General features: G+C 64.0%; 55 protein-coding genes and 2 pseudogenes (2 of these 57 cut by a window edge). 22 read left to right on the top strand and 35 right to left on the bottom strand.

Translation table 11 applies throughout. The features are described from left to right. The 3 genes from ACVIGA_RS07915 to ACVIGA_RS07925 all read left to right on the top strand — a co-directional run. Positions 1–404, top strand: the end of a protein-coding gene (locus tag ACVIGA_RS07915) for an ABC transporter permease (RefSeq protein WP_050405241.1). The gene continues 445 nt to the left of window position 1, outside the view; only the last 404 of its 849 coding nucleotides appear in the window; the start codon falls outside the window, past its left edge; the stop codon is at positions 402–404. After that, positions 401–1018, top strand: coding sequence for a hypothetical protein (locus ACVIGA_RS07920; protein WP_456665941.1), 618 nt, complete (start codon positions 401–403; stop codon positions 1016–1018). Before ACVIGA_RS07915 ends, ACVIGA_RS07920 begins: the two co-directional genes overlap by 4 nt. Before the next feature lie 100 nt (positions 1019–1118). Next, entirely contained in the window at positions 1119–1415 is a 297-nt protein-coding gene (locus ACVIGA_RS07925) for a copper-binding protein (RefSeq protein ID WP_456665942.1), read from the top strand. Between the two features lie 37 nt (positions 1416–1452). On the opposite strand, the gene ACVIGA_RS07930 is transcribed toward ACVIGA_RS07925, so the two are convergent. Both ACVIGA_RS07930 and ACVIGA_RS07935 read right to left on the bottom strand, forming a co-directional pair. Further along, positions 1453–2007 (bottom strand): PQQ-dependent catabolism-associated CXXCW motif protein, encoded by a 555-nt coding sequence (locus tag ACVIGA_RS07930; RefSeq protein WP_456665943.1) that lies wholly within the window; start codon positions 2005–2007, stop codon positions 1453–1455. Further along, complete coding sequence (locus tag ACVIGA_RS07935; protein WP_223968933.1) at positions 2004–2885, bottom strand: substrate-binding domain-containing protein; 882 nt, start codon at positions 2883–2885, stop codon at positions 2004–2006. Before ACVIGA_RS07935 ends, ACVIGA_RS07930 begins: the two co-directional genes overlap by 4 nt. Before the next feature lie 203 nt (positions 2886–3088). On the opposite strand from ACVIGA_RS07935, the gene ACVIGA_RS07940 reads away from it, so the two are divergent. Continuing rightward, positions 3089–3979 (top strand): quinoprotein relay system zinc metallohydrolase 2, encoded by an 891-nt coding sequence (locus ACVIGA_RS07940; RefSeq protein ID WP_456670759.1) that lies wholly within the window; start codon positions 3089–3091, stop codon positions 3977–3979. 43 nt (positions 3980–4022) lie between these two features. Further along, entirely contained in the window at positions 4023–4847 is an 825-nt protein-coding gene (locus ACVIGA_RS07945; RefSeq protein ID WP_456665944.1) for a quinoprotein dehydrogenase-associated SoxYZ-like carrier, read from the top strand. Between the two features lie 25 nt (positions 4848–4872). Here ACVIGA_RS07945 and ACVIGA_RS07950 read toward each other — a convergent pair whose 3' ends face one another. Next, positions 4873–5214, bottom strand: coding sequence for a hypothetical protein (locus tag ACVIGA_RS07950; RefSeq protein WP_456665945.1), 342 nt, complete (start codon positions 5212–5214; stop codon positions 4873–4875). Positions 5215–5363: 149 nt separating this feature from the next. Here ACVIGA_RS07950 and ACVIGA_RS07955 point away from each other — a divergent pair, with 149 nt between their 5' ends. Genes ACVIGA_RS07955 through ACVIGA_RS07970 form a run of 4 tightly spaced genes read left to right on the top strand, consistent with a single transcriptional unit; the run spans position 5364 to position 8130 of the window. Beyond that, positions 5364–6296: an ABC transporter substrate-binding protein gene (locus ACVIGA_RS07955; RefSeq protein ID WP_456670760.1), complete on the top strand. Its 933-nt coding sequence runs from the start codon at positions 5364–5366 to the stop codon at positions 6294–6296. 2 nt (positions 6297–6298) lie between these two features. Beyond that, positions 6299–7036, top strand: a complete 738-nt coding sequence (locus tag ACVIGA_RS07960; protein ID WP_420965252.1) for an ABC transporter permease — start codon at positions 6299–6301, stop codon at positions 7034–7036. Further along, complete coding sequence (locus tag ACVIGA_RS07965) at positions 7026–7736, top strand: ABC transporter ATP-binding protein (protein WP_223968927.1); 711 nt, start codon at positions 7026–7028, stop codon at positions 7734–7736. Before ACVIGA_RS07960 ends, ACVIGA_RS07965 begins: the two co-directional genes overlap by 11 nt. A 40-nt stretch (positions 7737–7776) precedes the next feature. Next, a complete protein-coding gene (locus tag ACVIGA_RS07970; RefSeq protein ID WP_456665946.1) occupies positions 7777–8130 on the top strand; it encodes a hypothetical protein in 354 nt (117 codons plus the stop codon). A gap of 3 nt (positions 8131–8133) precedes the next feature. On the opposite strand, the gene ACVIGA_RS07975 is transcribed toward ACVIGA_RS07970, so the two are convergent. From ACVIGA_RS07975 to ACVIGA_RS07990, 4 genes are all read right to left on the bottom strand, one after another. After that, on the bottom strand, positions 8134–8370 hold the full coding sequence (locus tag ACVIGA_RS07975) for a hypothetical protein (RefSeq protein ID WP_342727806.1): 237 nt from the start codon (positions 8368–8370) through the stop codon (positions 8134–8136). 102 nt (positions 8371–8472) lie between these two features. Then, positions 8473–9321 carry a hypothetical protein gene (locus tag ACVIGA_RS07980; protein WP_456670761.1) on the bottom strand — a complete coding sequence of 283 codons (849 nt, stop codon included), beginning with the start codon at positions 9319–9321 and terminating at the stop codon, positions 8473–8475. 242 nt (positions 9322–9563) lie between these two features. After that, entirely contained in the window at positions 9564–9644 is an 81-nt protein-coding gene (gene pqqA, locus ACVIGA_RS07985) for a pyrroloquinoline quinone precursor peptide PqqA (protein ID WP_009031067.1), read from the bottom strand. A 341-nt stretch (positions 9645–9985) separates the two neighbouring features. Next, on the bottom strand, positions 9986–10384 hold the full coding sequence (locus tag ACVIGA_RS07990) for an EF-hand domain-containing protein (protein ID WP_375775857.1): 399 nt from the start codon (positions 10382–10384) through the stop codon (positions 9986–9988). Positions 10385–10564: 180 nt separating this feature from the next. On the opposite strand from ACVIGA_RS07990, the gene ACVIGA_RS07995 reads away from it, so the two are divergent. The 4 genes from ACVIGA_RS07995 to ACVIGA_RS08010 all read left to right on the top strand — a co-directional run bounded on the left by ACVIGA_RS07995 (position 10565) and on the right by ACVIGA_RS08010 (position 14001). After that, complete coding sequence (locus ACVIGA_RS07995; RefSeq protein ID WP_456665947.1) at positions 10565–10810, top strand: hypothetical protein; 246 nt, start codon at positions 10565–10567, stop codon at positions 10808–10810. Positions 10811–11037: 227 nt separating this feature from the next. Then, positions 11038–12702, top strand: coding sequence for a methanol/ethanol family PQQ-dependent dehydrogenase (locus tag ACVIGA_RS08000; protein ID WP_456665948.1), 1665 nt, complete (start codon positions 11038–11040; stop codon positions 12700–12702). A gap of 70 nt (positions 12703–12772) precedes the next feature. Beyond that, a complete protein-coding gene (locus tag ACVIGA_RS08005; protein WP_456670762.1) occupies positions 12773–13066 on the top strand; it encodes a c-type cytochrome in 294 nt (97 codons plus the stop codon). Beyond that, positions 13063–14001 carry a substrate-binding periplasmic protein gene (locus ACVIGA_RS08010; RefSeq protein WP_456665949.1) on the top strand — a complete coding sequence of 313 codons (939 nt, stop codon included), beginning with the start codon at positions 13063–13065 and terminating at the stop codon, positions 13999–14001. Before ACVIGA_RS08005 ends, ACVIGA_RS08010 begins: the two co-directional genes overlap by 4 nt. Positions 14002–14020: 19 nt before the next feature. Here the strand turns inward: ACVIGA_RS08010 and ACVIGA_RS08015 are convergent, their stop codons facing one another. The 11 genes from ACVIGA_RS08015 to ACVIGA_RS08065 all read right to left on the bottom strand — a co-directional run bounded on the left by ACVIGA_RS08015 (position 14021) and on the right by ACVIGA_RS08065 (position 24155). Further along, positions 14021–14929, bottom strand: coding sequence for a flagellin (locus tag ACVIGA_RS08015; RefSeq protein WP_456665950.1), 909 nt, complete (start codon positions 14927–14929; stop codon positions 14021–14023). 16 nt (positions 14930–14945) lie between these two features. Beyond that, positions 14946–16718, bottom strand: a complete 1773-nt coding sequence (gene flgK / locus ACVIGA_RS08020) for a flagellar hook-associated protein FlgK (RefSeq protein WP_456665951.1) — start codon at positions 16716–16718, stop codon at positions 14946–14948. A 27-nt stretch (positions 16719–16745) separates the two neighbouring features. Beyond that, on the bottom strand, positions 16746–17201 hold the full coding sequence (locus ACVIGA_RS08025; protein ID WP_456665952.1) for a flagellar protein FlgN: 456 nt from the start codon (positions 17199–17201) through the stop codon (positions 16746–16748). A gap of 19 nt (positions 17202–17220) precedes the next feature. Further along, positions 17221–17475 carry a hypothetical protein gene (locus ACVIGA_RS08030; RefSeq protein ID WP_212310319.1) on the bottom strand — a complete coding sequence of 85 codons (255 nt, stop codon included), beginning with the start codon at positions 17473–17475 and terminating at the stop codon, positions 17221–17223. Next, positions 17472–18743, bottom strand: coding sequence for a flagellar hook protein FlgE (gene flgE / locus ACVIGA_RS08035; RefSeq protein ID WP_223968914.1), 1272 nt, complete (start codon positions 18741–18743; stop codon positions 17472–17474). Before flgE ends, ACVIGA_RS08030 begins: the two co-directional genes overlap by 4 nt. A 19-nt stretch (positions 18744–18762) precedes the next feature. Further along, entirely contained in the window at positions 18763–19434 is a 672-nt protein-coding gene (locus ACVIGA_RS08040; protein WP_097675462.1) for a flagellar hook assembly protein FlgD, read from the bottom strand. Positions 19435–19660: 226 nt separating this feature from the next. After that, entirely contained in the window at positions 19661–20191 is a 531-nt protein-coding gene (locus ACVIGA_RS08045) for a hypothetical protein (RefSeq protein ID WP_456665953.1), read from the bottom strand. A gap of 84 nt (positions 20192–20275) precedes the next feature. Then, positions 20276–20719: a flagellar export chaperone FliS gene (locus ACVIGA_RS08050; protein ID WP_223968912.1), complete on the bottom strand. Its 444-nt coding sequence runs from the start codon at positions 20717–20719 to the stop codon at positions 20276–20278. Beyond that, positions 20719–22425, bottom strand: coding sequence for a flagellar filament capping protein FliD (gene fliD, locus ACVIGA_RS08055; RefSeq protein WP_456665954.1), 1707 nt, complete (start codon positions 22423–22425; stop codon positions 20719–20721). The genes ACVIGA_RS08050 and fliD overlap by 1 nt, the downstream gene beginning before the upstream one ends. Positions 22426–22488: 63 nt before the next feature. After that, positions 22489–23313, bottom strand: a complete 825-nt coding sequence (locus ACVIGA_RS08060) for a flagellin (protein WP_050405219.1) — start codon at positions 23311–23313, stop codon at positions 22489–22491. 140 nt (positions 23314–23453) lie between these two features. Next, positions 23454–24155: an RNA polymerase sigma factor gene (locus tag ACVIGA_RS08065; RefSeq protein ID WP_456665955.1), complete on the bottom strand. Its 702-nt coding sequence runs from the start codon at positions 24153–24155 to the stop codon at positions 23454–23456. Between the two features lie 211 nt (positions 24156–24366). Between ACVIGA_RS08065 and ACVIGA_RS08070 the strand changes: the two genes are divergently transcribed. The 4 genes from ACVIGA_RS08070 to ACVIGA_RS08085 all read left to right on the top strand — a co-directional run bounded on the left by ACVIGA_RS08070 (position 24367) and on the right by ACVIGA_RS08085 (position 29349). Next, positions 24367–24642: a hypothetical protein gene (locus ACVIGA_RS08070; protein ID WP_223968908.1), complete on the top strand. Its 276-nt coding sequence runs from the start codon at positions 24367–24369 to the stop codon at positions 24640–24642. Between the two features lie 180 nt (positions 24643–24822). Further along, positions 24823–27168 carry a hypothetical protein gene (locus tag ACVIGA_RS08075; RefSeq protein ID WP_456665956.1) on the top strand — a complete coding sequence of 782 codons (2346 nt, stop codon included), beginning with the start codon at positions 24823–24825 and terminating at the stop codon, positions 27166–27168. A gap of 58 nt (positions 27169–27226) precedes the next feature. Then, positions 27227–28585, top strand: coding sequence for a hypothetical protein (locus tag ACVIGA_RS08080; protein ID WP_456665957.1), 1359 nt, complete (start codon positions 27227–27229; stop codon positions 28583–28585). 38 nt (positions 28586–28623) lie between these two features. Beyond that, entirely contained in the window at positions 28624–29349 is a 726-nt protein-coding gene (locus ACVIGA_RS08085) for a formyltransferase family protein (RefSeq protein ID WP_456670763.1), read from the top strand. Positions 29350–29441: 92 nt separating this feature from the next. On the opposite strand, the gene ACVIGA_RS08090 is transcribed toward ACVIGA_RS08085, so the two are convergent. Next, on the bottom strand, positions 29442–32495 hold the full coding sequence (locus ACVIGA_RS08090; protein WP_456665958.1) for an ATP-binding protein: 3054 nt from the start codon (positions 32493–32495) through the stop codon (positions 29442–29444). 364 nt (positions 32496–32859) lie between these two features. On the opposite strand from ACVIGA_RS08090, the gene ACVIGA_RS08095 reads away from it, so the two are divergent. Next, on the top strand, positions 32860–33276 hold the full coding sequence (locus ACVIGA_RS08095; protein WP_342712268.1) for a hypothetical protein: 417 nt from the start codon (positions 32860–32862) through the stop codon (positions 33274–33276). Positions 33277–33382: 106 nt separating this feature from the next. Here ACVIGA_RS08095 and ACVIGA_RS08100 read toward each other — a convergent pair whose 3' ends face one another. The 3 genes from ACVIGA_RS08100 to ACVIGA_RS08110 all read right to left on the bottom strand — a co-directional run bounded on the left by ACVIGA_RS08100 (position 33383) and on the right by ACVIGA_RS08110 (position 38864). Then, on the bottom strand, positions 33383–33586 hold the full coding sequence (locus tag ACVIGA_RS08100) for a hypothetical protein (RefSeq protein WP_456665959.1): 204 nt from the start codon (positions 33584–33586) through the stop codon (positions 33383–33385). A 372-nt stretch (positions 33587–33958) separates the two neighbouring features. Beyond that, positions 33959–35413 (bottom strand): short-chain fatty acid transporter, encoded by a 1455-nt coding sequence (locus ACVIGA_RS08105; protein ID WP_456665960.1) that lies wholly within the window; start codon positions 35411–35413, stop codon positions 33959–33961. Between the two features lie 49 nt (positions 35414–35462). After that, positions 35463–38864, bottom strand: coding sequence for a molybdopterin-dependent oxidoreductase (locus ACVIGA_RS08110; RefSeq protein WP_456665961.1), 3402 nt, complete (start codon positions 38862–38864; stop codon positions 35463–35465). Positions 38865–39006: 142 nt separating this feature from the next. Between ACVIGA_RS08110 and ACVIGA_RS08115 the strand changes: the two genes are divergently transcribed. Continuing rightward, the gene (locus ACVIGA_RS08115; protein WP_456665962.1) at positions 39007–39684 is read left to right on the top strand and encodes a GntR family transcriptional regulator; all 678 of its coding nucleotides are present in this window, start codon (positions 39007–39009) and stop codon (positions 39682–39684) included. Positions 39685–39722: 38 nt separating this feature from the next. Here ACVIGA_RS08115 and ACVIGA_RS08120 read toward each other — a convergent pair whose 3' ends face one another. From ACVIGA_RS08120 to ACVIGA_RS08140, 5 genes and pseudogenes are all read right to left on the bottom strand, one after another. Beyond that, a complete protein-coding gene (locus ACVIGA_RS08120; RefSeq protein WP_456665963.1) occupies positions 39723–40883 on the bottom strand; it encodes an acyl-CoA dehydrogenase family protein in 1161 nt (386 codons plus the stop codon). A gap of 123 nt (positions 40884–41006) precedes the next feature. Beyond that, positions 41007–41774: a crotonase/enoyl-CoA hydratase family protein gene (locus tag ACVIGA_RS08125; RefSeq protein WP_212310333.1), complete on the bottom strand. Its 768-nt coding sequence runs from the start codon at positions 41772–41774 to the stop codon at positions 41007–41009. A gap of 25 nt (positions 41775–41799) precedes the next feature. After that, complete coding sequence (locus ACVIGA_RS08130) at positions 41800–42582, bottom strand: SDR family NAD(P)-dependent oxidoreductase (RefSeq protein ID WP_223968897.1); 783 nt, start codon at positions 42580–42582, stop codon at positions 41800–41802. Positions 42583–42600: 18 nt separating this feature from the next. Further along, positions 42601–43851, bottom strand: a complete 1251-nt coding sequence (locus ACVIGA_RS08135; protein ID WP_456665964.1) for an acetyl-CoA C-acetyltransferase — start codon at positions 43849–43851, stop codon at positions 42601–42603. 260 nt (positions 43852–44111) lie between these two features. Continuing rightward, positions 44112–44375: pseudogene (locus ACVIGA_RS08140) on the bottom strand (helix-turn-helix domain-containing protein); the annotation flags it as partial. Positions 44376–44504: 129 nt separating this feature from the next. Here ACVIGA_RS08140 and ACVIGA_RS08145 point away from each other — a divergent pair. Next, positions 44505–44771 (top strand): hypothetical protein, encoded by a 267-nt coding sequence (locus ACVIGA_RS08145; protein ID WP_456665965.1) that lies wholly within the window; start codon positions 44505–44507, stop codon positions 44769–44771. Positions 44772–45617: 846 nt separating this feature from the next. Here the strand turns inward: ACVIGA_RS08145 and ACVIGA_RS08150 are convergent. Beyond that, positions 45618–46415: a MetQ/NlpA family ABC transporter substrate-binding protein gene (locus ACVIGA_RS08150; protein ID WP_456665966.1), complete on the bottom strand. Its 798-nt coding sequence runs from the start codon at positions 46413–46415 to the stop codon at positions 45618–45620. Positions 46416–46449: 34 nt separating this feature from the next. Next, entirely contained in the window at positions 46450–47775 is a 1326-nt protein-coding gene (locus tag ACVIGA_RS08155) for an O-acetylhomoserine aminocarboxypropyltransferase/cysteine synthase family protein (protein ID WP_456665967.1), read from the bottom strand. Positions 47776–48176: 401 nt separating this feature from the next. Here ACVIGA_RS08155 and ACVIGA_RS08160 point away from each other — a divergent pair, with 401 nt between their 5' ends. Next, on the top strand, positions 48177–49580 hold the full coding sequence (locus tag ACVIGA_RS08160; protein WP_456665968.1) for an LLM class flavin-dependent oxidoreductase: 1404 nt from the start codon (positions 48177–48179) through the stop codon (positions 49578–49580). A gap of 43 nt (positions 49581–49623) precedes the next feature. On the opposite strand, the gene ACVIGA_RS08165 is transcribed toward ACVIGA_RS08160, so the two are convergent. From ACVIGA_RS08165 to ACVIGA_RS08185, 5 genes and pseudogenes are all read right to left on the bottom strand, one after another. After that, positions 49624–50418: a MetQ/NlpA family ABC transporter substrate-binding protein gene (locus ACVIGA_RS08165; RefSeq protein ID WP_456665969.1), complete on the bottom strand. Its 795-nt coding sequence runs from the start codon at positions 50416–50418 to the stop codon at positions 49624–49626. A 49-nt stretch (positions 50419–50467) separates the two neighbouring features. Beyond that, positions 50468–51133: a methionine ABC transporter permease gene (locus ACVIGA_RS08170; protein WP_456665970.1), complete on the bottom strand. Its 666-nt coding sequence runs from the start codon at positions 51131–51133 to the stop codon at positions 50468–50470. Continuing rightward, complete coding sequence (locus ACVIGA_RS08175) at positions 51123–52247, bottom strand: methionine ABC transporter ATP-binding protein (RefSeq protein ID WP_456665971.1); 1125 nt, start codon at positions 52245–52247, stop codon at positions 51123–51125. The genes ACVIGA_RS08170 and ACVIGA_RS08175 overlap by 11 nt, the downstream gene beginning before the upstream one ends. A gap of 48 nt (positions 52248–52295) precedes the next feature. Next, complete coding sequence (locus ACVIGA_RS08180) at positions 52296–52616, bottom strand: 4Fe-4S binding protein (RefSeq protein ID WP_456665972.1); 321 nt, start codon at positions 52614–52616, stop codon at positions 52296–52298. Then, a pseudogene (locus ACVIGA_RS08185) lies at positions 52613–54241 on the bottom strand (FAD-dependent oxidoreductase). The gene ACVIGA_RS08180 and the pseudogene ACVIGA_RS08185 overlap by 4 nt, the downstream one beginning before the upstream one ends. A 314-nt stretch (positions 54242–54555) precedes the next feature. Between ACVIGA_RS08185 and ACVIGA_RS08190 the strand changes: the two are divergent. Further along, a complete protein-coding gene (locus tag ACVIGA_RS08190) occupies positions 54556–55896 on the top strand; it encodes an LLM class flavin-dependent oxidoreductase (protein WP_456665973.1) in 1341 nt (446 codons plus the stop codon). 4 nt (positions 55897–55900) lie between these two features. On the opposite strand, the gene ACVIGA_RS08195 is transcribed toward ACVIGA_RS08190, so the two are convergent. Next, on the bottom strand, positions 55901–56164 hold the final stretch of the coding sequence (locus tag ACVIGA_RS08195; protein ID WP_456665974.1) for an LLM class flavin-dependent oxidoreductase. The gene runs 825 nt beyond the window's last position; only the last 264 of its 1089 coding nucleotides appear in the window; its start codon lies off the right edge, out of view — the gene reads right to left on this strand; the stop codon is at positions 55901–55903.

The following is a 56164-nucleotide window of genomic DNA, read 5'->3' on the forward strand; positions in this document are numbered from 1 at the left end:
ACATCACGCCACCGACCATCGGCTACCTTACGGTGCTTCCGGCGCTGGTGCTGTCGGGCCTGATGCTCGGCGCACTGGGCATGCTGATCTCGGCCAGCATCAAGCAGCTGGAGAATTTTGCCGGCGTGATGAACTTTGTGATCTTCCCGATGTTCTTTGCGTCGTCGGCCCTCTACCCGCTCTGGCGCGTGCAGGAAGGTAGCCCGATGCTGTACTATGTCTGCCAGTGCAATCCGTTCACGCATGCGGTGGAGCTGATCCGGTTTGCGCTGTACGGCAAGATGAACTGGGTTTCGCTCGCGGTGGTCGGCGGCTGCACGGTGGTGTTCATGATCGGCGCGATCCTGGCCTACGATCCATCGCGCGGCCTGGTGCGCCGCGGACCCGGCGGAGGCGAGGCATGACGGGCTGGCGGCCAGCACTCGGCGCGCTGCTCGCGATGGTTCTGTCGAACCAGGTCGCGTTCGCTGCCGACCCGCGTTATCCGGACTGGCCCTGCCAACAGGCCAAGGTGCCCGAGATCTCGCTCGCTGCGGTCTGGGCCGGACCGCCGCTCGGCGACGCCGAGACCAAGTGGCGGGACAATCCGAAGATCAGCCAACTTGCGACCAAGCTCGCGGCGCGCCGCGTTCCGCTCGAGGATGCCCAGAAGGAGATCACCGAGTTCCTGTCGGCCGCCGCGGCCGACAAGGCCAATGCGGGAAAACTGCTGTTCGCGGGCCTGTTCGATACGCTCAACGGCCAGCGGGCCTCGGTCTTGAACGGGCTGGAGCGCGTGATGCGCAAACAGCGTGAGGCCGCAGAAAAGATCCGCGCCGATACGATCGCGCTGCAGGCGCTGCAGGATGCCACGCCGCCGGATCAGGCCAAGGTCGACGAACTCGGCAACCAGCTGGTCTGGGAAACCCGGATCTTCGAGGACCGCGGCCGCGTGGTGAAATTCGTCTGCGAGGTGCCGACCATCATCGACCAGCGGCTGTTCGCGCTCGGCCGCACCATCCAGCAGGAACTGGATTGAGGCCTGCGGCCGATCGCCCCGGGGATCATTGACTCGCCGCCGGAACAAACTGCGCTGCCCGCTCGTTGTCTCCAACTATATCTGAAGTTGGGAGACCTCGATGAGAGCAGCCAAGATCGTCATGACCAGCCTCGCCGCCGCGAGCCTGATCACCACAGCGGCTTTGGCCCAGCAATCCATGTCGGGAATGGTCACCAAGATTGACCGACTGAGTGGAACCATCTCGATCCAGCAGGCGCAAACCGGCACGGTGGGCGCGGCCGGCGGCGCGATCCAGGAATACAAGGTGGCCAAGGGACAGTCGCTGGAGGAGCTTCACGCCGGTGACAGGGTGACGTTCACCGCGTCGGACGGCGACGGCGGCAAGACCATCAACAAGCTCGACAAGCAGAAGTAGCTCGCTGGAGCACTTTCCTGGCCTCGTGAGGGTGGGCTTATTGCTCGCCCTCGCGCGGCTCGGGCTCGACATCCGTCAGCGGCAGATTGGCGCGCCCCCACCCGTCGGTTCCGTCCGGATACCACGCCACATTGCGGTAGCCGTAGGACAGCACGCGCTTGGCGGCGTTCCACGACATCCAGCAATTTTCCTGGCAGTACATCACCAGCAATCTGGCCTTGTTGTCGCCGGAGGCGCGGGCGAGGCCCCGTCGCATATAGTCATCGGTCGATGCGGCGAGCTTGCCGTAGCCGGTGTCGGGCAGCCAGATGCTGCCGGGAATATCGCGATGCTGCCGTTCGCGCCACACCGTGCCGGCCGGCAGATTGGGCTTCGGCGCGCGCGGCAGCACGTCGACGAAGGCGCCAGATTTGTCGCGCCAGATCGCTTCGGCTTCCGCGGTCGTGAGCACGCGTGCGCCGGCAAGCGTGATCGGCACCGGCGCCCGATAATCCTCGGTTCGGTAGCCCTCGGGCTCCGCTGGCGGGTCCTGCGCGCGGACATGCGAAACGGCGAGCAATATCACCGCAAGCATGGCCGCGAGCCTGATCATGGCGATTTGGTCGCGGTCTCCGGCCCGATCGGACGGTCGTTCTCATCGAGCAGCGGAACGCCGAAGTCGAGCAGGATCTTGTTGATCGCCGGCTGGTTCTCCTGAATCAGGCGATTGAGCTGCCGCTTCCAGTTCTGGTCGGACGCCCGCACGCCCATGCCGATGCGATAGACCAGCTTGGGTCCTGAGGTCTCCTTGAGCAGCGGCGTGACATGCAGCGGCGGGTTCGCCTTCTTGGCATAAAAGCCGGCCATCGGCCCCCACAAGATGCCGGCGTCGATCTCGCCCTTTTCGAGGTCGTTCATCATCGCCTCGGCCGAAGAGTCGTAGCGCGTATCGATCATTAGCGGATAGGGCTTCGCATTGCTCATCAGGCCGTTGATGGCCATGTTGGTCGCGGGCGGCGTTCCGGCGACGATGCCGATATGCTTGCCCTTCAGCCGCTCATCCTCGAGCGTCGTGACCTCATCCAGTCCACTGCCCGGCTTGGCGACGATCGCATAGGCCGTGCGGTAATACGGATTGGTCCCTTGCGCGAGGTCGTCGCCTTGCGGAAAGCCCATGATCACGTCGCAGCGATGCGAGCCGAGCGTGACCCGCACGAAGCCGGTCGCCTGCGGGAAATACATGTAATCGAGCTTCTTTTGCAGCTTCTCGGCGAACAGCTCGCCGATCTTGTTCTCAAAACCCTCGCCCTTGTCATTCGAGAACGGCAGGTTGCGCGGATCGGCGCAGATGCGCAGCACCTTGGGATCGACCAGCTCGATGGAGAGTTCGCCCTGCTCATTGACCTGCGCACGCGCGATATCGCGGCCGGCGAGACAGGCGATGAAGCCGGCAAGCGCGAACAGGACAGGACGGCATCCGATAACTCTCATTGCGCGGTCTCCTCTCGATCGGACAGATTGCCGCCATCCGCCAATTGCCCGGCGCAACATGACGTGCAACAGGGATAATGATCGCGACGGTGCCGCGTTGCTTGTTGCAGCGCAAACTGGAGCGCGGCGACATCGATCGCGCGTCCCGGAAAAACTGAGGCGGAAACATGGCTCATGGCGGTTCGGTGCTTGCGCTGCTCCTGATGCTTTGGGCGCCGACCATAGCGCGGGCTCAAGAGGCGGAATTGCCTGTGAGCGAAGTCGCCCCCGGAATATTCGTTCACACCGGGGTCACTGCATTGATGACCCGCGACAACGAAGGCGCCATCGCCAATGTCGGCTTCGTGGTCGGCGACAGCGCCATTGCCGTCATCGACACCGGCGGCAGCGTCCGCGAAGGGCGGCAATTGCTCGCTGCCGTGCGCAGCCATAGCGACAAGCCGATCCGCTACGTGATCAACACCCACGCGCATCCGGATCATAGCTTCGGCAACGCGGCTTTCGTGGCTGACGGGACCAGTTTCGTCGGCCACAAGGCCCTGCCCCGCGCGCTGGCCGCGCGCTGGCAATTCTATCTCGACGGCTTTCGCCGAACCATGGGCGATGCTTTGATCGACGAGGTCCGGATCGTTCCGCCCACCGTGCTGGTCACGGACACGCTGAAGCTCGACCTCGGCGGACGGAGCCTCACCCTGAAGGCATGGCCACCCGCCCACAGCGACAACGACCTCACCGTGTTCGATGAACGCACCGACACCCTGTTCGCCGGCGATCTGGTGTTCCTCGAGCATATTCCGGTGGTCGACGGCAGCCTCAAGGGTTGGCTGCGTGCGCTCGACGACCTCCAGGCTATTCCTGCCGAGCGCGTGGTTCCCGGTCACGGACCCGTGAGTGCGTGGCCTGCAGCACTTGCCGACGAGCGGCGTTATCTTGAGACGCTGGCCGCGGACGTCCGCGCGCTGGTCGCAGGCGGCAAGCCGATCACAGCTGCGGCGGAGCATGCCGCGGCTGCCGAGCGGCCGCGCTGGCAGCTGTTCGACGATTACAACGCCCGCAACGCAACTGCAGCATTCTCGGAAATTGAATGGGAGTAGCTGTTGGTCCTATAATGACGCGGCTGCATAGGATCTCGCGAACATGACTGGACATCGCACCCGCCTGCTTTACATCGCCAGCCTTCTTGCGATCGCGCTGGGGACACCCGCTGCGCTCGCAGCCGAGACCTATGATCCCTGGCCGGGCCTCGTCCAGGACATCTTCAGCAATCGTCCGATGAATGACGGCAACGATGTCATCGGCATCGAGATGCCGGCGCGCGCGGAAGATGCCGCGATCGTTCCGGTGACGCTGCGCACCAAGCTGCAGCCTGGCGACAGCCGCCGCGTCGTCGCGATCACGCTTGTCATCGACGAGAACCCGGCGCCGATGGCCGCGAAGTTCACGCTCGGCCCGGACGCCAACGTCACCGAGATCTCGACCCGCGTCCGCGTCAACAACTACACCAATGTGCACGCCGTCGCCGAGCTCAGCGATGGCAAGCTCTACGTGAGCAAGGTCTATGTCAAAGCGTCCGGCGGCTGCTCGGCGCCGGCCGGCAAGAACGTCGAGGAAGCGAACAACCGGCTCGGCCAGATGCGCTACCGGCAGTTCACAAAGTCCGAACAGGGGCCGGCGACGAGCACACGCGAGGCCCAGATCATGATCGGGCATCCGAATAATTCAGGCCTGCAGATGGACCAGGTCACGCAGCTCTATATCCCGGCCTTCTTCGTCAATGAGCTGCACATCTGGCAGGACGACAGTCCGGTGCTGGCGATGGAGGGCGGTATCTCGATTTCAGAGGACCCCAACATCCGCTTCACTTACGTCTCCAATGGCGCCAAGCACTTCCGCGCCGAGGCCAAGGACACCGACGGGCACGTCTTCGACCACGAATGGAAGGTCGAGAACCCCGGGACCTAACGCGTTCGCGATCTCACGATCAACGCTAGAAGCACCTGACTTCGGCCTCCGCCTGCGCCCGCCTGAGGTCGCTGAGCGCGTTGGCGGCCTGCTCGGACGAGCGGAACTGGCCGCCCAGATTGCCTCGCACCTGCGCCATGCTCAGCACGGTCTCGGCGGTGACGTAGCGGTCATAGGGGATGATCGAGGCGACCACGTCGATCGAGCAGGAACATTGTTCGATCGACTGCCGCGATTCGCCATTGGACTTCATGCAGCCGAACACATATTCGGCCCGCGCCGAGGTTGGATAGTCGTTGATCTCCTGGGCCCGCACGCTGATGGTCGTCCCGGCGAGCACCAGGACGGCGACAATCGGTCGTAGCATGCCAGCTCCTGCCATGGTCCTGCTTCCTCTTCTCTTCCGGCAAGCTATGCTATGGATGTTGATCAGAAAAGAAAACATTCGGGGAAGTGGCTCAACAAACGATGATCATCTCTGTACGCACGGTGTTGGCTGCGGCAGTTCTAGCGGTCATGCAGTTCGGCACCTCGTGCAGCGCGGAGACCATCCGCGTTGCAGCGCAGAAGACCGGAACGCTGGCCTGGGAACTGGCCGTCATTCGCTCCCATGGTCTCGACAAGAAGGCCAATCTGTCGATCGATGTCGTCGAGCTCGCCAGCCCCGAGGCCGGCAAGATCGCACTGCGCTCCGGCTCGGCCGACGTGATGGTGTCGGACTGGCCCTGGGTGTCGCGCGAACGTTCGCTCGGCGCCAAGCTGCAATTCTATCCCTATTCGAGCGCGCTGGGCGCCGTGGTGGTCCCGGCCGCCTCGCCGCTCAAGACGCTCGCCGACCTCAAGGGGCGCAAGCTTGCCGTTGCCGGCGGCGCGATCGACAAGAACTGGCTGCTGCTGCAGGCCGCATCGAAGCAGGACGGCGTCGACCTGAAGTCGCAGGCGACGATCGTCTACGGCGCGCCGCCGCTGCTCACCGCCAAGACGCTCGACGGCGAGATGGACGCGACGCTGAACTACTGGAATTTCTGCGCCGCGCTTGAAGCCAAAGGCTTTCGCCGGCTCGCCGGCATGGAAGAGATCCTGCAAAAGCTCGGCAGCAAGGGCCGCATCGCGATGATCGGGTACGTGTTCGACGAGGCCTGGGCCAACGCCAACAAGGATCTGGTGGCCCGCTTCATCGCCGTGACGCGCGCCGCGAAAGAGATTCTGGCAACCTCGGATGCCGAATGGGACACGATTGCGCCGCTGACCGGTGCGCAGGATGCGGCGACGCTACACGCCTATCGCGACCGCTACCGTGAGGGCATCCCGCGACGTCCGATCGCTGACGAAGAGGCGGATGCACGCGTGCTGTACCGGGTGCTGGCGCAGCTCGGCGGCCGCGATCTTGTCGGCACCGCGACCGAGCTCGATCCCGGCACGTTCTACCAAGCGATCCCGGGAGACTAGCGGTGCTGCGCCTCCTGTCATTCGCGCTGTTCATCGCGACCTGGTGGATCGCCTCGCTGTTGATCGGCGATGCGAAGCTGCCGGCGCCGCCGGCGGTGCTGTCGGTCCTCATAGCCGAAGCGCGATCGGGCGCGCTGTTCGTCAATCTCGGCGCAACGTTGGCGCGCGTCGCGCTGGCCTTCACCCTCGCCATGGCGCTCGGCTCGGCGATCGGCTATCTGATGGGCCGCGTGTCGCTTGCCAATCGGCTTGGCGACCCCTGGCTGATCCTGCTGCTCAACTTGCCGGCACTCGTCGTCATCGTGCTGGCCTATATCTGGGCCGGGCTGACCGAGGTCGCCGCGATCACGGCCATCGCCATCAACAAGCTGCCGACTGCCGTCGTCACCCTGCGCGAAGGCGCCCGCGCGCTCGACCCTGCGCTCGACGAGATGGCAACGGCGTTTGCCTTGCCGCGCGGCCGCGCCTTCCGGCATGTGGTCCTGCCGCAGCTTGCGCCCTACATCGCGGCCGCTGCACGCTCCGGGCTGTCGCTGGTGTGGAAGATCGTGCTGGTCGCCGAATATCTGGGCCGCCCCAACGGCGTCGGCTTCGAGATCGGCGTCGCCTTCCAGCTGTTCGACATCCCGTTGCTGCTGGCCTATTCGCTGAGCTTTGCCGGTGTCGTGCTCGTCATCGAGACCCTGCTGGTGCAGCCGTTTGAAACCAGGCTAACGCGGTGGCGGCTCCGTGCAGCTTGAGGTCAATATCACAGGCAAGAGCTTTGCGAGCGCGGCCGGAAAACGGCACGACGTGCTCGACAACGTCACCTTCACGTTGAACGCCGGCGAGGTTGGCGTGCTGTTCGGCCCATCGGGCTGCGGCAAGAGCACCCTGCTCCGGATTCTCGCCGGGCTCGACGCCAACTACCAGGGCCACGTCGCGCGCTCCCCCGGCATGCGCCTCGGCATGGTGTTCCAGGAGCCGCGGCTGTTGCCCTGGCGCACCGTTGAGGAGAATGTGAGGATCGCCGCACCGCATGTCGACGACGGCACGCTGTCGGCGCTGTTCGAGGTGCTCGAATTGAGCGTGCATCGCAACCACTTTCCCGGTGAGCTGTCGCTCGGCCTTGCCCGCCGCGTCGCGCTCGCCCGCGCCTTCGCCATCGAACCGGATTTCCTGATCCTCGACGAGCCACTGGCCTCGCTCGACAATGCACTTGCGGGGCGGTTGCGCGACCAGGTCGCCACGCTGGTCGCCAGCCGGAAGATGATGACGCTCCTCGTCACCCACGATCTCGACGACGCAGTCCGCCTCGGAGACCGCCTGTTCTTCCTGTCGCCGCGACCCGCCCGAATCCTTCACGTCGAAACCATTGCCGCGCCGCGCGCAACGCGCAGCGAACCGGAGATCGACGAAATCAAGCGGCGGCTCTCACAGTTGGACCTTGCAAATATGTGAGACGCCGTCATCCTTGGACGAAAGCGTAAGGAGAGGTTGGATGCCGCGTGCGTTGATTGCTGTTGGTGTTGCGTTGCTTGTGCTGCCAGCCACAGTGCTCGCCCAAAGCAAGGGCAAAGGCATCCGGCTGTGGAATCTGACCAGCGCCACGATTTCGAGCTTCGAGCTGTCGCCGGCAGGCAAGAACGAGTGGGGTCCGAACCAGACGCTCAACGACAAGGACAAGGAAGTCGACCACGACGAGCGCTTGCGGATCACCGGCGTCGAGCCCGGCCGCTACGATGCCAAGGTCGGCTACAGCGGCGCAAAGCAGTGCTTCGTTCGCGACATCGAGATCAAGGCCGATGCCGTGTTTTCGGTGTCCGACAAGGACCTGAAGGACTGCAATAGGTAACAGCTAGCCCGCCGGCGGTTTGCCGTCCGCGCCGGCGCGATCGTTGGTGTGCGGATATTCGCAACGCCATCGCACCGCGGTCCATTTCGGATGCTCGCCGACCCATTGCGCGATGTAAGGCGGCGCGGCCATGGCGCATTGCTGCAGCGAACCGCTCCAGTTGAACACCAGATGCTGCTCCTCGCAGGTGGCGGGCGACAGCACGGCACATACGGTGACGATCAGATCAATCGGGTTCATGCGCGATCCCTAAGCGTGCTCACGAAATAGATAACACGACGGAATACGTAATCAGCCAGGTCAGGGTTTCACAGGCCCGTGACAGGGCGCGGGAACCCGGCTCTAGAAGTTCAGACCGTACACCAGCCGCGCCTGGTGGCGCTCGAAATTGACCAGGTCGAGGGCGGCATTGCTGCCGGCCCGCTGCCCCCAGGCCTGGACGCTCCAGGTCGCAGTCAGGCGCGAGCGCTCCGAGAGCTGAAAATAGGCGGTCGGACCGATGAACAGCGCCTGCCCGGACAGTTCATCAAGGCCGATCCCGTCATACTTCCTGAAATAACGCGCTTCGCCGCCGATCAGGATATCCGGCCTCACCTTGGCCATCAGGCCAAACGCGACGCCGATCGTGGCATCCTGCTCTGCGGTGCCGGTGCGCGGCATCCGCGTCCATTCGGGCTCGTAGCTAACGTTCAGCGCCGCCACCACCAGATTCGGGAGCACCTCACGGTCGAACGCCACCGTGAGCTCGGTGCCGTAGCTGCGGACTGCCGCGGCCGTCGTTTCATCAACGCGGCCGGCGCGTGTCTCCAGCGCGACCGTCATGCCGAAGGGCGCCGCCTCACGATCGAGAAAGCGATAACGAAAATCGACCGACACGCTTTGCCACGACAACTGGCGGCGATCGTCAAAGCCCGGAACGCGATTGATATCGTAAGCGCTGAACGACGTGCCGAGTTCGACACGAAAGTTCGGCGCCGGAACGAGCTCGAGCTCCATCTCCTGATTGAGCGCGCGATAGCGGCCGCCATCCTTGGCGAAGCGCCCGGTGGTCTGGCTCTGGAATTCCCGCTCGCCGACGTCGCCCACATCGGAGCCGATCATGAAGCCGAAGATGTGCTCGGTATCAAAGCCCTCGGCGTAGGCGCCGAGCGGCAGCACGGCCGCGACGCCGGCAATCGCCGCGCCCAGCATGCCCACCCAACGCCCTCGCCTGATTTCGAAACTCATCGTCCCCGGACCACCGCCTCAAGCCGCACTGTAGGACAAAGCAGCATGGCCCGCCAATCGCGCAGGTGGTCTCGATTTCAACGTGTTGTGGGAAGGATCTGCAGGAAATTCGAGCGGCAGCATCGCGGCCGCGAAAGACGCCTGCCACGGCTCGATGCAGCAAGCTGCTCGGGCCGGGCAGGCTGCCTCGCGTTACTTGTCTCGGATTACTTGCGCGCTGCGCAGGCGTACATGTTGATTTCCATGCCAACCGGCACTTCGACGATCTTCGGTGTTTTCCAGGCCATTTCCTTCTCCCAAGTATATGTTGGCGCAAGCGTCGCGCCGCGCGGCAAGCTAGGGCTGGCTGTTCCAGGGCGCAAGCCGGCCGGGTAAGGACCCGACTTCGCTGCTGGGCATGCCGAAACGGACGACGGCTCGCTGACGTCCGCCCGGCTTTGAAACAATTGGGAAACCCTGACGCTGATCTGTCAGGCATTTTCCGGCTGCCGGGCGGCGACGTACCGATAAGCAAACCCGATCACGTCGGCGGCGTCTTGCCCAAGAGCGAAATCGCAACTTTTTTTGTTATGCGCGGAATCCAGCGTCGATAACCGGAATCAGCCCGGCGAGATGCGCAGGCACGGACCTATTTGAGCAGGCGCAGCAGCGCCCGGCCGGCCCGCGACTTCAACTCCTTCGCATCCAGCGTTCCGTCATTGTCGGGATCGGCGGCCTTGAACCGCTGCTCGACGACCGCGAGATACTCGTCGAGCGTCAGGGTGCCGTCGTGATCCGGATCCGCCATCTTGAGTTCTTTCGCAGTCAGCCGTCCGCGCAATTCACGCACGTCGAGCGTGCCGTCATGATCGGGATCGAGCTTCGCGAACAGATCGGCGGCAGCTTTCTTGGCCTCGGCAAGGTCGACCGTGCCGTCATTGTCGGGATCGAGCATCTTGAGCGCGCTGCGACCGCCCGATGCGGCCAGAGCGGGACCTGACAGCACGGCCATGGCCAAAGTCAAAGCAAGCGATCGGCGCGAAATCATCGTTCGTCTCCCTTGAGAGTGTCGCTCCGGCAAAGATACCGGCCCACCATAGCAGCTTCGACGAAGCTCCTACAGCTAGAGCAACCCGCGAGACCTGTCGGGTTTCGGGTGGAAAGAAGCTTCCTCACGGATCATCTGTGGCGTTCGGATGGCATTGCACCGGAACAAGCGAGGTGACCCATGGGCGACATTTGCAGGACCACGTTGGGCTGCCTGGTTGCGCTCGGTCTGACCGCGCCCGCGTCCGCGCAGAACAAGACCCCTGCCCCATCGGCAGAGGTTGTCCAGCAGCGCGCGCTCACCGGCAAGGAGCGGCTTGGACGCAAATGGACCGACGAGCAGCGCATCGACAATTGCAATGTGCCGCCGGACAAGCGGGGCACCAAGCCGCGTCCGAGTGCCTGTCCGCATGCGCCGTCTAGCTGATCGAACCGTTCGCGCTGCGGCATAGCGGCGGGTCACACATGGCGTTGTGTATTCCACGTGGCGGTAAGCTACGGGCGCATCAGCGAAAACCTGAGGCTTTCGACCGGTCTCTTCAAGCTGCTGGGGTTCGTTCACGTTTTCGTATTGACCCGTTTTGGTTTCAGGGGGATGGTTCCGTCGCAACGTCAGGAATAGGCGTGCGGGAAAAGGTTCATTGGGAGGATATGATGAGACGCATTGCGCTGGCCGCAAGCCTCGTAATTCTTGCATCTTATGGTGCAAGCGCTCAGACCAACGAGCAGTTGGTGAAGGGCGCGACTGATACATCGAACGTTCTCAATTATGGTATGGGCTACAACCTTCAGCGCTTCTCGACGCTGAACCAGATCAACAAGGACACCGTCAAGAATCTGGTCCCGGTCTGGAATTACAGCTTGAACGACGACCGCAGCGAGGAATCGCAGCCGCTCGTCTACCAGGGCGTCCTCTACGTCACCACGCACAGCGCCACGATCGCGATCGACGCCAAGACCGGCAAGCAGATCTGGAAGACCAAGGTCGAGTATCCCGCCGAGACGCCGCGTATCGTCTGCTGCGGCATCATCAATCGCGGCGCGGCCCTGTATGACGGCAAATTGTTCCGCACCACCCTCGACGCCAATGTGATCGCGCTCGATGCCAAGACCGGCAAAGAGCTGTGGCGCGAAAAGGCCGCGGACATCAAGGAAGGCTACTCGATGACGGTGGCGCCGCTGGTCGCCGACGGCGTCGTGATCACCGGCATCTCCGGCGCCGAATTCGGCACCCGCGGCTTCATCGACGGCTGGGATCCGGCGACCGGCAAGAAGCTCTGGCGTACCTACACGATCCCGACTCCGGACGAGCCCGGCGGCGATACCTGGAAGGGCGACACCTGGAAGCTGGGCGGCGGATCGACCTGGATCACCGGCTCCTATGACGCCGAACTGAACACCGTGTATTGGGGCATCGGCAATCCCGGACCGTTCAACTCAGCGGTGCGTCCGGGCGACAATCTCTACACCTGCTCGGTGCTGGCGCTCGATCCGAAGACCGGCAAGATCAAGTGGCACTACCAGTTCTCGCCGAACAATCCGTTCGACTACGACTCGGTGGCCGAGATGGTGCTCGCCGACATGAATGTCGAGGGCAAGCCGACCAAGGTGCTGATGGATGCCAACCGCAACGGCTTCTTCTACGTGCTCGACCGCACCAACGGGAAGCTGCTCGCGGCCAATCCTTATGTGAACGTCAACTGGGCCACCGGAGTGGACCTGAAGACCGGACGGCCGATCGAGACCGACGTCGTCAAGGATGCACGTGACGGCAAGAAGGTCACGGTCTATCCGTCGATCCTCGGCGGCAAGAACTGGGAGCCGATGTCGTTCAATCCGCAGACCGGCCTCGCCTATGCCAACACGCTCGCCTTCGGCGGCAAGTACAAGTCCGAACCGGTGACGTTCAAGCAGGGCGAATGGTATGTCGGCATGGACCTCACCGATCCCTGGGAATGGGGCACCGGACCGCGCGGCCATCTCAAGGCGATCGATCCGATGACCGGCAAGGCGAAGTGGGAGGTGCCGAGCGACATTCCGCGCTTCTCCGGCGTGCTCTCCACCGCGGGCGGCGTGGTGTTCTCCGGTCAGCTGACCGGCGAATTCGAGGCATTCGACGCCGACACCGGCAAGAAGCTCTGGCAGTTCCAGACCGGCTCGGGCATCGAAGGACAACCCGTGACCTGGCAGCAGGACGGCGTGCAGTATGTCGCCGTCACCTCGGGCTATGGCGGCGTCTATTCGCTGTTCTCGGGCGACGAGCGGCTTGCCAAGGTCCCACCCGGCGGCTCGCTGTGGGTTTTCGCGGTCAAGAACTGAGCGCGGAGCACACGTGACTGAAAGAGTAACCCTGTTGACGGCGGCGATCTTCGCCGCCGTCGCGGCAGCTTTGATCACGTTGATCCCGGCAGCCGCACAGCAAGCCAATGCAATCGACCTTCAGGGTCAGGCCGACCAGGGCAAGGTCACCTACGCCAAGAACTGCTCGCATTGCCATGGGCCCAACATGGTCAACTCCGGCACCATCACGCCGGACCTGCGCGCGTTTCCCGACGACAAGACGCGCTTTGTGACCACCGTGAAGCAAGGCAAGAACGGCAAGATGCCGCCCTGGGCCGACATCCTGAGCGAGCAGGAGATCGCCGACGTTTGGGCCTTCCTGTCGAGCCGGAGGCCCCAATGAGAGCGCTCATGACGGGCGTCGCGACAGCCCTGCTTCTCGCCGCCACGGCGGCAGCGCATGCCGCCGACGCGCCGCTCAAGGTATGCCTCGATGAGGATCTGCCGCCGTTGTCGGCGCATCATCGCGGCAAACCGGATGCCGGCTTCGACGTCGCGCTCGCGCAAGTGATCGCCGAGCGGCTCGGGCGGCCGCTCAAGATCCAGTGGTTCGAGAGCAAGCTCGACGAGGATTCGAGCCCCGCGCTTGAAGCCAATGCGCTGCTGTCGGACGGACGATGCTCGCTGGTCGGCGGGTACGCCTTCACGACGGACTCGCTGAAGGCGCCGGGCGTCGCGACGGCCAAGCTGCCGGACTTCGATGGCGCCACCCGCGACGATCGCCGCCGGCGGATCCCGATCGGGGTGCTGGCGCCAAGTCAGCCCTACATCTATTCGCCGATGACCGTCGTGCTTGGTCCGAAAGCCAAGGACCGGCTCAAGGACCGCAAGATCACCGATATCGGCGATCTCGCCGGCCTTCGCCTGACGATCGAAAGCGGCACGCTGGGCGATGCGATCCTGATGACCTTCGACAAGGGCAAGCTGATCGAGGACATCACCCACCTCGTTCCCGGACGCAGCGACCTGTTGGGAGAGCTGGAGCGCGGTGAATTCGACGCCACCCTGCTCGACCTGCGCCGGTTCGACGCCTACCGCGCCGATCATCCCGACACCAGGATCACCGCCTCTGGCTATTATTATCCAATCGGCGCCAATCGCGGTTACGTCGCCCTCGAGACCGACAAGGCGCTGCTGGAGGCCATCAACAAGGTGCTGTCCGACCTGCAAGCCAAAGGCGCCATCGCCGAGCTTGGCAAGGCCGCAGGCCTCACCTGGCTCGCTCCGCGCGAGCCGATCATCCTCGGCGATGTCTGGCTGAAGATCCTGAACCGATGAGCCGCTCGCCGCGGGCCTGCTATTTCAGATAGTTGGCCAGGTTCATGCTCTGGATCTTGGCGATCGCCGAATAGGATGCCGTCAGCTGCGCCTGATAGGTCGAAAGCTGCGCCGTCACCGCGGCGACGTCGACGCTGGTGAGGTTGGTCGACAGCGTCTTGGCAAAATTCTGGTAGTCGCTCTGGTCTGTACTGGCGGTCTCGATCTGCGACGCCGAGGTCGAGAGCTTTGCCTGCACCGTCGACGTTGCATCCAGCGCAGTGCTGGCGAGGTTGAGCGCCTGCGAGATATCGCTCGACGACAACGTCGTGCTGTTGCCGACGTATTTCAACAGCCGCAGGACCTGCTCGAAGGCAGGATTGTCGGCGGTGACGCCGTAGGAAACCGACTGGCTGTCCGAAACGCGCACCGACGCGATCTCGCTGTCGCCCTTGTAGTAGCTGGTGTCCGATGTCGTCAGCGAGCCCGTGCCGGCGTCATAGCTCGACAGATCCACAGGCGCAGTGTCGGTGCGGGCGCCGCTGAAGACGTACTCACCGTCATACTGGGTATTGAGCAGCCCCTGCATCTGCGAGATCGCCTGCTGGGCATAGTTGATCACCGATGCCGTCGCCGTGCTGCTCCCGGTCGTGGCGGCGCTGAGCTGGGTCCGAAGCTGCGTGATGATATCGGTCACCGAGCCGACCGCCGAATACATCGCCTGCACCTTGTTGTCGGCGAGATTGCTGGCATCGATGTAGGACTGGGCCCGCGTCACCGAGACCTGCAAATTGATCACGCGTCCGGCGCCGGAACCGTAGCCACCGAAATCCTCGGATTGCAGCCCGGAGGACTCCTGCACCTGCTCGTTGGCCATCACCGACTGCACGCGCAGCGCGCTTGATATCATCTGCTCCGATTGCGCGAAGGTGGCAACACGCATCATCATGACAACGCCCTCACACTCAGGCTGTGCCCATCGCGGTCATCAGCGCCGAGAACATGGAATTGATGGTCGTAATGATCTGGGATGCGGCAGCGTATTTGTTCTGCAACGCACTCAGATTCGCGCTTTCCTGGTCAATGTTGACGCCGGACTGCGACGACAGCGAACTCGCATAGGTCGACTGTGCGGTCTGCTTGGATGTGTAGGTCGCCGATGCCTGGCTCGCCTTGGCCGCAACGCTGGCAACGATCGCTGCCGCATAGTCGGTGAAAGAGCCAGTGGTGGCGCCAAGCCCACCCGCCATCGCGAAGTTGGTCGACCCCGTCAGCGCGCTCGAGAGCGCGTTCACCACCGTCGCCGAGCCCGACGACAGCACCGAGTTTCCGACCGTCAGCGTGGACAATGCATCGAGCGTAGCCGTCGGCAGCGCGGCGGTGCCGCTGAGGATGTCGCTGCGCACCCCGATGTTAGAGGCGCTGGTCCCCGTGATCAGGTCGTTGAGCCCGAAAAACTGGGAAAATCCCTCACCGCCGACCGAACTCGTCATCTGATTGATGGCGATGCCATTGCCCGACCCGGTCGCCGAGATCGATAAATGTCCGTTGGCATCGACCGATGCCGATACGCCGGAGATGGTGTTGATCTTGGCGGCCAGTGCCCCCACCGTGGAATACGCCGATAGATCGATATCCTGATACGATACGAGATTGCCGCTCTTGTCGGCGACTGCGATACGCACCGTGCCGGTGCCCGCGAACGATGTCGAGTTGCTGACAGTCGCCGCACCGGTCAGGCTCGTCGGCGGCGGCACCGATGTGCCCTGGTTCGATACCGTATTCACGCTCGAAGCCAGCTGCTGGGCAAGCTCATCGAGCTGCGACTGCGCGGCCGGCAAGGTCTGGTCGCGCAGGGCAATCAAGGCGCTGACCTTGCCGGAGGAGATCTGCGAAGTGATGTCGATCCCGTTGACGGTGATGCCGCTGAAGCCGCTCGTCGCCGATCCCGCGGTATACGTTGTCGACGCCGTGACGTTGGGCGCCGCCGTATAGCTCAGCGGGTGCGCCGTGCTGTCGACGAGCGCCTGCCCGGAACCGGTATAGATCTGCAGGTCACCGCTCGACGTGGTGAAGTAGCTCACGTTCATCTGCGACGCGACGTCCTGCAGCGCGCTGTTGCGCTGATCCTCGAGATCGGCGGTTGGCTGGCCTGCGGCCGCTTCCTGCTTGATCTGCTTGTTGAGGTCGGAGATCTGCTGCAGATCGGAATTGATGTCAGTGACTGACGACGCGATGTCCTGGTCGGCGTTGGAGCGCAGCTTCTGGATGCCGCTCGAGGTCTGCTGCAGCTGATCGGTGACCGCCGCGAGCGCGCTGACCGCGTTCGATTGCAGCGACGCGCTGCTCGGCGTGCTGGCGAGCGAGGACAGCGCCGACTCGAATGCCGCGATCGTGTTGGCCAGCGAGGTGCCCGTCGTGGAACTGCCGCTGCTCGACGTGCTGCCATAAAGCTGCTGGAGCTCGGTCAGATAGCTGTTGTTGGTGTCGGCGGCGCCGAGATCGGAATTGGCCCCGACCAGCGACTTCAGGAGCAGCTTGTCGACCGCGCTGGTGATCCCCGAGATCGTGACACCGGTGCCGACGCCGCTGGTGACGCTGCTGCTTTGGTTGGCGGTCTTCTCGGTGTAGCCCTTGGTGTCGGCATTGGAGATATTGGCCGAGGCCACGCTGATCTGCACCTGTGTGGCTGACAGGCCGCTGAATGCGATGCTTCGTGCGATATCGAGCGACGACACGGCCAACTCCCTCCGGCGACGGCCCGGTCAGGCCCGCACGTTGGTGCCATAGGACATCGCGGATGTGACGCGACGGCCGCCGGCCCCGTATGGCGATACGTTGGCGATCTGCTCGCGGATCGCCTGCATGATCGCCTCGATCCGGCGGTTGCTGGCATCGATCGCCGCACGCAGCCGCATCACGTTCTCGTCCATCGCTACCCGAAGCTTCAGGATCCGGTCCATCAACTGCTCGCGCAGTGCGCGATCCTGGACGTTGAGATTGGCGGCCTTGCCGACGGCCTCCGCCACACACTGCTCGAACAGCGTCGCGAGGCGGTTCTTCTCGTCGACTTGCTTCAGCCGAGAGGCCGGCAGGCCCTTGGCGAGCTCGACGTTCTCCTCGTTCACGATCTCGATCAGATTGTCGATCAATGCGATTAACGACCTGGCGCGCTCGTCATTGCCCGCGGGATTGATCTTGATGTCGCGTTCCGGTGTCATGTCATCGCTCCCGTTCAAGCTAGTGTCCGCGACGCAGGGCGCGAACCGACTGTGCGCTGCGCCCATACGCGGTGATTGCCGTTACCCGGACCGAGGCCCGGTTGAGTTCCTGGTCGAGCCGTGCGCATTCGCGCATCAGCAGGTCCCGCAGCGTTTCGACGTCGTCGAGCAGCGCAGTGAGCTGCGCCCGATCGTCCGGCCGAACCGAGGCAGCCCTCGCCTTCAGCCGCTGAAGCCTGACCAGCAGGCGGTCATTCTTCTTTTCCGTCATCATCGCGACACCGCCGAAATCAGCGTATCGAACATCTTGTTGACGGTAGTGATCACCTGTGACGCCGCCGAATAGGCCTGCTGCGCCGAGATCATGTTGGAGAACTGCCCGCTGGTGTCAGTGGTGCTCGATTCCAGCTCGCTGCCGTAGATCGTGCCGGCGCCGTTGGCCCCCGAGGTCTGCAGCGTGGCGTTGCCGGAGGCTGCCGTCGCGGAGTACAGGCCGTCGCTGGCCGCGCTCAATCCGTTGGGGTCGCTGAAGGTTGCGACCGCAATCTTGTAGATCGCGATGGTCTGCCCGTTGGAGTAGGTCGCATCGACCACACCACCCTTGCCGATCGCGATGCTACTCAGCTTGCCGTAGGGAAGACCGTCGGGCGTAATGCCGGTCAGGTCGACTGACGGGGTCGTCTCACCCGAGGCGTACTGGGTCAGGCCATCAGTCTTGCCGACGGTACCGAGATTGAGCGCGATGCTGCTGTTGGCAGCCCCATCGGTCCAGCCCGTCACCGAGATCGTCGGCGGGCTTGGATTCGTCGAGGCGAGAGAACCATCGCTATTGAAAGTGATGGCCACTGTGCCGCTGCTCGTTGTTCCCGTCGTCGTACTCGAATTCGAGGCAAGCGTTGGATTTCCAAAGCTTGCGGTCCAGGCATTGGCGCCGGTCTTGGTCCAGGTGATCTGGATCGAATTCGCTGTTCCGAGCGAGTCGTACGCCGTCATGGAGCTGCTGAAGGTGGCACCAGTCGCCGCATCCGACGGCAAGTTCGCTGCGATCGTCGCCTTGGTCGTAGCGCTGCCGCTGGTTGCAGCGACCTGTGTGTTGATCGGCCCAAGGCTCGCGGCCGACGCATTGCCGAGGATGTTGCCTTGCGCGTCGGTGCGCCAGCCCTCGAGGTAGTTGCCGTTATTGACGAGGTAGCCCGAGTTGTCGGTGGTGAACGCACCGTTGCGCGTATAGGAGGTGGTGCCGCCGGTCGTCGCATTGGTGGTGACGAAAAAGCCGCTGCCCTGGATCGCAACGTCGGTGGCGTTGGTGGTCGCGGCCAGCAATCCCTGCTGGCTGATGTTGGCGCGGCCGGACACGTTGACGCCGCCGGACGTGTACGAGGTGGCGCTGTTCGACGCCGTCACCAGATCTTCGAACATCGCCGACGTGGTCTTGTAGCCGGTGGTATCGGCGTTCGAGATGTTGTCGGAAATCATTGCCAGCGACTGGCTCTGCGAATTGAGCGCCGAGATCGCCGAGGAAAGTGCACCAGTAAGACTCATGATAATACTCCGGAAGCAATCAGGACGTGACGCCGATGATGTTGGCGGCGCTGACGGGGACCCCGTTCACGAGCAGCGAAGGTGTCGAGCCGGACGCATCGATCCCGGTCACCGTTCCAGTCATCGTGGTGTAGCTGAGCAGCGAGTTTCCGGCGGAGTCGGTCGCGGTCACCTGGATCGTGTACTGGCCGCCGTTGCTGAGCTGAGTGCCGTTCGTGGTCTGGCCATTCCAGGTGAAGGTGTTCGAGCCGGCGGTTCCGGTCCCCTTGCCGCTCCACACCGTGTTGCCCGAGGAGTCCTGGATCGCGATCGCGACGTTGGAAGCAGCCGAGGTGAGCGAGTAGCCGAAGGTCGCCGAGCCGTTGGTCAGCTCTGCCGTGTTCGTCTTCGCCTCGACGGTGTGGCCGATATAGTTGACCGAGTTGAGCGTCACGAGGCTCGAGAACGAGCTCGCGAGCGACGTCATGCTGGCGTTGGTCGACTGCTGCTCGGTGAAGTTGGCGTAAGAGGTGAGCTGATTGATGAAGTCGGTCGTGCTGGTGGCATTCAGCGGATCCTGGTTCTGCAGTTCGCTGACGAGCAGGTTGAGGAAATCGGTCGAGCTCATCCCCATCGACGCGCTGGTTGACGAACTCGACGACGAGCTCGAGGCGGCGGAGGCTGCAGCAGAGGTTGCCGAGGAAACGGTCATGACAAGGCTCTCTTCGTCGCGGGCTAGGCGACGGAACGCGGTGAAACATTGGGATCGTGAAGTCGTTCGCAGATAAAACGGATGACGCGGCGATTTCAGGCGCGGATTCATCCGCGCGGAATCATTTGATTAATCGGCAGAATTTGCCGATCGGCCGCGGCCCCGCAGCGCGCAAACGCGCCCGCCGCGGGAGGGCACGGTGCGCTGCAAAAGCAATGCGGAGAGCTTAGAGCGAGAGGCTGATTGGCAGATCCGGCTCGTCGAGCATCAATGCCGGCGGCGCCAGCGCGGGCAGCAGGCAGAGGGCCAGCAACAGCGCAGGCAGCACCTTGCCTTGTTGTGCGGAATCACCTTGAGCCTGCGCATCGTTCGGCTGCTCCTCGGGTGCGACCGGCTCCGAGGCCGGCTCTTGGGGCAGTTCCTGTTGGGGCAGTTTCGCCGCCGCGGTCACGATGCGGTCGAGAAGGCCCTTGGGTGCACGGACCGGCGGCGCCGTGAGCGCCCGGCGGACCGCGCTCGCCTCTTCATAGAGCGTCCGCGCCTCGGCCGAGGATGCGAGCAGCTGGACGGCTGCAAGACGTTGATCATCGGGCCAGCGGGACAGGTCCTCCCCCAGCCGGTCGATCAGGTCTTCGAATGTCGCAACGTCCATCCCGCGCGCAGATCCCGCCTCGTCGCCAAGGCTGTCATAAAGCATTCGCGGGACGGCGGAAATCAATTTCCGCCGCCGTAGCGTCAGGTCCAGCATGGTGCTCACAGAGCGGCCTTTTCCCGAACAGGACGCCCGCCCGAGCGCCCTGCCCCTCCCGGCGAAACGGGGTTCGCCGGCCGATTCGCCCGCTCAGCGGCCGGTGGCTGATTCGAGCGCCTTGTCGAGCGTCTTGGCCTTGGCCGCCTTGCCGGCGGTCGCCTCGACGAACTTCCAGGCGTCGCGAAGCTCGGTCAGGCTGGCAATGATACGCCGGAAATTCTCCCTGGCGTGCGGCCGGCCGTAGGAGCGCAGGCACGCCATGATCAGCGCGTTGTAGGTGCGGAACAGGCGATCGGCCATCGCGCCCCCACGGGTGACGTCGAGATGGTGGCTCAGTCCGCGCAGGATCGCGGTCGCCCGCGTCAGATAGGTGTGCCCTTCCTCGAAGCGCTTCGCCTCGTGCGCGTCCAGCGCCTTCTGCAGCAACGTGATGGCGCCGTCGCACAGCATCACCACCGCCTTCAACGGCGGAACCGCCACCGCTGCGGATCGATAGGCATTGTTGGCGAGGTAGGCCGTAGCATTCTGGGTCATTATTTACTCGATGATGCGTTCAGGAGGGCACTCAGGTAGCCCAGCGTGTTGTTCGCGCTTTCGATGGCGGCCTGATAATTGGCGTATTGAAGCTGCAGCTGCGCCTTGAAGGTCGCCGCATTGCTCTGGATGTCGCTGACCTGGGACTGCAGATCGGTATCGCGCGACTGCAGGTTGGTGATCATGGTCTGTAGCTGACCGCTGGTCCCGGAGTTGGTTTGTGCGAGCTGATAAAGTTGTGCCGCAAGCCCGGACGATGAGGTCACGGTGATCGATTGCGAGGTCGAGCCGGTGTAGGTGAATGCCATGCCGGCGTAGATCGTGCCCGAATTGCCGATGATGGAGTCGCCGACCACCGAAAAGCCGGAACTGTCGCCGCCGACCGAGGCGCCGCTCAGCGTGCCGGTCGAATCCACCGTCACATCGAGCGTGAACGATTGCGGCGACGTGCCGGTGTTGACGACGTTGAGCTGGCTGGACGAGGCCGTCGTCTGCGCGGACAGCAGCTTGGTCACGCCGGTCAGGTTTTGCGTCAGCACGGTCGACAGCGTACCCGTATCGAGCTGCAGCTCGTTGTTCTCGTTGAACGACAGGCCGAGGTCGGCCATCGTCATGCCCCCGACGGAGCCGCTGAGCACCTGCTGAAGCTGGGTCATGATATCGCGCATCGTGCTGTCGCCGAACAGCACCGCGCTCGATGACGCCGTGCCGTCGGAATTCTGCGCCGACTGCGCAATCACCTGGTCGCGAAACGCATTGTAGTTGGTGACGAAGGTCTGCAGTGCTGACGTGATCTGGCTGGTGTCGGTCGAGATGCTGATGTTCAGGCTGGTGCCGCTCGGCGTCGGCTGCAGAAGGTCGAACGTGACGCCCGAGAGCACGTCGGAAATATCGTTGGTGTTGCGGGTGAGCGCGATGCCGTCGAGGGTGAATTCGGCGGATTGCGCCTTCTGCAGCACGTCGGTGAACGCCCCCGTTGTGTCGGTGACGCCGAGTTTGTTCAGGATGTCGTCGCCGGATGTCGACGAATAGGTGATGTTTGCGGCGTCCTGGGTCCCCGTCAGCACCATCTCGTAAGACCCGCTCGACACCTGGACGATGGAGGCCTGAACGTTGGTGCTCGAGGTCTGGGCGTTGATGGTGTCGACGATATCCTGCATCGACATGCCGCTGGTGATCGAGATCGCCGTGCTGCTGCCGCCGGCGAGGCCCAGCGAAAACGTTCCGGAGTAACCGAGCGCGGTCGAGCTGCTCGACTGCGAAGCGCCGATCACCTTCTGCGCGGTTGCGAGCTGGGTGATCTGGAGCGTGTGATTGCCGGTCGCCGAGCCGCTGTTGACGCTCATCGACAGCGCCGAGGAGGCACTGACGTCGCCGGTGGACGAAATCGTCGCCGAACGTGTGGCGAACGCATTGGTGGCGATCGTGTTGATGATCGACGTGCTGAGCGACGACAATCCTGTCGCCAGTGTCGACAGCTCGGTCTGCAAGGATTGGTAGGCCGTGACCTTGGCCTGGTTCGCGGTAATCTTGGTGGTGATCGTGGTCGCCGCCGTGAGCTTGGCGTTGACTTCGGCATCGATCAGAGCAGTCCAGTCGATACTGGCCGAGTTGGTCGTGCCGGTCGTGGTCACCGTGCTGGCCGAGCTGGCGGAACTCGACGATGTCGTACCTGATGTGCTCGAGGTGGCGCTGCTAACCGTCATGTCGACACCTCCGCCGTCGTGAGAATCGGGCCGGCAAGATGCCGGCCCGATCTATCGTTCGAATTAGCCGAGCAGCTTGAGGAGGTACTGCGGCATCTGGTTGGCGGCGGTTTCCGCCGACACCGCGGCCTGGGTCTTCACTTCGGCCGACGACAGCGTCGCCTGCTCGGAAGCGATATCGACGTCCTTGATCGCCGAATTGGCGGACTGCAGGTTCTGGGTCTGGGTCGAGATCGAGTCGGCGCTGAAGTTGAAGCGCGATTCCTGGGCACCGATCTCGGCGCGGGCGGACGACACGGTGTCGATCGCGCTGTCGAGAGCCGACATCGCGCTGGTGGCGCTGGACAGGCTGGAGACGTCGAGCGAGGTCACGCCGAGCGAGGATGCCGTGAGGCTGGTCAGCGTGATCGTGATGGTGTCGGCCGAGGTCGAGCCGACCAGCACCGAGACGCCCGAGGAGAACACGCTCGAACCGTCGAGCAGGCTCTGGCTGCTGTAGCGGGTGCCGGAGGCGATCGAGTCGATTTCGCCCTTGAGCTGCGTGAATTCCGAGTTGATGTAGGCGCGGCTGGAGTCAGCCACGGTGCCGGAGGCGGACTCGGAAGCCAGCGACTTCATGCGGGCCAGGATGTCCGAGATGTTGGACGCGCCGCCGTCGGCGGTCTGCAGGATCGAGGTCGCCTGCGCCGCGTTGGTGGCAGCCTGCTGCAGCGTCGTAATATCGGAGGAGATGCGGGTCGAGATCGCGAGGCCGGCCGCGTCGTCGGAAGCGGAAGTGATGCGCGAGCCGCTCGACAGCTTCGAGAGCGCGCTGGTTTCCTGCATCGAGTTGATGTTGAGGTAACGGACCGCGGAGTTGGCGGCTGTGTTGGTGGAAATTGCGGGCATGATTAGCTCCTGTGCTGATGGGGCATGGCATGCCGCATCGTGAGAAAGTGAGGTGACGCGGATCCAGCCCCCGTCCGACCGATCAAACGGAGCGGCCGCCGGTGGTCAGGCGCGAAATCTTCAGAAGCCGAAATTTATGGTTAACAGTCGGTGAACGCACCGCGCAGGTCGCGCTCGTGCCGCTTGAGCAACTCGCGCAACTGTTGCCGCCCGCGCTTCAACAGCGACTCGACCGCGGCCACGGTCGTATCCATCACCTCGGCGATCTCGCCGTTGCTCATGTTCTCGTGGTAGGAGAGGATCACCGCGACGCGCTGCTGCTCGGGCAGCCGCTGCATCGCGAGCTCCAGGAGATTGCCGATCTCGTTGCGCTCGATGACGGTCGACGCGTCGAGCTGGGTGTCGGCGACCTCCGGCACGACATCGACATTCTCGGTGCGCGGCTTGCGGCGCAGATCGATGCATCGGTTGCTGACGACACGATAGAGCCAGGTCGAGAACTTGGCGCGGCCATGCTGCCAGCGGCCGCGATGCGTCCAGACCTTCAGCATGGTGTCCTGCACCACGTCCTCGGCATCTGCGGCGTTGCCGACGATGCGCAGCGCGATCGCGTAGGCGCGATCGACATGGCGCTCGACGAGAGCACGAAACGCCACCTCGTCGCCGGCGGCGAGGCGGTCGAGCAGATCCTTGTCCTCGTCCTGGACCTCGACGGTGTCGAGCGGGCCCGCATCGGCAATCGTAGGAACGTTGCTCCAGGCAGCAGTCGCTTCGACTGGCGCAGCCGTGGCCGCCGTAGCTTCCACCTCGACCGCTGCCATCACATCAAGCGCGTAACTCATCCGCCGCTCTCCAACCAACGCCGCAAGCACACATCGCATGCGGCTTCTGAGCGTTGAACGGAGGGGCCAGACAAACCAGGCGAACTTTTTTCGTTATTTTTCAAATACTTATCTGGATTTTTTTGCCGACCGCCCGGCAAAAGCTGCCGCTGCGCGAAGGCGCAGGCAGCAATTCTACGGAGTCTAGAGCAGTCGTTCAGCATCGCCTTGCATGCCCGCGGAAGATTTCGTCGCGCCGGAAAACGCTGTTGTCACATCAACTAACGCCACGCGAACACATGCATGCGCGGAGCATGCGAGTGATCCATCGCCGTTGGTCGCCATCTTGCATTCGACGATTGCGACTAGGCAAATTTTTCCGAATCACCATTTCGACGTTATCGGATTTTTTGAATCTGTCAGTCGCGAAGCGCGCGTTTTCGAATCCCGCATCAACTTTTTTGAATCATCGCGCCTGATTTGTCTCACGCAGGCGTTCAACGCATGAGGACTGGCGGGAATTTTGCGCATGACGATCATGACGGTCGACGCAACGCGTCGAGCGCAGAATGTTTCTGCATGTTCATTCGATGTTTTCGATACATTTCTGTTGCGCACCTGCACGACGCCGGATGGCGTATTTGAAAGGGTTTTTCAGCTTTCTCGCATTGCTGAAAAATTTCCGAATATGTCCGTCGGTTTCGTTCAGCATCGAATCCAGGCGGAAGCGCGCGCGCGCAAGCTGGCGCTGGAGCGCAGCGGCTCCACCGAAATACACATCGCTGACATCTACAAGTACTTTCCGTTCAGGCTGTTCGGCCTGAGCCGCGATGCATTGGGCGATCTCGCGCAGATCGAATTCGAAGCCGAGCTCGAGCTGTGCCGCGCCAACCCGGAAATGCTCGAGCAATATCTGGACATGAAGCGCGGCGGCTTTCGCGTCGGCTTCATTTCAGACACCTACTGGAGCACCGAGCAACTCGCGCAACTGCTGCGTTCCTGCAGCCCGGGACTGACTTGGGATTTCCTTTACGCATCCTGCGATCACGGCTCTGGCAAGAGCGAAGCGCTGTTCGAGGCCTATCTCCTCGAGCAAGGCATCGATGCGGCAAGCTCATTCCATGTCGGCGACAATCACAACGCCGATATCAAGGGCGCCCGCCGTCACGGCATCCGCCCGCGCTATTATCCGCAGGCCAGCGCGCCGCTGGCGTCGAAGTTTCAGCGCGAAACATCGATCTTCGAATTGCTATGTCCCGATCAGCCGTCGCGACTCGATTGCGGCGCGCGCACGCTGCGGCGCGCGGTGTCGGCGCGCAGTGCAGAGCATTCTCCCGCTTTCAACCTCGGCGTGACCGTGCTCGGCCCGGTGATGGCGGCGTTCGACGCCTTCATCGAAGCGCGGCGCGCTGCGCTGGCGCGCGAGGGCGCGCGCGTTGCGATCGGGTTCCTCGGCCGCGACGGTCTGCTGCCGTATCGCATCTGGCAGGCAAGCCATGGCAAGACCGGCGCCTATGTCGAGATCAATCGCCGTGTGAGCCTGGTCGGGTCCGCCGATACGCTCGAACCTCTCAGCGAGCTGCTGAGCCGCGTCGTCAAGATCGACGCGGCGACCTTTGTCGACATCGTCAAGGTGCAACCACCGGCGGTGATGAAGTTCTTCGCGCGGTATCCTGACGGCATTGCGAGTGGCCGCGAACTCGCCGACGCCCTGCCCGATCTGATGAATCCGCGCGAAATCACCGAGATCGCCGCCGGCGTCCGCGCGCGCCTGCTGGCTTATCTTCGGGCGAACATCGCGGATTTCGACGGCTGCACCGATCTCATCCTCGTCGACCTCGGCTACTCCGCCAGCGTGCAGAAGTCGCTGCGCCGCATCTTCGATCGCGAAGGCATTCGCATCCGCCTGCATGGCGCCTATCTGCTGACGCTCGATGATGCCTTCGACGAAATCGCCGATGACGACACCGCAGAAGGTCTGATTTCGGATCGCATCGTCACGCCGCACGTCAAGCGCATGCTGATCCGCAACGTCGCGTTGCTGGAGCAGCTTTGCTGTTCCGATGAAGGATCGGCACGCGACTATCGCGGCGGAGAAGTGTTGCGCGAGGGCGATCAGCGCCCGGCCGCTCAGCTGGCGCTGGCGAACGAGGCGCAATCCGGAACGCTGGCCTATGCGTCGCGCGCCCGCGAGCTGGCGCCGCAATATGCACTGCAGCCCGACGCGGATCCCGTTGTGGCAGCACGCTGGGCCACCGCCGTGCTCGGACGTCTCCTGCTGCTGCCCGACGATGATGAACTCGTGCTGCTCGGCGGCATCAAGCATGACGTCAACCTCGGCACCCAGGCGCTGGCGCCGCTGCTCGACGCCGGCTTCATCAATGACTGCATCGTCGCGCGCGGCCTCTCGGCCGCCTGCACGGCGCCGGCGCCGCCGATGTGGCTGGCCGGCAGCTTTGCCGCGTTGTCACCGTCGCACGCCTACCTCTACACATTGTTCGGCGCCAATCGCCTGCCCGCGAACCTGTTCGGCGAGGCGCAATGCGGAACGCTGCAGGTCGGCCTGTTCGGGCCGGACGGCCAGGCGTCGCTGGAAGCCGCCAGCGTCTATCATACCGGGCTCGGCGACCTCCGCCTGCGGATTCCGTTGTCGCGCCGCATGGCGGTTGCGACCATCGCGCTGCCGCTGGCAAAGCTTACGCGCAACGGACTACTCCACGGCATCACGGTCCAGTACGGCGAGAACGCCGCAAAGGCGGCGGAGAGTTCGAATGTGAAGGCGATCGCCGAGGGACGGCTGATCGATGCCGGGCTGGAGCGGAGCGGCCGTCAGTTCCGTGCCACCACCGAGGACGGCATGCTGTTGATCCCGGTCGACGGTTTCGAGGACGATGTTGCAATCTACACCGTCGCGCTGACCGCCCTCGACCATGATCGCATCCTGGCGGCCGAGGACCGCGACGGCAACGGCGCCCCCTCGGCCACGCTGACCTGGCGCAGCGCCAACAGTGCGCAAGCATCCAAGGGCAACTGATTTGTCCGCCTGATCTGGCCGCCCCGCTCGTAGAAGGTTAACGAGGGGTAGCGCGGGCATGATTTCGGCTGACACGGTGCAAGCGGACGGCTTGCAGACGAATTTCGACCAATTACTGGCGACCAACAACATCCGGATGAGCGCGGCACAGCGCCGGCGGCTCGCATGGCTGTGCGAACGGCTCGGACGCGCAACCGTCCACAAGGCCGGTACGGTGCCGGCGCGGGAGCATGGCATCGTCATCCTCGTCGAGCCGCCGAGCGGCCCCGCCGCCGAAATACTCTACCAGTCGCTTCGCGCCGATTGTGCGGTCGTCATCCCGTTCGGCGAGAATCCGGCCTTCGATTTCCTGAAGTCCAAGCTGACCGACTTCGGGACGATCGGGCCGAGCTTCGACGGCCCGCACGAGATGTGGTGGGGCGGCCTCAACTGGCGGCCGATCGCGCCCGCGGAAGGCTCTCGACCCGAGGCAGCGCTGCGCGTGGTCTCCTGCTATCCCCGCGCCTGCGGCGACGATCATGCCCGCGCGCTGCGAGAGAAGCTGGCCGAATTCGAGATCGCCTCCGACATCGTACCGATCGACACGGCGGATGGCGAGCGCATGTGCGCCTCCGAGAAATCCGCCTTCTTGCTGCGGATGTGGCAGGAGCACCGCGAACCGCTGCTCTTCATCGAGGCCGATGCGACGCTCAGCGAGCCGCCATTGCTGCCGTCGTCCCTCGACTGCGACGTCGCGCTCCACAAGTGGAACCGGTGGGAGATGTCGGCGCGCACGCTCTATCTCGGCCGCACCCCGGCCGCCGAAGCCCTGCTGCGCAACTGGGATCACATCGCGACCGCCCATCCCGCGGTCTGGGAGGGCTACCTGCTCGACCAGGCCTGGAGCCTGACGTCGTCGCAGATGGCGCTCGACACCGCCTGGCTGCCGCGCTCGTACCATGCCCCCGCCGAAGACGCCGGCACACCCCGCCACACCACGGTCGTGCACAATCTGCCGACCGACAACAGCGACCTTGGCCCCGATGTCGAATTCGGCGTCACGATGCGGGCCGCGCGGCGCGCCAGCCGCAGTGGCGGCCGCGACGCCATGATCGTGATCAAGTCGCCGGCCTCCTCGAGCGACGCGATCACCGTGATCATGCGCGATATCGCGACCAGCGACGCACGCGAAATGGCGGCCAGCATCGAAGCCGTCACCGGCGCGTTCGCCGCCGATTGCGGCGGGTTCGGCCGGCTCGAGCTCGCGCTTTGCCCCTGGCAGGACGATATCCGCGCGGCGAAATCGGCAGCCGCCGGCGCGAACAACCTGATCATCGAGATTGCGCCCTGGCAGGCGTTGCCGGCCGATCTGTTCCGCACCGTGGGTCAATCCCGCGATGCCGGCAGCGTCCTCGTCATGGCCGGGCAGCGCGGCTGATCAACGGCACAACCACCAAGCAAGAGAAGGACATCGACATCATGAAAACCATCATCCTTCTCACCGGCGTCGCCGACCAGCAATTCGCGCTCACCGAGCTGTTGAAGGCGCACAATCCGGCGCTGTCGTTCCGCTGCGCGGTGACGGCCGAGGACCTCGCGGCGATCGAGCCCGAGGTGTTGCGCGAGGCCCGGCTGCTGGCGTTCACCACCAGCGTCATCGTGCCTGAAAGCATCCTGGCGGCGCTCGGCCACGGCGCCTATAATTTCCACCCCGGCCCGCCGCAATATCCCGGCTGGGCGCCGGCGCATTTCGCGCTCTATGACGGCGCCCGCACGTTCGGCGCGACCGCACATGTGATGGCCGCGCGCGTCGATTCCGGCCCGATCGTCGGAGTGGAGTCCTTCATCATTCCCGACAAGATCAGCGTGCGCGGGCTCGAGCAGATCGCCTATGTGCGGCTTGCCCATCTGTTCTGGCGGATGTCGCGCGATCTCGCCCGCGATCCCTCACCGCTACCGGAGCTGGAAATCGCCTGGTGTGGCTTCAAGAGCACCCGGCAGATGTACCGCGACATGTGCGAGCTTCCCGCCGGCATCAGCCCAAACGAGCTGGCCCGCCGGATCCGCGCCTTCCATGACGACTTCCGCGCCATCCCGCTGACCGTCTCCGTGCACGGCATCCGCTTCGAGCTGGCGACAGCCGCCATGCAGGCTCCCGAGGCACCGCAGGTGGTGTCGCCGCCGCTCGCTGCTGCGTCCTGAAGCGCGACGAGATCAGGTTGAAGCGTCACCGCGCTTGCGCTGTCCAAGCATGATCTTTCGGAGAGTCGTTTCGCACTTCTCCGGATCAGGCTCTAATGCCGCCAAGGTTCACCCTGGGGATCGGCGAGCATTCCATTCAGGAGCGCTTCGGCCCGATGCAGCAGCGGCTTCGTTCCACTGCTCGATGCAATCGCAATCGCTGCGCGCAACTTATGCAGAATGGAAGTCCTGTCGTTCTCGTTTGACGCCGGCGATACCGTCGCCTCTCCGAACAGCGCCTCGGCTTCGAGGCCGGAGAATCCTTGCTGCCGCGCGGTATTCCGAGCCTCTCGCAGCATGTTCAGCGCAGCCTGCACATCGCCGAGCCGGCTGAGAGCGAGTGCCAAATAGATCGAGGTACGTAGCACGATCGAGGTATAGCTCACCGACCTGGCGACCTCTCGGGCTTCGACGAGCGTAATCCGCGCGTCAGCGAGACGTCCCTGTTCCAGATAGGCAATACCGAGATGGCAGGTGATGACCGGCACAAAGAGGCGAATTCCATACTTTTGCGTAATGGCAAAAGCGTCTTCCAGGATCGCCGCTGCTTCGCCAGGATTGCCTCGCCCGAGCGCTAGACAACCAGCGCTATACCCCGCGCCAACGCGATCAAATGGCCTGTTGCTCTCATTGGCGATTGCTGACGCGCGTTGATGAAACTCGGCCCCCGTATCAATCTCTCCCAAGGTCGTGTGGGTCACGCTCTTCATCATGCAGGACAGCAGTTCCAGGGTTTTCGGCGTCGTCCCGGGCGGCGCGCTGGCATCCGGCCCGGACAGGCGGAGGCAAGCCTGTCCCAGCATCTGCTCTGCGTCGCGATAACGCCCGGCAATGAAATAGGCTTGGCCAAGGCTGTATTGAGCAAGGTTGAGCCAACCGGGATTGCCCCACTCTCCCGCCAAGCGAGCAACCTCCTCACCGGTTTCGATGGCCTCGATCGGCGTTCCGTAGAAGTTCTGCGCCCCCGACCTGACCGCCATCGCCGCGACCTTCCGCCCGATATCATCAATCGCGTTGGCGCGCCCCTCCGCATCCCTTCCAAGGTCGAACCATTCGGCGACCTTGCCTGCGCTCATGAAGGCTGTGCGCGCCTCGATGCGAAGGTCGACCGCATCCGCTTCGCGCGAGCGAGCGAACGGCGTCTTGTCGAGTGCGGTCATCGCGATCTCGAAGTAATTGGCTGCGTCGGCAAATGCCGATCTTGCCAGGCTCTTCCGCGCGGCAGTTCTGCCGTAAGCGAAGGCTTTTTGCCAATCCTTGGCCCGGGTTGCATGGTAACAGAGCCTGTTGGGCTCATCATGCGAACTCCCATTGGCCTCCAGCGCCGCAAGAATGCGCGCATGGACGCTTTCCCGTAGCTTCTCGACCATCGAGTCATAGGTCACTTGGCGAACCATCTCGTGCGGGAACTCGAGCAAGCCATCCTGCTCGACATCGATCCTCACCAGAAACTCCGCGCGATCGAGCGCTATCAGGCAGCGCTGAAGCGCCTCCGGCGACAGACCGGCCACCGCGCGCAGCATGGATTCCATCGACTGGGGTCCCAACGCCGCCGCGATCTGCAACAGCGAACGCTCCTCCTTCGAGATGCGGTCCAGACGCGTGGCGATCACGCCCTGGATGCTGCTCGGAATTCCGAGATCGCCGACCGGACGCGCCAGCGCCAGATCGCCCCAATGCCCGCGGAGAACCCCGCTGTCCTTGAGGCTGCGGCAGACCTCTTCGATGAAGAGCGGCACGCTGGCGGTATGAAGAACGACGCGGCTCTTCAGGTCGGCCATGTTCGCGGACGAGCCCAGGATGTCGTCCAGCATCTCCCGTCCGGCGTCCTCGCCGAGCGAGCGCAACGCCGCGACTTCAGCGTTGCAGCGCGCGACCCAATCCGGAACTCCATTCGGCCTACTGGTCAGCAGCACCAGAAGCCCGGGCACCGGCAGCGAAGCAAGTGACGCCATGACGGTCTCGCTGGCGCGATCGATCCAGTGCAGATCCTCGATCAGGATCACCGCACGCCGGCGAACAACCACGCCTTCGAGAATCGCGCAGCACGCCTCGCTGATCGCGCGGCCGCGCGCATGCGGCTCCAGCTCGCTCCATTCCGGATCCGAGATCGGACGGTCCAGCACCGCGTCGATGGCCGAACGCTGAAGTCCTATCAGGCGCGTTGGGCCATCGGTGTCGGCCGCGGCTCCCTCCAGGATCGAGAGCATCAGGGACTTTAACGTACTGAACGGCGCGCCTTGAAGATTCGGGCTGCACTCGGCGTGAAACGGGAGCCAGCCCTCGCGGGTGAGTTCGTCGACGAACTCGTGCACCAGCCGCGATTTCCCGATACCAGGGTCACCAATCAAGAGCGCCGTTTGCCGGTTCGGGCCGGCGTCCTGCGCCAACCGCCTGAGCAGCGCGGTCTCATTCAGCCGGTTGACGAACCGCGCAACGCTTCGTGCCCTGCGTACCCGCCAACTGGAGACGTCGGTTGCGCCGGTCACGCGGTAGATCGGCAAAGCCTCACTAAACCCCTTGAGCTGCCTGCGTCCGAGAAACTCGAACTGAACGTTACCTTCAGCGAGCTTCTGGCAGGCTTCGGACGCGTAGATCTGATTCGGTTCAGCAGCCGCTTCGAGCCGCGCCGCCAGATGTTGTGCGGCGCCCCCAATCTCATAAACCTTGGAATATTCGCTGGCGACCATGTAGGCCACGACACGACCCGAATGGAGCCCGACCCGAACCTGGAGCCCCGAATCGCCCAAAGCGGCGACGCGTCGAACGAGCTCGATCGCAGCATGGCAGGCAAGCGGCGCATGGTTGTCATCAGCAATCGGGGCGCCAAATACCGCGGCGAGCCCATCACCCAATTCCTTGCTGACGATTCCGCCAAACTGGCGCACAGCGCCGCGCATGGCGGCCAAGGCCGGCTCCAGGCGGGAGACCGCCTCTTCCGGATCCAAGTCAGCTACGAGCCCCGTGGAGTCGACCACGTCGGCGCGAAGGATCGTCACAAATCGCTGTTCGCTGTCGGGGTCGACGCGCTTGGCTACGGCGGCACCGCATTGGGCGCACCAATTGTCGTTCGCTCCGATCGTCGATTGGCATGCAAAGCAAAGCATTCCTGCTCTCAAAGGCTGCTGCGGTCTCGCCAGCTCAGCATCCCGGTGAGCAGCTTAGAGTAGAGATTACCCATCGGGACATGCTTATCAATCCGGACGTGCGGTCCGTCTGCACCCGCGCCAACCCGAGAGGTTGCTAATCTGGACGAAATACAGTCTTGAGTGGTAGGTCGAGGCGCGAGAAATCAAACGGCGCAACTCGAGCCGTGCGACCGACTTCGTTCGACGTCCCCGCGTTGCATAACTTATGTATAGCTAGAGCAAGCCAAAGTTGTAATGAAAGGGAAATCCTATGGGCGGAAGAGTATTCAATAACCAGCAGTTCAAAGATCATATCAACGCGCACTACTATCCTTTGGACAACATGATTAAGAGCGTCGCTATACTTAAGGCGTCGGATCTTATCGACATCGAGACGCTGGAATATGGTCAATACCAGCCGATCCTGTCGCCCAGGCACCAGTGGCCGGGCGGAAGCGGCAAGTTGTGGCAGAAGGAGATGGGCAAGGCGCGCCTTGACCTTGCCACTCAAGCAAGCACCGCAGCCCTCTCCAAGGACGAGGCCGGCGTCGTACCGCTGACGAAATGCGCGCTGATGGATGCCGCCGTCCGCAAGTGCTTCAACTCCCAACCTCCGATCCCGATGAAGATCGATGTGAAGGAGAAGGACAAGAATGCGCCGAACGCCGATCGACACGACATTCTGCTGACCTGGGAGCACGCCAATGGCGACAATCAGCCGCCAACGCTGCTGCTGCTGACGATGGTCTGCCCGGCCTGATCCGCGATCGCAGGCGGCACTTTCCGTGCGGCGGTATTGCACCTCACGCGGCTGCCTGCTGGCAGCCGCATCAACCTTGGCCCACCGCCGATGCCGTGGGGATGATCTATGACGCCGGGCGCCGCTGCTGCAACAGCGCCCTCACCGCACGCTCCGCGGCGCGAGCGGAGCCGAAATAGCCGCCATCGAGGCCGTCAAAGGCGCGATCCGAGGAGAAGAAGCAGAAGCCTCTGGCGTCGCTGACAACGATACCCGCGGTTCGATCCGATACTTCGATGACGTAAGCTTGGGATATTTGGGCTTGGGACATGCGTGCTCGATCGCCGGATGACGGCGCTCCTGTCTGATTGTCGGGTGCTTGGATTTTTCTTAAGCGATCAACAACAGACGCCGGTCGCCGCCGAGACGCAGCGATGCTGCATGCGGCTTCGCATGTCGCACATCAAGCTGCGGTGGTGATGTCTCATGGCAGTGACCTTGAACAACGCGGGTTAGCGCGGATCAATATCCGGCCGAATCGCTCCGCGGTCAATGAAATGACCGGCCAAAGATCACGGCCCGGCGCGATGCCTCATTCGCGACGACCGGGAAAACAGCACGGTTTTGGTGATGACGGTTGCGGTCCGCCGAATTGGCCGACCTTGGCCGGGCACCGTGCGTCCTGGTGCCCGGCCGCACTCGCTTAGGGCAGGATCGGCGGGTGATAGGTGAAGGTCGCCATCAGGATAGCCGCCAGCAGCATCACGATCGGGAAGTGGATGAAGAACTGCACCGACGTATAGCCGATCAGGTCCTTCGACTTCAGGCCGAGGATGCCGAGCAGCGGCAGCATCCAGAACGGGTTGATGAAGTTCGGCAGCGTCTCGGCGATGTTGTAGACCATCACAGTCCAGCCCAGATGCGCGCCGATGTCGTTGGCCGCCTTCATGATGTAGGGCGCCTCGATGATCCACTTTCCGCCGGCCGACGGCACGAAGAAGCCGAGCAGCGCCGAATAGATTCCGACCAGGAACGAGAACACGGTGGAATTGCTGGAAGCACCGACGAACCAATGCGCGATCGTGTCCGACAGCGTGGTGCCGCTGCTGTTCGGCACCTTGGTCAGGATCTGCGCGATACCGGCGTAGAACGGAAACTGCAGCAGCACGCCGGAGACGCTCGGCATCGCCTTGGAAAAGGATTCGATCAGGCTGCGCGGCCGCCAATGCAGCACAATACCGAGAATGAGGAAGACGAAATTGTAGGTGTTGAGCCCCGACAGCGTGATCAGCGGATTGCCCGACTGGAAGGTCTGCCACAGCCAGCCCGCGGCAAGCAGGGCGATCAGGATCGTCAGCAGCGGACTGAACTCCAGCCAGTCGCCCGGACGGGCCGGCTTCCTGGCCTCGATGCGATCATCGCCGAGCGCAACGCCGAGGTCTTCCGCCGTCTTCGCTCGCTCGGGCGCGGGCGTGGTGAAATAGCAGATCGCCGCCGACACCACGCTCACCATCGCGACGGTGACCATGTTCTGCCAGGTCAGGATGGTTTCCGAGAAGCCGATCACGCCGGTGATCGGCAGAAGCGATGCCGGAATACTGCCGGCATTGGCCTGGAGCTGTGCGGCCGAAGACGTGATGCCGAGGGTGAAGCCACAGCCGAGCCCGAGATAACCGGCCGCACCGGCCGCGCGATAATCGAGCCGGATATCCGTACGCCGCGCGATCTCCCGCACCAGGAGGCCGGAGAAGATCAGGCTCAAGCCCCAGTTCAGCAGCGAGAGAAAGATGCTCAGCATCCCGACGAACACCACCGCGCCACGCCCGGTCTTCGGTACGCTCGCGAGCCGCGCCAGCACGGCCGCCACCGGCGGCGACATCGCCACGACGTAGCCGCCGATCGCAACCAGCGCCATCTGCATCGTGAACGGAATCAGATTCCAGAACCCGTCGCCGAACGCGCGACTGACGGCGAGCGGCGAGCCGCCATGCAGGATCGCGCCTGCGGCAACCGCGATCACGGCGATCAGGACGAAGACATACGCATCCGGAAACCAGCGCTCGGCGAACGCCACCAGGGCCTGCGAAAAGCGCGCCATGATGTTGTCCGCGACAGGTTTTCGCAGGCTCATGGTTTGGTCGTGCGTTGCATTCGTCATCAATGATCCCCTTCCGGTGATGCGGTTGGCCTTCAATCGTGTTTGGTCATCAAAGTGCGAGCGTGAGGTCGGTGAGCGGCACAGCCTGGCAAGTGAGGCACCACCCCTCGCTGCCGTCGACAGGGCCGAGATGGGTGAACTCCCCATCAATCACCTCGACCGCGCAGCTTTCGCATTGCCCGACACGGCAGCCGCTCGGCAGCGCAACGCCCGCCGCACTTGCAGCGTCGAGCAGCGTCCCCTGCTCCGGTCCCCACGTGAAGCTCTGCTTGCTGCCCGCAAGACAGATGGTTCGCGGCGCAAGGTCGCTCGGCACCGACGGCGGCGACACGAAGCTTTCGGCAAAGATGTCGAACCGCGGGATACCGAGTGCCACTGCGGCCTCGATCTGCGCTGTGACGAAATCCGGTGAGCCGCAGATGTAGACCAGCGGCCGACGTGCCAGCAGCGGCTTGACCTGTTCGAGCTCGACCCTTCCCCTGCGGAACGACCGCGAAGCCACGGGGTCCGGCGCGAGCGGGGCCGAATAGAACGTCACCCGCGTCAGCTCCGGCGTGTTGGCTTCCAGCTCGGCGAGCCGCTGCGCGAAGGGATGCTCGCGGCTGCTGCGGCAGCCGTGCAGCAGCAGGATTTCGGCTACACGATCCTGTTGCGCCGTGCGTTGCAGCGTCTCGAGATGGCTGATGAATGGCGTGATGCCGATGCCGGCCGCGAGGAAGACCAGCGGCCGCGGCCCCTTCAATGGCGGCGTGAAGATGCCGCCCGGCGGCTCCAGCAGAACCTCGTCTCCAACCGCGAGACCATGCAGCCGATCCGGCATGAAGAACGGCGCACTGCCGCTCCGAACCTCATTGAGGAAACGTCCCTTCACCGCAATCGACAGCGCTTGCGGCAGGTTGCCCGATCCGGTCAGCGAATAGGCGCGCGCCTCGGTTGCGTCAGGCAACGCAATCATCACGTGTTGCCCCGGCAGGAAGTCGGGCAGCGGACCGCCGTCAAGCGGCCGCAGGCTGAAGGCGATGACGTTATCGGCCTCGGCCGTGCGCTCGCCGACCACGAACCGCCGCCGGCCGCTCCAGACGCCGCGGCTGGCCACGTCGTCCCGCCTGATATCGCAGACGATCGCGCGCAGCGGAACGGAACCGCTGACTGGATCGCGCGCATCGTCATGCAGCACCGCGTTGATGTTGCGCGTGAGGTTGCCTGATGTCGCGGAACGATCGCGACCGAGCGGCGGACAATCCTCCCACCAGCCGAATTCGGCGACGACGACCCGCGCGTCGAGCGCCGCATTGAGGCGCACTTTCAGGCGCACGGCACCGCCTTGTGTTTCCACCACGGCCCAGTCGCCTTCCACAAGTCCGCGCCGCTCGGCGAGTTGCGGGCTGATCTCGACGGCCGGATCGGGCGACTTTCGTCGCAGCGAGGCGACATGCCGCCAGGAGGAGTGAACGAACCAGCCGCTCTTGGCGGTGGAGAGCACGAGCGGAAAGCGTTCGTCCGCCGCTGTCGTGAGCGGGCTGCCGACTGGTTCGACGTGATCGGGCAACGGGTCATGCCCGTGTCCCAGCATCAGCTCCGAATAGATCTCGACACGGCGTGTCGGCGTGGCAAAGCCCGCCGCCGTTCCGTCTTCGCGCGTGACGGCGTATTTTTCATCGCGGAAGACCTGCGGGAAGCGACGTCCTTCGGGATACTCGCGTAGATCCTCGACACCGATGCCGAGTGGCGCCAGCTGATAATTCCAGCCGGCCTTGATGTCGCCGCCGAAGAACAGATTCCCCATGCCGAGCTTGAGCGCGAGCGCGGCGGCGATCTCGTAATCGGCCTTCACTTCACCGATCGGCTCGACCATGCGCGGGCGAAACTGCACGGTCTCGGCCGCTTCCTGCGTGATCTCGAACCCGATCTTCAGCGCATCGCGCTCCCACGGCGTGCTGGCCGGCAGAACGAAATCGGCGCTCTCCGCGGTTGGGTTCATGAACATGTCGACATGAACCTGGAATTCCAGCGCATTCAGCGCCGCGCGGTTGCGCTCCGAATGGCCCTGCGAAACGACGAAGTTGGTGCCGAAGGCGACCAGCGCGCGCACCCGGTAAGGCTCGCCCTCCAGCACCGCCTTGCTGAAATCGCGCGCCGTGATCCAGCCCTTCGCCGGTGGGCCGAGCGGCAATTCGGCAATGCCGAGCGCCTTGGCCTGCTGCTCCTGTGGCAGGATGTTGTAGTCGTTGAGCGGACGCGTCGGCGGCGGGACCGGCCAGCGATTGCCGCCGGGCCGATCGCAAGCGCCAGTCAGTGCATAGAGCGATGCGATCGTGCGCTCGATCGCGGTGGCGTTGGTGTGCTGGCCGACACCGGTCCAGGAATGATAGGCGAGCCGCGGCCGAGCCGCGAGCAGCGCGTTGAATGCATCGATGTCCTCGACACGCAGCCAGGTCAGTTCCGCCACGCGCGCCGGCGTGTAAGACGCGGCGCGCTCGGCCAGCAATTCGAACGCGGTTGCCGCCGAGATCATCCGGCCGTCGCGCGCACGGATCGACAGCGCGCCGCGCAGCCGACCGCCGCGCTCCGGCGCATAGCGGGTGTCGCAGGCCACCGGCGCGCCCGGCGCATCGAGACGAACGAAAGCCTCAGGCGAGCCATCCGGCCACAACGCGTCGGCGCGCAGAAAGCGCCCGGTCGCGCGATCGACCAGCAGCGATCCATTGGTCCATTGGTCGACGAAGTCCGCATCGAAGCTGCCAGTCGCGATGAGATGACGGATCGCGCCCATCGCAAGGGCGCCATCAGCGCCCGGGCGAATGCGCAGCCAGAGATCGGCCTGCTGACCCGAGCCGTTCGGCTTCGGATCGACGACCACGACCTTGGCGCCGCGCCGCCGGGCATCGGCGATCCGCGTTGCTTGAGCGAGCCAGGTGCGCGCGGGATTGTGGCCCCATAGGATGATCGCATCGGCATTGTCGTAATCGGGAAAGCCGATCCCGCGGCCGAAGGTCAGCGCGTGCGCGTAGTCCTTATGCCAGCCGCAGATCTCGACCGCGTAGATCAGGTTGGGACTGCCGAAGCCGCGGATGAAGCGCTCGACCCACTCAAAACTGTCGACCATCGGCGTGCCGCTCGGCGTGGTGACACCGAACGCAACCGCCTCGGCGCCGCTTTCGGCGCGGATATTACGAAGCCGGTCGGCGATCTCGGTCAAAGCCTCGTCCCAGGACACCTCGATCCAGCCCGGATCGGCGGCATCGCGTGGCCGGGTCCGTTTCAAGGGCACGGTCAGACGGCGCGGGCTGGCGACGATTTCAGGGGCGGCCCGGCCCTTGGCGCAAAGCGCGCCACCCGTCGGATGGTTATTTAATACCTCTACACTGACAACAAGCCCGTCCTCAACCACGGTGACAGAACCGCAGCGCGAGCGACAAAGCGTGCAATAGCCGGGTAGCCGCTGTTTCACCGCCGTCTCATCGTCAAGTCAGTCCTTGTGACGCATTTTTGTAATGCGTTACACATTTACGTCATACGCTACCGTCCCCGTCAAGGCTAAGTAATAATCAGAGACGAATCGGCATTCGGAGCGAGAGGCGGCGCGACCACCCATGGACCAGAATTTGCGCGAACAGGTGCTGCAGCGGGTGCGCGCCGAGATCATTTCCGGGCAAAGCCTTCCCGGCACGATGTATTCGGTGCCTACTCTCGCGGCGAGCCTCGGCGTCTCCTCGACGCCGGTGCGCGAAGCGCTGCTCGAGCTCAGCCGCGGCGGCCTGGTCGAGCCGATGCGCAACCGCGGCTTCAAGGTGGTGGAGCCGTCGCTGACCGAGCTGCGCAATTTGTTCGACATGCGCGAGGTGCTGGAGTTGCACGCCGCCGTGCTGGTCGCCGCCAATCCTCCAAAGGATCTACCGGCCGTGCACGGCTGGGCCGATGAGATCGCGAAGGCCGTCGAGACCGACGACGTCCAGCTCTATCTGGAAGCCGACCGCAACTATCATCGCGCGTTCATCGCCGCCGCCGGCAACGAGCTCTTGACCGACATGGTGATGGGCCTGCGCGACAAGATGCGGCTCTACGGCATTAGCTCACGTGCCGGCCTCGAGCGGCAGCAGGCCTCGGTGCCCGAGCACTACCGGCTAATCGAGCTCGCGCTCGCAGGCGACACCGAGGCGCTGCCGACCCTGCTTCGCAGCCACATCCGCTCCTGGGAGCCGATCTTCGTCGACGCATTGATGCGCTCGAAGGAATACGCGCGCGAGCCGCTGCGGCAGGCGCGCGGGTAACGCGCGGAGCGAAGTAGACAGCCGGTCGCGGTGGTCTGCTAATCCAAAATGCTCTTGTAGTGCTCAGAGAAGACATCGCGGCCGATGATCAACCGCATCACCTCGGAGCTTCCCGCCAGGATCCGATTGACGCGCGCGTCGGTGAACATCCGGCTGATCGGATATTCATCCATGTAGCCAGCGCCGCCGTGCAGCTGCACGCCGAGGTCGAGCATCTTCCACTCGACTTCCGACGACATCATCTTGGCCTTGGCGCCCATATTGCTGGTCAGGCGTCCCGCGTTGTGCTCGGCCACGCAGTGATCGACATAGACCTGCACGAGGTCGATTTCGGCATCCATCTCCGCCATGCGGAACTGGGTATTCTGCTGTTCGGCGAGCGGCTTTCCGAACAGCTTGCGATCCATCACGTAAGCGCGCGTGATGTCGAACGCCTTGCGGCCGTTGGCGATCGATCCGACCGCGGAGATCAGCCGCTCCTCGGCAAGGCCTTCCATCAGATAGTAGAAGCCCCTGCCCGGTTCTCCCAGCACGTTGGCCTTGGGTACCTTCACGTTCTGGAAGAACAGCTCGGCGGTGTCTTGCGCCGGCATACCCATCTTCTTGAGATTGCGGCCGCGCTCGAAGCCCTCCATGCCGCGCTCGACGATCAAGAGCACCATGGCATGCTTCTTCTCGGCGCCTGCGAGCCTGGCGGCCACGATCACGACGTCGGAATTAATGCCGTTGGAAATATAGGTCTTCGAGCCATTGAGCAGGAAATGATCGCCCTTGTCTTCCGCCGTCGTCCGCATGCCTGCGAGGTCCGAGCCTGCGCCGGGCTCGGTCATCGCGATCGCCAGGATGGTCTCGCCGCTGACGCATTTCGGGAGGAAGCGGTCGCGCTGCTCTTCGGTGCCGAAGCGCTTGAAATAGGAGCCGACCAGGCGGCTGTGCAGCGTGTTGAACCAGCCCTTGCAGCCGGAGCGCGCGGTCTCCTCGATGATGATCTGCTCATAGCGGAAGTCCTCATCGCCCATCCCGCCGTATTTCTCCTCGGGCCAGATCATCAGGAAGCCGAGGTCGCCGGCCTTCTTGAACGCGCTGCGGTCGACGATGCCGGCCTCCCGCCACGCCTCCATATGGGGCGCGATCTCGCTCGCGAGGAACTTGCGGTAGGAGTCGCGGAAAATGACCTGGTCTTCGGTAAAGCTGCGCATCATTCACCCAATAGCGTCAAGCGGCTTAGAAACCTGCCGGCGTGCCGCGCGGCACTCACAAAAAAATTCGGAGCGCCGGTTCTGCTTCAAAACCGGCGCTCCGTCATCGAAACGAGCGACGCCTTACTTGCCCTTCCAGTTCGGCGCGCGTTTTTCTGCAAAGGCCGCCGCACCCTCGCGGGCATCTTCGGATACGAAGACGGGAGCGACGATCTCCTGCTGCTTCTTCCACATCTGGTCTTCCGGCCAGAGCCTGGATTCCACGATCACCTGCTTGGATGCCTTGACCGCAAGCGGGCCATTGGCGCCGATCGCGGCGGCAAGCTCGAGCGCGGCGTCGAGCGCCGGGCCATCGGTCACGCGATTGATGATGCCGAGCTCGTAGGCGCGCTGTGCGCCGAAGAACTCGCCTGTCAATGCGAACTCCATCGCCACGCGGAACGGCATCTGGCGCGGCATGCGGATCAGCCCGCCGGCCGCGGCAGCTAGCCCGCGCTTCACCTCGGGTATCCCGAACTTGGCGTTGCGGTTGGCGACGATCATGTCGCACGACAGCGCGATCTCCATCCCGCCGGCGAGCGCGTAACCGTCGACGGCCGCGATCAGCGGTTTCTTCGGCGGCGCCTCGGTGAGGCCGGCGAAGCCACGGCCGGGGATCGACGGCCGCTCGCCCTTCAGGAACCCCTTGAGGTCCATGCCCGAGCAGAATGTGCCGCCGGCGCCGGTGATGATGCCGACGCTGAGGGCATCGTCGGCGTCGAGCCGGTCGATCGCTGCGGCCACGCCCTTGGACAGGGCGAGGTTGGCCGCGTTCTTGGCTTCTGGCCGGTTTAGCGTGATGATCAGTATGGGTCCGCGGACTTCAGTGAGGACCGGAGTTTCTTCGGACATCGCTTTCGTCTCCTGTTGCCGTAGCTCAGCGCGGGGCCATGCGGATGGCGCCATCGAGGCGGACGTCCTCACCGTTGAAGTAGCCGTTGGTGATCATGGTCAGCGCCAGCTGGGCATATTCCTCCGGCATGCCGAGACGCTTCGGGAACGGCACCGAGGCGCTGAGCGCGGCCTTGACGTTCTCCGGGGCGCCCTGCAGCAGCGGCGTGTTGAAGATGCCCGGCAGGATGGTGTTGACGCGGATGCCATCGGCCATCAGGTCGCGCGCGATCGGCAAGGTCATGCCGACGACGCCGGCCTTCGACGCTGAATAAGCCGCCTGCCCCATCTGGCCGTCCTCGGCCGCGACCGACGCCGTGTTGACGACCGCGCCGCGCTCGCCGTGCTCCAGCGGGGCCAGCGACAGCATGCCCTTCGCCGACTTGGCGATGCAGCGGAAGGTGCCGACGAGGTTGATCTGGATGATGCGGTTGAACGCGTCGATCGGGAAGTGGGTGGGCTCGCCGGTCTTCTTGTCCCGGCCGGCGGTCTTCACCGCGTTGCCGGTGCCTGCACAGTTCACCAGGATGCGCTCCTGGCCGTGGGCCGCGCGGGCCTTGGCGAAGCCTGCATCGACCTGCTCGTCGGAGGTGACGTCAACCTTGCAGAACACGCCGCCGATTTCCTTGGCGATGGCTTCGCCCTTCTCTTCGTTGAAGTCGAAGATCGCGACCTTCACGCCTTGCGCCGCGAGCGCCCGCGAGGTGGCTGCGCCGAGGCCGGAAGCGCCGCCGGTAACGACGGCGGCGACCGATGAATCGAGTTTCATGGCAAGTTCCTTTCGCGATCAGATGCGTTCGATGATGATGGCCGGCGCCATGCCGCCGGCGGCGCACATGGTGACGAGACCATAACGTCCGCCACTGCGCTCGAGCTCGTCGAGCGCCGTGCCGATCAGGATCGATCCGGTCGCGCCGATCGGGTGGCCGAGCGCGATCGAGCCGCCATTGATGTTGACCTTCTCGCGATTCAGGTCGAGATCGCGGATGAACTTCTCGGCGACGACCGCGAACGCCTCGTTGATCTCCCAGACGTCGATGTCGTTCTTGGTCAGGCCAGCCTTGGCGAGAACCTTCTTGGCCGCCGGAACGGGGGCATTGAGCATCAGCGTCGGATCATCACCCTGATTGGCATAGGCCACGATGCGTCCGCGCGGCTTGAGGCCGTGCTTCTGGGCATATTCCTTCGACGTGATCAGCACCGCCGCGGCGCCGTCCACCACGCCCGAGCTGTTGCCGGCATGATGCACGCCCTTCCACTCGAGATCCGGGTAACGGCGCTGGATCTGCTTCTTGAACGTCGTGCCGTTGCCGAGATCGAAATCGGCAAGCTGCTCGAAGCTCGGCTTCAGCGATGCAAGGCCTTCGGCCGTGGTCTCGGGGCGCGGGAATTCTTCACGACCGAGGGCGACGCTGCCGTCGTCGTTGAGGACCGGGATCACCGACTTGGCGAAGCGGCCTTCATCGATCGCCCGCTTGGCGCGCTGCTGGCTGACCAGCGCCAGGGCATCGCAGGCTTCCCGGCTGATCCCCTCACGCGTGGCGATGGCGTCGCCGCACACGCCCTGGTGCGACTGCGGGTGAATCTCGTCGAGCGCCGGATTGCCCGAACCCATCATCCGCGCCGGCTGCCCCGCCTTGGAGCGTTCGGCTGCGAGGGTCTGCTGATAGCTCATCATCTCGGTGCCGCCGGCGATGACGCAATCCTCCATTCCCGACATCACCGAAGCTGCCGCGAGGTTCACCGACGTGATGCCGCCGCCGCAGAAGCGATCCAGCGTCGTGCCGCTGGCGCTGATGTCGTAGCCGGCGGCGAGCGCCGACATGCGTCCGAGATCGCCGCCCTGCTTGCCTTCCTGGGTCGAGGTCGACCAGATGATGTCATCGACGGTCGACGTATCGAGCTTGTTGCGCTCCTTGAGCGCGCCGAGCACCGTTGCCGCCAGTTGCTGCGGATGCAGATGCGACAGCGCACCCTTGCCCGGCTTGCCGATGCCGCGCGGCGTGCGGACCGCGTCAATGATGTATGCTTCAGACATGCGTTTCCCTCTACTTTGGCTGTTTCTTGACTGTGAGCTCGTGCCGATTGGTCCCGACCGCTTGCGCTGCGTCTTCTGCTCCGGAACAAGCCGACGAGGCGTCAGCGGTGTGGCGTGACCGAAAGCGGCGCCGCAACCGGCTTGCGCTGATCTTCGAAATAGCGCGCGTTGATCAGCATCGGCGGTTGCGCCGTCTCGCGCTCCCGCTCGTCGGCGCAGGCGGGCTTGTCGCAACCCTCCGCGAACAACGGGACGCCGGGCGCGGCGGCGTGTGGACCGAGAGCATATTTCTGCTCTTGCGGCAGGTAGATCAACTGACCGATCTGGGTGAGGGTCAAGGTGAGACGGGAGACCGTCGATCGGGGAAGACCGCAGCGATCGGCGATGTCGCGATTGCCCAGGCGTATGCTTCGACCTTCGAAGCAACGCACGATGTCGAATGCGCGCGATACCACCTGTATCACGCGCCGGTTATCCGTGCCGGCGGTGTCTTGCGCCATCAGTACCTCAGATCGACGTCCCATCGTTTACGCCTCACTCCTCATTTGTCGTACGGGTGAATGAAGCCCACCCTGGTTCGGGCAGGCCGCGCCGATCCGTGACATCGCTGTCGAGCGCGTAACGCCGAGCGGCGCACGCGTGAACGGAACTGCATGCGGAATCTGACGGCAGCGATCGGCGCACGCCGCGTCGCCGCCCGTGAGGATCGAGCCGGCGCTGTGCCATGCCCGAACGGCAACGAATGCGGCACGCTGGACAAGGCCATTTCCGCCCTGTTCGAGGCCGATCTGCATGGCGCGGACGGGCGCCTGGTCTTCCAGACCGGTGAAGCCGCGACCGCGCGGGGCAAGCAGCTTCGGATTTCGACGGCCGGCCGGCATCAGGCGGATTCTTTCCCTAGGGTTTCAGACCTTAATTAATTGATTAATTAGTCAGGTGATTAAAGTGGCCGCTCCCCCCTGTCAACCGTCCTCGCCGCAGGGCGCCCCGCGCTCGGGTCGCACCTCACGCATCGCTCAAGCTGCTCGGGCCGGTTTATCGGGCAGCAGCTGCCGATCCGTTCGCGCCGAACGTCGGACCGGTGCTGGACGGTGATCGAGCGAGATGCGCGGTACAAGCCACCGCCCACAAGCGCCGAGACGCAACGATAGGGCGTGCGGCAGACCAGCTCTCGTCGTTCGATGTGGCGCGCTCACGCGGCTCTCGCTCCGCAAGCACCGCTCAGATCGAAATGCCGTCGCTGATCGGCGATCGCTCCGAGAATGAATTTCCGTTGTCGGTTCGACGAGCGAAGCAACCGTTCCACAGGACCGGCATGGTTCGACTCATTGATTGCAAACTGGACGCGTCGATCATGGTTCGCGTTCGAGATGGGCAAAGACGTGCTATTTTAGCCGGACGACTATTCGACGGAGGCTTTATGCGTCTCGCATCCTCTTGGCTTCACACCCTCGGTCGCATGACCCGACAACTGCAGCGGTGGCGCAGGAAGCTCGCCCGCGCCGCAAATCCCGATGGACAGCGCTTCTGCACGAGCTGTTCCTGTTCGGGCCGCATGGCTAGTTGAGCCGACCGCGCTGCGGTTTCGGCTGCCCACAAGACACTTGCCCAAGACACTTGCTGAAGACACACGCGGCCAACGTTCTCGCCGTGGCCGCCTGTCCACGTTTCCCCGACATTCGCAATCAGTGTGCCGAACTCGCTGCCCTGCTCTCCCGCACTGAAGAAACAGGGCAGCACCCGATCCGCCGTGAACTGACGCGCGTTTAGCTGCTGAAGCCGGCCGGAATGAACGCCGGCAGCTTGTCCTCGATGAATTTCTTCACCTCGGGCGAGTCGAAGACCTGGATGAAGGCCTTGAGGCGCGGGTCATCCTTCTTGTCCGGCCGCGCCGTGAAGCGCAGCACCAGCCCGTCATCCACCGTGCGATCAATCAGCAGCGCCGATTTGGGATCGCCGCCCGCGGGGATCAAATAGGTGATGTTGACGAGTGCGAGCGTGACGTCGTCGAGCGAGCGATAGGTCTGCGCCGGATCGAGCTCGACGATTTTCAGATTCCTGGGGTTCTCGATGACGTCGAACCGGCTCACCGCGAAGCCCTTGCCCGGCGTCAGCTTGATCAGGCCAGCCCGCTCAAGCAGGATCAATCCACGTGCGCCGTTGAGCGGCTCGTTCGGGATCGCGACGCTGTCGCCGGATTTGATCTCGTCGAGTGACTTGATCTTCTTCGAGAACAGCCCGACCGGCGCGATCACGCCGACCTTGTCGACCTGGACCAGATTGAAGCCACGCTGCTTGTTCTGGATCGCAAGATACGTGCCGTGCTGGAACAGGTTGGCATCGACGTCGCCGCTGTTGACCACCTCGTTCAAGGCGACCCAATCGGACAACTCGACGACCTTGACGTCCTGCCCTTTCTCCTTGGCCAGCTTGGCGGCGAACGCCGCGAGTTGGCCGACCGGACCGGCGCTGGTCGCGATCTTGAGGGGTTCATCGGCGACGGCACTCGCCGTCAGGGCAAGGAGAACGCCTGCCGCGTGCGCCAGGCGCAACAATGTCTTCATCATCTCAATCCTGTTTCGATTCTGCCAAATGCGATCACGCCGCTTTGCGGGCGCTGCTGCCTGCCTCGGCCTGGGCCAATGCCTGAACGAGGTCGGCGATGATGTCGTCAGGGTGCTCGATCCCGACCGAAAGCCGCACATAGCCGGGCGTGACGCCGGCCGCGATTTGCTCTGCACCGGTAAGCTGCTGGTGGGTGGTCGAGGCTGGATGAATCGCGAGCGACCGCGCATCGCCGATATTGGCGACATGATAGAACAGCTTCAGCGCATCGATGAAGCGGCGACCGGCCTCGACACCCCCCTTCAGCTCGAAGCCGACCAGCGCGCCATAGCCGCCTTTCAGATAGGTATCGGCGCGGCGGCGATTCTCCCCGTCCTGCAATCCCGGGAAGATCACATGGGAAACGCCGGGGTGCCTGGCCAGGAAGTCCGCCACCTTGATGGCATTCTCATTGTGCTGGCGCAGCCGCAGCGGCAGTGTCTCGAGCCCCTGGATGAACTGGAAGGCATTTTGCGGTGCGATCGCGGCGCCGAGATCGCGCAACAGCTTGACGCGCGCGCGCAGGATGTAAGCGATCGGACCGAGCGGCTTGGCGGCCTCCGTCCAGATCGCGCCGTGATAGGCGGCGTCCGGCTGCGTCAGCAGCGGAAAGCGCTCGGCATGCGTCGCCCAGTCGAAACTGCCGCCATCGATGATCGCGCCTCCGATCGACGTGCCATGGCCGCCGATATACTTCGTCGTCGAATAGACCACGATCGCGGCACCATGCTCGAACGGGCGTGCGATCAAAGGCACCGCCGTGTTGTCGAGGATCAGCGGCACTCCGAGTGAGCGGCCAATATCGGCCACTTCCCTGATCGGGAACACGTTGAGCTTGGGATTGGGCAGAGTTTCCGCAAAATAGGCGCGGGTCTTCGCATCGGTGGCACGGCGGAAATTCTCGGGATCGGTTGGATCGACGAACCGCACCTCGATGCCGAACTGCTTCAGGGTTTGCGACAGCAGCGTCCAGGTGCCGCCATAGAGATCAGTCGAAGAGACGATATTGTCGCCGGCCTGGGCGAGGTTGAAGATGGCAAACGCCGAGGCTGTCTGGCCCGACGCCACGGCGAGCGCGCCGACGCCGCCCTCCAGCGCCGCCAGCCGTTCCTCGAAGGCGTCCGCCGTCGGATTCTTGATCCGTGTGTAGATCTGCCCGATCGCTTCCAGCGCGAACAGCCGCGAGGCATGATCGGTGTTCTCGAACTGGAACGAGGTGGTCTGATAGATCGGAACCGCCACCGCACCGGTCGTGGGATCGGACCGATAGGACCCGCCATGCAGGGCGAGCGTCTCGAGATTCTTCGTTTCGACCGGCATTCCAAACTCTCCTGGGATCGGTGAACCACGCGCTGAAAGTCGCGAAATGATGCGCAGCGACTTTGCCGCTGTCGAGATGTCCAGGAAAATAGCGATGGACGTGCTGACGTCTCGTGGAACAGCATCCTGAATTTTTCAGACGAAACATCCGGCACGGCGTATTTGTTTCGTGTGCCGACGGCGATGCCGGTGCGTGAGATTGCGGATCACACAGTGTGATGATGGCCCGTAGTCAGAGCTGCATGAACGCGTCCAACCCGCCCGTGCGTAGCAATGAGCGTAACGTGCTGTCCGGGAATTCCGCAACAGCAGGATTTTTGCGCAGAGCGTTTGAATAGGAAACAAAGTCGCGCAGGCAAACTGTTACGTTGTCCCGACACGATCACTGTCGGAACAGGTCGATGACAAAATCGAGAGAGCTTCGCTTCAACGCATTCAACATGATGGCGCCGAGCCACAACTGGACCGGCCTGTGGTCGCATCCGCGCGACACCTCGCTCGACTACAACTCACTCGATTACTGGGTCAACTATGCCAAGACCGCCGAGCGAGGACTGCTCGACGGCATCTTCCTGGCTGACGTGTTCGGCATCTATGACGTCTACGGAAGCAGTCCGGACACCGCGCTCCGTCACGCCGTTCAATTGCCGAATGCAGAGCCGACCTTGCTGGTGTCCGCCATGGCGCTGGTCACCAGGCATCTCGGTTTCGGCATCACGTCCAACCTCACCTATGAACACCCCTACCAGCTCGCGCGCCGCTTCTCGACGCTCGATCATCTCACCAACGGGCGGATCGGCTGGAACATCGTGACCGGCTATCTCGACAGCGGTGCCCGCGGCATGGGCCTTGATGCGAACCGCGCCCATGACGAACGCTACGAGGCGGCCGAGGAATTCCTCGCTGCAAGCTATAAGCTATGGGAGGGCAGCTGGGAGGATGACGCCGTGCGCCGGGACCGTGCGGCACGCATCTTCACCGATCCCTCCAAGATCCATCGCGTCCGTCATGAAGGACCTCACTACAAGGTCGACGGCATCCACCTCGCGGAGCCCTCCCCGCAACGCACGCCGCTGCTGTATCAGGCGGGCACCTCGAAGCGCGGTCGCGCCTTTGCGGCACGGCATGCCGAGGCAATCTTCCTCAACGGCCAGACCAGGCCAATTCTCGCGAGCGCGGTCCGCGACATCAGGAGCGCCGCGAAGGAGTTCGGGCGCGATCCCTATGATATCCGCCTCTTCGCCGGCGCGACCGTGATCGTCGCGCCGACCCGGGCAGAAGCCGAAGACCTGCTCGCGGACTATGCCGCACATGTCGACCAGACCGGGCAGCTCGCTTTGCTCTCGGGCTGGACCGGCATCGATTTTTCGACCTATCGCCCCGACCAGGCAGTGCAATATGTCGAGAGCAACGCGATCCAGTCGATGGTGGAGAACTTCACCCTGCGGAGCGACCGCCCGGTCAAGGTCGGCGATCTCGCGACGCTGAGCCGCGTCGGCGCGCGATCCCCCTTCGTGGTCGGCTCACCCCAGGATGTCGCGGACGAGTTGATCGCCTGGGCGGACGACACCGACGTCGACGGTTTCAACCTGTTCCGTCTCGTCGCGCCCGAATCGCTCGACGCCTTTGTCGACCTCGTGGTGCCGGAACTGCAATCACGCGGCGTGTACAAGACAGCCTATCGCGAAGGCACGCTGCGGGAAAAGCTGTTCCCGGAGCGCGGACCGCGTCTTCATGCCACGCATCCCGGCGCGGGTTACCGGCACTTGCCCTCGAACGCAGTCCACTCCGACGCCGCCGAATGAGGTCACGGCCTGACTCTGGCCGGCGCGTTGTCGCCGGCCGCGGCTACCAGCTCGGCAACACGGCGCCCTTGAATTTGGTCAGGACAAACTCCTTGACCTCAGCCGTGTGATAGCTGTCCACGAGGATCTTGACCCACGGCTTGTCCTTGTCCGCAGCGCGAACCGCGATCAGGTTGACGTAAGGCCCCTTCGGGTCCTCTCGCAGGATCGGGTCCTTGACCGGATCGAGGCCGGCCTGGGTCGCATAGTTCGTGTTGATCACTGCGGCATCAACATCGTCGAGCGCACGAGGCGCCTGGGCCGCATCCACCTCGACGAATTTGAGCTTCTTCGGATTATCAGTGACGTCCAGGACTGTCGGCTTGAACCCGACGCCGTCCTTCAACTTGATCGCACCCTTGTCGCGCAGCAGCAGCAGGGCGCGGCCGCCATTGGTGGGATCATTCGGGATCGAGATCTTGCCGCCGTCCGGAATCTCCGCCCAGCTCTTATGCTTCTTGGAATAGACGCCGATCGGGAAGTTGACCGTCAGTCCCACCGCCTCGATCTTGTAACCACGATCGGCCTTCTGGTTGTCGAGATAAGGCTGGTTCTGGAACGAATTGGCCTGGATATCGCCGGCGTCGAGCGCTGCGTTCGGCACCACATAGTCGGAGAACTCGACAAGCTGGATGTCGAGCCCGTTCTTTGCCGCGATCGGCTTCACGGCCTCGAGGATTTGCGCATGCGGCCCCGGCGTCACGCCGATCTTGATGGTCTCCGCCGCGACAGACGCCGACCAGAGCGTGAGCACGCTGGCAAACGCGACAATGGAACGAAACGACATTTGAGTCTCCACTGGAATTGTCAGTATTGCAAAAAAGGGCGCGAAGAGATTGCGGCCGGTCTCAGCGATGGCGCACGCGGCGGTTGACGCGGCGGGCGAGATAGTCGCCGGCCGTCTGCACCGTCTGCACCAGCGCGATCAGGACAACGACGACCGCGAGCATCATTTCGGGCATGAAACGCTGGTAGCCGTACCGGATGCCGAGGTCGCCCAGCCCGCCGCCGCCGACCGCGCCGACCATCGCCGAATAGCCGAGCAGGCTGACGACCGCGAGCGTCAGCGCAAGCACGAGGCCAGGCAGCGCTTCCGGAACAAGAACCTTGAGCACGATCTGCAGAGGGCTGGCGCCAAACGACGACGCGGTCTCGATCAAGCCGGCATCGACCTCTCGGATCGCCGCCTCAACCAATCGCGCGATGAACGGCATCGCGGCGATGGTCAACGGCACGATCGCCGCGCCCGAGCCGATGGAGGTGCCCGCGATCAGGCGCGTGAACGGGATGATGGCGACCACGAGGATGATGAACGGCGTCGAGCGTGTCGCATTGACGATGATGCCCAGCACGCTGTTGACCGCCGGTGCCGCGAACAATTCCCCCTTGCGGCTGGTGGCCAGGAAGACGCCGATCGGAAGTCCGAACGCGGTGGCGATCAACGCGGCGACCGACACCATGAACAGGCTTTCGCCGGTGGCCTGAACGATCAGGTTGAGGAGTTCACGCGACATAGCCGAGACGTTCCGCTGGGAGGTTGTTCTGGGAGAGATACAATGCCGCTCTGTCGGCCGCGGCCTCGCCGCCGGGAATACCCAGCGACAGCGAGCCGACATGTTGACCGCCGATCTCATCGATCCGGGCCGACAGCAGCGCGACGTCGATCGAGAGTTCGCGCGCAAGGCGGGCGACGATGGTGTCGCCGGCATCGGCACCGCGAACCTGGACGCGCATGACGGCGCGACCACCGGCAACCGGTCGTGGCTGCAGGCGGCTTGCAAGCGACACCGGAATGCTGTCGCCGATCACCTCGGAGAGGAATGCCTGCGTGACCGGATGCGCGGGATGCGTGAAGATGTCGGCGACGTGACCACGCTCGACGATATGACCGCCATCGATCACCACGACTTCCTTGGCGAGCTGACGCACCACCGACATTTCGTGGGTGATCAGGACGATGGTGACGCCGAGCTCGCGATTGATGTTGGCCAGCAGATCGAGGATCGAACGGGTTGTTTGCGGATCGAGCGCCGACGTCGCCTCGTCCGACAGCAGGACGTTCGGCCGCGTCGCCAGCGCACGGGCGATGCCGATGCGCTGCTTCTGGCCGCCCGACAGCTCGGACGGGTAGCGATCATATTTGTCCGCAATGCCGACGAGCTCGAGCAGTTCCGCGACGCGGACCGCAATGTCGCGCCTCGACCAGCCCGCAATCTCGAGCGGCAGCGCGATATTGTCGGCGGCCGTGCGCGACGAAAGCAGATTGAAATGCTGGAAGATCATGCCGATCGAGCGCTGCGCCAGGCGCAGATCACGGCCCGAAAGTCCGGAGATATCGCGGCCGTCGACGACGACACGGCCGCTCGATGGCTTCTCCAGCCCGTTGATCAGCCGCACCAGGCTGGACTTGCCGGCACCGGAACGCCCGATCACGCCGGTGATCGAGCCGCGCGGAATTGCGAAGTCGATGTCTTTGAGCGCCTGCACGCTCGGCTTGTCACGGTAAGCCGGGTAGGCCTTCGCGACCTGCTCGAACCGGACCATGGCATCGGCCGCGGTCGGCGGATGCGGCAATGGCGACAGCGTCTCGACAGGTTCCGCTGCCGTCAGGGATTGATGCACGTTCATTCAGTCAGTCCATAAGGTCGTCTTGGTCGCCACGCGCGCGGCCGCGCCTCAATGACCAAAGAGCAAATAGCTGCGGTCGACGCCGCGGCGATCGCTGGTCTCATCGGTCCAGCCCACGGCTCGGCGATAGCTGCCCATGCTGTCCGTTTGCCTGAGCGCAACGAGGTCGATCGGCTGCGCCTGATCCGCAAAGGGCGAAACATACAGCGCATCCTCGGGACAATAGAGCTCGCAGAGGAAGCAGGTCTGGCAATCGCCTTGCCGCGCGGTTATCGGAATTCCGTCCGTCTTGTCAAACACGTTGGTTGGGCAGACGTTGACACAGATATCGCAGGACGTACAGCGCTCGCCGTCGATGACCTCGATCACTCCGCCGCCTCCGCATAGCTCGCCTCGGCATGGGGCCGGGCCGAGGTCCAGATCTCGTCGAGGCCGCCGGTCGTCACATAATGCCGCTGCCGGCTGTCCTGCTCGGGGAAGTCGTCGCGGCGGTGCATGCCGCGGCTTTCCTGACGGGCGAGCGCGCTGCGGTACATCCACCGCGCGGTCGCCAGCATCGCCGCAGCCTCGCGCGCCCGCACGATCTCGGATGTGTCGGCGGCGTCCGCTTCCGACACATCGCGCCACGCCGCGTCGAGACGCCCGAGCGCGCCCTGCAATCGCGATGCCTCGCGGAAGTAATTCAGCTCATACGGGAAGACCTCAGCCTGAACCGCCCTCGCCAGCGCGGCCGGCGCGAATGCACGGCGCGACCGGCTTCGAAAGGCCACGGCACCCGCGGACGACAATCTGCGCCCGGCAGCCGGTCCGACCTGGGTGGCATAGTCAGCGGCGCCCTGCCCGGCCCAGGCTCCCTACGACATCGCCCAGGCGGCATTGTGGCTGCCACCACCGGTGAAGCCACCGCAGATCAATTCGCGCGTCGCCGCGTCGCCGGCCGCATAGAGCCCCGGCACGCTGGTGGCGCAACTGTCGTCGACGATGCGAAGGCCACCGGTCCCCCTGACGGTCCCCTCCAGCCGCAACGTGACCGGAAAGCGGTCCTTGAAGGGATCGATCCCGGTGCGATCGAATGGCAGGAAGAAATTCGGCTGCGATACGCGCATATGATGCCGCACATCATCATCCGCCTTGTCCAGCCGGGCATAGACCGGGCCCTCGAGCAGGGCGCGCGCAATCGCCGATCGTCCGCCCTTCGACGCCGCGCCGGGCACCACGCCGCCGTCCTCATAAGTGAAACTGGCCCAGCCGTAGAACAGCGTCTTGGTCACCGAGCCGAATGCCGGCGAGATCGCATAGGGGTTGGAGAACTCCATGCTGGTGAATTCGGCACCGGCCTCCGCGGCCATCAGATAGCCGTCGCCAGTCAACACGTTCGAGCCGAGCGTCTTGCTGAGGAATGCACAGCCGCCAGTGGCGATCACCACCGCCTTGGCCCGCACCGTCCAGCGATCCTGCTTCTGCCGCCGCACGCCGCTGGCGCCGGCGACGGCCCCGTCGTCGTCGACGAGCAGTTCAAGCGCCGGGCTGTGGTCGAGAATGGTGACGCCGGCCTGCTTGGTACGCTTGCGCATCAGACGCATATATTCGGGGCCTTGCAGCGAGTTGCGCTGCGACGTGCCGCGGCCGTCCACCGGATAGGGATATCCCCAATCGGCCAGGCGATTGCTGTGCTGATAGGTGCTGTCGAGCACGCGAGCCATCCAGCGGTGATCCTGGAGATAGCCGCCCATCTTCTCGCGATTGGCCATCGCGGCCTCGCGCAGGGCCGGATCCGGATCGATGTGCCAGACGCCCGTTCCCGCCGCGGCGGTGGCGCCCGAGGTGCCGCAAAATCCCTTGTCGGCGAGCACCACCCGCGCGCCGCGCTCGGCGGCGCTGACCGCGGCCCAGGTCCCCGCGGGTCCGCCGCCGATCACCAGAACGTCGGCCTCGAACACGACCGAACCTTCCGGCGCGGATACGCGTCCGGCGCGATGAGTTGGGTTCGGCATGATGGAAGGCTCCAGGCGGATCGGTCGCGGCGCAAGGCGCGCCACGGCACATCGTTGCGCGCGCCAGCCCGACTGGCAATTTCAGATATTTGCGGAGAGTTGGACGAAGCTTTCACCTGCGTTGCCGCGCAAAGAAGATTCGTGTCGCCGCATGCCGGATGTTGCGTCATCGGCGGACAACGCGACACGAGCTTGCGTACAAGGCGCGCCGGCGGAGACGGATATTTCTTTTTGCCCGCTCCGCGCCGCGATGCATTTTCCCGCGCGCATCATGCCGATATCTAGCGACAAGCATCACCGCAGATACGGCCGCCATGTCTCATCGTCAGCTCCACCTCAACGTCAATCTTCTGCATTCCGGCGTCTACGCGTCGGCCTGGCGACTGCCCGACAGCGACCCGCGCGCCTGTTTCGACGTCGGCCACTACGTGCGCGTCGCCCAGATCGCGGAGCGCAGCAAGCTCGATGCGATCTTCCTGGCCGACACGCCCGCCATCACCGACCGCATCGACTACCGCTCGTTCATGTCGCTGGAGCCGACCATTGTGCTGGCAACCGTCGCCGCCGCGACCAGCCATATCGGGCTGATCGCAACAGCGTCGACCACGTACAACGAGCCGTACAACATCGCGCGCCGCTTCGCGACGCTGGATCTGGTGAGCGGCGGTCGCGCCGGCTGGAACGCCGTGACCACGGCCGATGCCGCAGCCAGCCGCAACTTCGGCCTTCCCACCGTGCTCGAGCACAAGGCGCGCTACGACCGTGCCAAGGAGTTCGCCGAAGTCGTCCATGCGTTGTGGGACAGCTGGGAAGACGATGCCTTTGTCGGCGACAAGGGGGCGGCGCGGTTCGTCGATACATCAAAAGTCCACCCGATCGGATATCTCGGCACCCACTATAGCGTGGCCGGTCCACTGAACGTACCGCGTTCGCCGCAGGGACGTCCCGTCACCGTTCAGGCCGGCGGATCGAGCGACGGCCGCGACCTCGCCGCCGCGCAGGCCGAAGCGGTGTTCACGCTGGCACAAACGATCGACGAAGGCGTCGCCTATGCGCGCGACCTGCGTGCCAGGGCTGCCGCGTACGGCCGCGCCGGAAGCTCCATCGTGATTCTGCCGGGGCTCGCGACCGTCATCGGCAGCACGGAGGCGGAAGCCAAGCGGCGGCAAGACGAGCTCTGGGAGTTGGTTCCGATCGAATACAGTCTCGCGCGACTGGCCGGCACGTTGCAGGTCGACCCGGCTATCCTCGATCTCGACAAACCCCTGCCCGATCCTCTGCCGCTACCGGCCAACGCCAACCACACCATGTTTCAGGGAACGGTCAACATCGCGCGCCGCGGCAATCTCACCGTCCGTCAATTGCTGCGCGCCCTCGGTGGCGGCGTCGGCCACCGGATCATCGTCGGCACACCCGAGCAGATCGCCGACGACATCGAGGCCTGGTTCAAGGCGGGCGCGGCCGACGGCTTCAACCTGATGCCGGACGTATTGCCGACCGGGTTGGACGTGTTCGTCGACACCGTGGTGCCGATCCTGCAGCAACGGGGGTTGTTCCGGCACGATTACGCTGGCACCACCCTGCGCGAGCATTTTGGATTGCCGCGGCCGGTCAGCCGTTTTGCAAGACAACCGGCGGCCGCCACCGGCGCCTGACGCATCAACGCGAGCCGGCCAGCTGTGCCGGATTGTCAGTGGCGGGTGACTGCGCACGAACGCGCGGGATGATCTCCTTCGCAAACCGCTCCATCTCCGCCTCGAACGGCTGGAACTGCAGCATGAAGAGCTCGATGCCGGCGGCATGGAAGCCCTGGATGCGGGCCGCCACCTCGTCATAGGACCCGACCAGTCCCGCAGCCGTGCCGCCATTGCTGCCAACCCGCGCCGATTTCTGCATGGTCTGCATCATCACCACCTTGGGATC

Source organism: Bradyrhizobium sp. USDA 3240 (assembly GCF_054063295.1).

Excerpts from the sequence above, each read along its gene's own strand:
- ACVIGA_RS07920 (WP_456665941.1), top strand. The coding sequence starts at position 401 with ATGACGGGCTGGCGGCCAGCACTCGGCGCGCTGCTCGCGATGGTTCTG.
- ACVIGA_RS07925 (WP_456665942.1), top strand. The coding sequence starts at position 1,119 with ATGAGAGCAGCCAAGATCGTCATGACCAGCCTCGCCGCCGCGAGCCTG.
- ACVIGA_RS07930 (WP_456665943.1), bottom strand. The coding sequence starts at position 2,007 with ATGATCAGGCTCGCGGCCATGCTTGCGGTGATATTGCTCGCCGTTTCG.
- ACVIGA_RS07935 (WP_223968933.1), bottom strand. The coding sequence starts at position 2,885 with ATGAGAGTTATCGGATGCCGTCCTGTCCTGTTCGCGCTTGCCGGCTTC.
- ACVIGA_RS07940 (WP_456670759.1), top strand. The coding sequence starts at position 3,089 with ATGCTTTGGGCGCCGACCATAGCGCGGGCTCAAGAGGCGGAATTGCCT.
- ACVIGA_RS07945 (WP_456665944.1), top strand. The coding sequence starts at position 4,023 with ATGACTGGACATCGCACCCGCCTGCTTTACATCGCCAGCCTTCTTGCG.
- ACVIGA_RS07950 (WP_456665945.1), bottom strand. The coding sequence starts at position 5,214 with ATGCTACGACCGATTGTCGCCGTCCTGGTGCTCGCCGGGACGACCATC.
- ACVIGA_RS07955 (WP_456670760.1), top strand. The coding sequence starts at position 5,364 with ATGCAGTTCGGCACCTCGTGCAGCGCGGAGACCATCCGCGTTGCAGCG.
- ACVIGA_RS07970 (WP_456665946.1), top strand. The coding sequence starts at position 7,777 with ATGCCGCGTGCGTTGATTGCTGTTGGTGTTGCGTTGCTTGTGCTGCCA.
- ACVIGA_RS07975 (WP_342727806.1), bottom strand. The coding sequence starts at position 8,370 with ATGAACCCGATTGATCTGATCGTCACCGTATGTGCCGTGCTGTCGCCC.
- ACVIGA_RS07980 (WP_456670761.1), bottom strand. The coding sequence starts at position 9,321 with ATGCTGGGCGCGGCGATTGCCGGCGTCGCGGCCGTGCTGCCGCTCGGC.
- pqqA (WP_009031067.1), bottom strand. The coding sequence starts at position 9,644 with ATGGCCTGGAAAACACCGAAGATCGTCGAAGTGCCGGTTGGCATGGAA.
- ACVIGA_RS07990 (WP_375775857.1), bottom strand. The coding sequence starts at position 10,384 with ATGATTTCGCGCCGATCGCTTGCTTTGACTTTGGCCATGGCCGTGCTG.
- ACVIGA_RS07995 (WP_456665947.1), top strand. The coding sequence starts at position 10,565 with ATGGGCGACATTTGCAGGACCACGTTGGGCTGCCTGGTTGCGCTCGGT.
- ACVIGA_RS08000 (WP_456665948.1), top strand. The coding sequence starts at position 11,038 with ATGAGACGCATTGCGCTGGCCGCAAGCCTCGTAATTCTTGCATCTTAT.
- ACVIGA_RS08010 (WP_456665949.1), top strand. The coding sequence starts at position 13,063 with ATGAGAGCGCTCATGACGGGCGTCGCGACAGCCCTGCTTCTCGCCGCC.
- ACVIGA_RS08015 (WP_456665950.1), bottom strand. The coding sequence starts at position 14,929 with ATGATGATGCGTGTTGCCACCTTCGCGCAATCGGAGCAGATGATATCA.
- ACVIGA_RS08025 (WP_456665952.1), bottom strand. The coding sequence starts at position 17,201 with ATGACACCGGAACGCGACATCAAGATCAATCCCGCGGGCAATGACGAG.
- ACVIGA_RS08030 (WP_212310319.1), bottom strand. The coding sequence starts at position 17,475 with ATGATGACGGAAAAGAAGAATGACCGCCTGCTGGTCAGGCTTCAGCGG.
- flgE (WP_223968914.1), bottom strand. The coding sequence starts at position 18,743 with ATGAGTCTTACTGGTGCACTTTCCTCGGCGATCTCGGCGCTCAATTCG.
- ACVIGA_RS08040 (WP_097675462.1), bottom strand. The coding sequence starts at position 19,434 with ATGACCGTTTCCTCGGCAACCTCTGCTGCAGCCTCCGCCGCCTCGAGC.
- ACVIGA_RS08050 (WP_223968912.1), bottom strand. The coding sequence starts at position 20,719 with ATGACCCAGAATGCTACGGCCTACCTCGCCAACAATGCCTATCGATCC.
- fliD (WP_456665954.1), bottom strand. The coding sequence starts at position 22,425 with ATGACGGTTAGCAGCGCCACCTCGAGCACATCAGGTACGACATCGTCG.
- ACVIGA_RS08060 (WP_050405219.1), bottom strand. The coding sequence starts at position 23,313 with ATGCCCGCAATTTCCACCAACACAGCCGCCAACTCCGCGGTCCGTTAC.
- ACVIGA_RS08065 (WP_456665955.1), bottom strand. The coding sequence starts at position 24,155 with ATGAGTTACGCGCTTGATGTGATGGCAGCGGTCGAGGTGGAAGCTACG.
- ACVIGA_RS08070 (WP_223968908.1), top strand. The coding sequence starts at position 24,367 with ATGCCCGCGGAAGATTTCGTCGCGCCGGAAAACGCTGTTGTCACATCA.
- ACVIGA_RS08075 (WP_456665956.1), top strand. The coding sequence starts at position 24,823 with ATGTCCGTCGGTTTCGTTCAGCATCGAATCCAGGCGGAAGCGCGCGCG.
- ACVIGA_RS08080 (WP_456665957.1), top strand. The coding sequence starts at position 27,227 with ATGATTTCGGCTGACACGGTGCAAGCGGACGGCTTGCAGACGAATTTC.
- ACVIGA_RS08090 (WP_456665958.1), bottom strand. The coding sequence starts at position 32,495 with ATGCTTTGCTTTGCATGCCAATCGACGATCGGAGCGAACGACAATTGG.
- ACVIGA_RS08095 (WP_342712268.1), top strand. The coding sequence starts at position 32,860 with ATGATTAAGAGCGTCGCTATACTTAAGGCGTCGGATCTTATCGACATC.
- ACVIGA_RS08100 (WP_456665959.1), bottom strand. The coding sequence starts at position 33,586 with ATGTCCCAAGCCCAAATATCCCAAGCTTACGTCATCGAAGTATCGGAT.
- ACVIGA_RS08105 (WP_456665960.1), bottom strand. The coding sequence starts at position 35,413 with ATGACGAATGCAACGCACGACCAAACCATGAGCCTGCGAAAACCTGTC.
- ACVIGA_RS08115 (WP_456665962.1), top strand. The coding sequence starts at position 39,007 with ATGGACCAGAATTTGCGCGAACAGGTGCTGCAGCGGGTGCGCGCCGAG.
- ACVIGA_RS08120 (WP_456665963.1), bottom strand. The coding sequence starts at position 40,883 with ATGCGCAGCTTTACCGAAGACCAGGTCATTTTCCGCGACTCCTACCGC.
- ACVIGA_RS08125 (WP_212310333.1), bottom strand. The coding sequence starts at position 41,774 with ATGTCCGAAGAAACTCCGGTCCTCACTGAAGTCCGCGGACCCATACTG.
- ACVIGA_RS08130 (WP_223968897.1), bottom strand. The coding sequence starts at position 42,582 with ATGAAACTCGATTCATCGGTCGCCGCCGTCGTTACCGGCGGCGCTTCC.
- ACVIGA_RS08135 (WP_456665964.1), bottom strand. The coding sequence starts at position 43,851 with ATGTCTGAAGCATACATCATTGACGCGGTCCGCACGCCGCGCGGCATC.
- ACVIGA_RS08145 (WP_456665965.1), top strand. The coding sequence starts at position 44,505 with ATGCGGAATCTGACGGCAGCGATCGGCGCACGCCGCGTCGCCGCCCGT.
- ACVIGA_RS08150 (WP_456665966.1), bottom strand. The coding sequence starts at position 46,415 with ATGAAGACATTGTTGCGCCTGGCGCACGCGGCAGGCGTTCTCCTTGCC.
- ACVIGA_RS08155 (WP_456665967.1), bottom strand. The coding sequence starts at position 47,775 with ATGCCGGTCGAAACGAAGAATCTCGAGACGCTCGCCCTGCATGGCGGG.
- ACVIGA_RS08160 (WP_456665968.1), top strand. The coding sequence starts at position 48,177 with ATGACAAAATCGAGAGAGCTTCGCTTCAACGCATTCAACATGATGGCG.
- ACVIGA_RS08170 (WP_456665970.1), bottom strand. The coding sequence starts at position 51,133 with ATGTCGCGTGAACTCCTCAACCTGATCGTTCAGGCCACCGGCGAAAGC.
- ACVIGA_RS08175 (WP_456665971.1), bottom strand. The coding sequence starts at position 52,247 with ATGAACGTGCATCAATCCCTGACGGCAGCGGAACCTGTCGAGACGCTG.
- ACVIGA_RS08190 (WP_456665973.1), top strand. The coding sequence starts at position 54,556 with ATGTCTCATCGTCAGCTCCACCTCAACGTCAATCTTCTGCATTCCGGC.